This window comes from Kitasatospora albolonga, assembly GCF_039535905.1.
In the GTDB taxonomy this organism is placed as follows: domain Bacteria; phylum Actinomycetota; class Actinomycetes; order Streptomycetales; family Streptomycetaceae; genus Kitasatospora; species Kitasatospora albolonga.
Map to the genome: position 1 here is coordinate 1 of NZ_BAAAYB010000161.1, position 55,202 is coordinate 55,202.

Here is a 55,202-nt window from a genome sequence, read left to right on the forward strand (position 1 = left end):
GACCGAGCTGGCCGGGGCGGCCAGGTTTCCGGCGTTCTGCACCGTGGCGGAGAGCGTGACGGCGTCGGTCTCCACCGGGTTGGCCGGGCTGGCCGAGGTGGCGGTGACGGTCAGGTCCGGGTTGGGCGCGGGGGTGCCGATCACCTGGAACTCGGCCACCTGGCCGCCCCCGGAGCCGGAGTTGGCGGTGAACTTCAGCTGCACCTCGGCGGCCGTGGCGGAGACCGGGATGGTCACCGTGTTCCCCGAGGGCTGGTCGAAGGCGTAGCTCTTGGCCGCCACCAGCGAGCTGAAGCCGCTCGCCGACTGGTCCCGGCCGAGCACCTCGATGGTCTGGGTCCGGGAGGACCAGGCCGCCGCCGGGTTGAGCTTGACCACCACGGCGCTGACCGAGGCGTTGGAGCCGAGCTGCACCGCCAGGGTGCCGGGCTGGCCGTTGGCCTCCCAGTAGGTGGTCACGTCGTTGTCGTTGGCGTTGGCCGCGACGAAGGTGTGGATCACCGAGGAGGCCGAGATCGGCTTGCCCGCCGCCAGGTTGGTGCCGCCGGTGGTGCCGCTGCGCAGCACCGTGTTGCTCGCGGCCGACTGGTTGCCCGCCGCGTCCTTGGCCTTGACGTAGTACGAGACCGTCTCGGAGTCGGCCCGGCTGTCGGTGTAGGTCAGCACGTTGCCCGCGACACTGGCGCGGAGCGCACCGTTGGCGTACACGTCGTAGCCCGTCACACCCACGTTGTCGGAGGCCGCACCCCAGGCCAGCTTGACCTGCCCGGAGGCCGGTTGGGTGTACGACAGGGTGCCGGGCGCGGACGGCGCCTGGGTGTCGCCGCTCTGGCCGGTGCGGGTCACGGTGTTGCTCGCGGCCGACTGGTTGCCCGCCGCGTCCTTGGCCTTGACGCTGTACGAGACCGTCTCGGAGTCCGGGCGGCTGTCGGTGTAGCTCAGCACGCTCCCGGCGACGCTGGTGAGCAGCTCGCCGTTGGCGTACACGTCGTAGCCGGTCACACCCACGTTGTCGGAGGCCGCACCCCAGCTCAACTTGACCTGCCCGGAGGCGGGTTGGGTGTACGACAGGGTACCGGGCGCGGACGGCGCCTGGGTGTCGCCGGTGTTCGGCCCGTAGACCTCCAGCTCGGAGAGCTGGGCGGCCGGCCACGCGGTGTTGGCGGTGACGTTGACCCGCAGGTACCGGACGGTGGTGGTGCCGAGGTCGACCGTCACCGCGTTGCCGGTGGCGGGGTCGAAGACCCGGCCGGCCGAGGCGGAGAGGTCGGTGAAGGTGGTGCCGTTGGTGCTGCCCTGGACCGAGAGCGTCTGGGTGCGGCGCTCCCAGCCGGCCGGGAGCTTGAGCACGGCCCGGTTGACCGCGACGGCCGCGCCGAGGTCGACCTGCACCCACTGCGGGAGCGCGTTGTTGGCGCTCTCCCAGTAGCTGGCCTGGTTGCCGTCGCCCGCGTTGGCCGCCACGTAGGTCTGGCTGACGCCGCTGCTGCTGAAGGCCCGGCCGAGCGCCAGGTTGGGGCTGGTGGTCGAGGAGCCGTGCACCTCCAGCTCGGAGATCTGCGCGGCCGGCCAGCCGGTGTTGGCCGAGATCGCCAGCCGGACGTACCGGGTGGTGGCGGCCGGGAAGGTGATCCGGACGGTGTTGCCCGCGCCCGGGTCGAAGGAGTACCCGGCCGAGCTGGCCAGGGTGGTGAAGGAGGTGCCGTCGGCGCTGCCCTGCACCGCCAGCGTCTCGGTGCGGCTCTCCCAGCCCGCGGGGAGCTTGAGCACCACCTCGTCGATCGAGGTGGAGCTGCCGAGGTCGACCTGCACCCACTGCGGCAGTGCGCCGTTGGCGCTCTCCCAGTAGGTGCCCTGGTTGCCGTCGTTGATGTTGGTGGCGGACTGGCCGCCGGTGGTGCTGGAGGCGGAGACCGCCTTGCCGGCGGCCAGGTTGGGGCCGCCGGCGGCTACGGCGGTACCGGGGAGGAGCGGGCCGGCCAGCGCCAGCAGGCTGAGCGTGGCCGCGGTGGCCACCAGCCGGGGGATCGGTGCTCTGGTTCTCACGGGGGTCCTCTGTCTCTGACGACGGGGTGGGGGTGAGGAGTTGAGGGAACCTTGCGCGTGCGGTGGCGACCGGGCCGAGACGGCCATCCGGGCCTCCGGGGAGGGGCGGCGGGCGGAGCGGCACCCGGCCCGATGGCGGGCCGGGCGGAGGGTGTCCGCGCCACGTGCGGATCAGGCGACGCGCAGCCAGACCGCGGTGTCGGTGGGGAGCAGGGCCGGGCCGCTGAGCGGGCCGCTGGCCAGCAGCAGCGTGCGGTGCTCCGGGAGCGGGGCCGGCTCGGCCCCGAAGTTGACCAGGCAGAGCAGGTCGCCCCGGCGGAAGGCGAGCACCTCGCCGGCCGAGGGCAGCCACTCGAACTTGTCGCCGTGCAGGGCGGCTTCGGTGCGGCGCAGCTCCAGCGCGGAGCGGTAGAGGGACAGCATCGACTCAGGGTCGGCCGACTGGGCCGCCACGGTGAGCGGGGCCCAGTCGGCCGGCTGCGGGAGCCAGGGCTCGGCCGTCGAATCCTGGCTGAACCCGTACGGGGGTCGGTCGCCCGACCAGGGGAGCGGCACCCGGCAGCCGTCGCGGCCGGGGTCGGTGCCGCCGGAGCGGAAGTGCATCGGGTCCTGGAGCCGGTCCAGCGGCAGGTTCTCCACCTCGGGCAGGCCCAGCTCCTCGCCCTGGTACAGGTAGACCGCACCGGGCAGGGCCAGCGAGAGCAGCGCGGCGGCCCGGGCCCGGCGCAGGCCGAGCGCCGGGTCGGTCGGGGTGCCCCAGCGCTTGGCGGCGAAGTCGAAGCGGGTGTCCCGGCGGCCGTAGCGGGTGACGGTGCGGGTGACGTCGTGGTTGCAGAGCACCCAGGTGGCCGGCGCGCCGACGGGCGCGTGCAGGGCCAGGGTGGAGTCGATCGACTCGCGCAGCGCGGCGGCGTCCCAGGGGCGGGCCAGGAAGTCGAAGTTGAAGGCCGTGTGCAGTTCGTCCGGGCGCAGGTAGCGGGCGAACCGTTCGGCGTCCGGCAGCCAGACCTCGCCGACCAGGATCCGGGTGCCGGGGTACTCGTCGGCGATCGCCCGCCAGGAGCGGTAGATCGCGTGCAGCTCCTCCCGGTCGGTGTAGGGGTGCGGGTCGGTGCCCTTCACGAAGTCGGGCAGCTCCGGGTCCTTGGCGAGCAGCGCGGCGGAGTCGATCCGCACGCCCGCCGCGCCGCGGTCGAACCAGAACCGGAGGATCTCCTCGTGCTCGGAACGCACCAGCGGATGAGCCCAGTTGAGGTCCGGCTGCTGGGTGGCGAACAGGTGCAGGTACCAGCTGCCGTCCTCGATCCTGGTCCACGGGCAGCCGCCGAACTCGGAGACCCAGTCGTTCGGCGGGATCTCCCCGTGCTCACCCCGGCCCTGCTTGAAGTGGAACAGCTCCCGCTCCGGGCTGCCCGGCCCCGCCGCCAACGCGGCCTTGAACCAGGGGTGTTGGTCGGAGACGTGGTTGGGCACCACGTCCACCACCGTCCTGATGCCGAGCTCCAGCGCCTCGGTGATCAGCAGCTCGGCCTCCTCCAGGGTGCCGAACAGCGGCTCCACGCCCCGGTAGTCGGCCACGTCGTAGCCGCCGTCCGCCATCGGCGAGGGGTACCAGGGGTTGAACCAGACGGCGTCCACGCCGAGTTCGGCCAGGTAGGGCAGCCGGGCGCGGACTCCGGCCAGGTCTCCCGTGCCGTCGCCGTTCCCGTCGGCGAAGCTTCGCGGGTACACCTGGTAGATGGCCGCGTCGCGCCACCAGTCGGAGCGGTCGGGCGGGGATTGCTGTCCCACGATCGAGGTCCTTTCGGATCGGCGCCCGGGCCCCGGCCTCAGCCTTTGAGCCCACCCGAGGTGAGCCCGGACATGATGTTGCGTTGGAAGAGCAGGAAGAAGGCGATGGTCGGCAGCGAGGCGATCGCCAGCGCGGCGATGATGACGTTCTGCGGCACGCCCATGGCCAGGGACTTGATGCCGATGTTCAGCGTCTGGTTGGCCGGGTCCGGCTGGACCAGCATCGGCCAGAGGAAGTCCTTCCAGACGTTCACCACGGCGAAGATGGAGACCACTCCGAGGATCGGCCGCGACATCGGCAGCACGATCGAGGCCAGGGTCCGCATCGGGCCGGCCCCGTCGATCGCGGCGGCCGCGAGCAGGTCGGCCGGGATGGAGTCGAAGAAGCGCTTCAGCAGGAAGATGTTGAAGGCGTTGGCCACCGTGGGCAGCCAGATCGCCCACGGGGTGTTCACCAGGTTGAGGTGGAGCACCGGCAGGTCAAGCACCGTCAGGTACTGCGGCACGATGAGGACCGCCGCCGGGATCATCAGGGTGGCCAGCATCATGCCGAGGATCACGTTCCCCAGCACCGGCCGGAGCTTGGAGAGCGCGTACGCCGCCGCCACGTCGAACACCAGCTGGAAGGCGAGCGCCCCCAGCGCGTAGTACAGCGTGTTGAACAGCAGCCTGCCGAGCCTCAGCTGGCTCCAGGCCGTGGCGTACGTCTCCGGATGCAGCTCGCTCGGGAAGAGCGTCGGCGGGTTCTGCACCACTTCGGCAGTGGACTTCAGACCGCCGGTCACCAGCCAGTACAGCGGGCCCAGGAAGACCAGCGTGAAGCCGATGACGGTGACGGCCAGGACCACCCGGTAGAGCCACCTGCCGAGCGGACGGTCGAGTTGGGTCTGGGAGATCAGCGTCCGGGTCTGCGGCTCTGCCACCGGGCGTCCTTTCTAGTCGGCCGCCTTGCGGGACAGCCGCGCGTAGAGCACGGAGAAGCCCGCCAGCACCAGCAGCATGATCAGCCCGAGTGCGGAGGCGGCACCGTAGTTGTTGAAGTTGAAGGCGTACTGGTAGACCAGGAAGGCCACGGTGGTGGTGGAGCCCTGCGGTCCGTTGCCCCCGGTCAGCAGGAAGGGCTCCACGAACACCTGCATGGTGGCCACGATCTGGAGCAGCAGCAGGAGCGAGAGGATCAGCCGGGTCTGCGGGATCGTCACGTGCCAGATCCGCCGCCAGATGCCGGCCCCGTCCAGCTCGGCCGCCTCGTACAGCTCCCCGGGGATGCCCTGGAGGGCCGCCAGGTAGATCAGCGTGGCGCCGCCCATGTTCATCCAGGTGGCCGCGATCACCACCGAGACCATCGCGGTGTCCGGCGAGTTGAGCCAGGCCGAGGTGGGCAGGTGCAGGGCCCGCAGGATGCTGTTGAAGAGCCCGAAGTCCGGATCGTAGAAGTACTTGAAGAGCAGCACCGAGGCGACCGGCGGCATCATCACCGGCAGGTACACCAGGATCCTCAAGTACGCCTTGGCGTGCCGCAGTTCGTTGAGCAGCACGGCCACGAAGAACGGCATCGCGAAGCCCAGTACCAGGGCCAGCAGGGTGAAGAGCAGGGTGTTGCCCCAGGCTTGCCAGAACGCCGGGTCCTGGAGCAGCTGTTCGACGTTGGCCCACCCGACCCAGGTGGTCCGCCCCCGCTTGGTGCGCTGGAAGCTCATCACGACTTCCCGCACCATCGGGTACCAGGTGAAGAAGCCGAAGCAGAGCAGCGCACCGATCAGGAAGCCGTGCGCCGTCAGCTGCTCCCGGACCCGACGTAGCGTCACTGCAGGCTCGCCAGGACCTGGTTGACCTGCGCCTCGGCCTCGCCCAGCAGCTTGGCGACGTCGGCGTTCTTGTCGGTCAGGACGGCGGAGACCGGGTTGTCCAGCACCTTGTAGATCTGCTGGGCGTTGGCCGGCTCGGTCTTGCCGGGCACCTGGACGGCCAGGTACGGCGCGTAGTTGGCGACCGGCACGGTGGCGCTGGCGGCCTTGGCCTTGTTGTCGCCCTCCAGCGACGCACCGGTGAAGAAGAACGGCTGCGGCAGGCCGACCGGCAGGCCGTCGGCCTTGGTCCGGGCGTAGTCGAACTGACCCTTGCCGAGGGTCAGGTACTTGAAGTTGATCCAGGCGATGCCGGCCTTGATCTGCTCCGGGGTGGAGCCCTTCTTGAACATGTAGTCGTTGCCGCCGAGCAGCGCGGCCTTGCCGCCGATCATCGGGCCCATGCCGTAGTCGTCGTAGTTGCCCTTGAGCGTCTGCACCATGTAGGTGATGTCGTCCGGCGCGCCGATGTACATGCCGAGCTTGTCGGTCGACATCTGGGTCATCAGGTCGGGCCACTTGAGGCTCTGCGCGGCACCCATGCTGTTGTCGGTCCAGCGCATGTCGTACAGGTTCTGCAGGACCTGCTTGCCCTCGGGGGTGTTGAAGGCGGCCTTCTTGCCGTCCTCGCTCACCATCGAGCCGCCGAGGCCGTACAGCTCGGCGGTGTAGTGCCAGCCGCCCTGGTTGGTCGCGCTGTACTCGCCGTACCCGTTCACCCCGTTGCCCAGCGCGGCGATCTTCTTCGCCGCCTCCCGGACCTCCGCCCAGGTGGTCGGGGGCTTCTCCGGGTCCAGACCAGCCTGCTTGAACAGCTTCCGGTTGTACAGCAGGCCCATCTTGTAGTTGGAGGTCGGCAGGCCGTAGAGCTTGCCGCCGTCCTTCAGGGTGGCCAGCACCGAGGGGTCGATGTCCTTGAGCGCCGGGACGGTCTGCTCGTTGACGTACGCGGAGATGTCCTCCGCCGCACCCTCGTCCAGCACCTGCTGCAGGTCGGTGAAGTAGGTGTAGAAGACGTCGGTCTGCGTCTTGCCCTTCAGCTGGGCCGTGAACGGCGCCGGCTCCTCGCAGGGCGAGGCGTCCTTGCTCTTGATCGTCACGTTCGGGTACAGCTTCCCGAACGCCGCGACGTCCTCGTCCCACTGCTTGCGCTCCGCCGCCTTGGTCACCGGCGGCTGGCAGTCCACGCTGATCGTCACCTTCGCCGACGCATCCAGCGTGGCGCCCCCACTCGCCTTGCTGTCCTCGCTCCCTCCCCCTGAACTCCCGCACGCGGCAAGCGACATGGCCATCCCTGCGGCCAACGCGACGACGACGGATCTGTGGACGATCCCAGCTCTGCTCATGACGGAGGAACCCTTCTGCGGGCACGGGTGGGTGGGGTGCCGCGGCACTCACCGGCGGCACGCACATGTAACCACCGCCCGACAGATGACCACAAGATGTCGACAGAGTTTCGCAAAAACACGACAGAGTTGCGTAGGTCATCTCCCGCCCCGAGATTTCGGGCCGCCGACGACGGCCTTCACAGCGGACCAGCACGACTGGGCGGGCACGTCCTGCGGATGCGACCAACCAGACACCCACGTCGTCGAGTTGCTCATCCGGCTGGTCACGGGCCGGGAAGCCTCCGGCGTCACGCCGGTCTCCTTCGAGGGCCACCTGCACCCGCCCTCGCACACCGACGCGTCCGCCGAGGGGCCCGCCATCTGCCATGGGACGGCTGCCAGACCCCTGGGAGTGCCCCCGGGAACGACGGTGGGGCGCAGCGGCCGACTGCCACTGCGCCCCACCGGGATCGCTGAGCCCCCTGTCGGGTTCGAACCGACGACCCCCGCTTTACAAGAGCGGTGCTCTGGCCAGCTGAGCTAAGGAGGCACGGTGACCGTCCGCGGCGAGGCCACGGCGGCACCAGTGGGCAGTGTACCGGTCGGGTGTGGGGACTGTGATCGGATTGATGCCGGATTCGGGGGCCGGAAGGGGCTGACAATCGGACGATCGGGCAGGTAGCGTCGCCAGGAAGTCGTCCGGGGGCGGGTGGTCCAGACCACCTGACCGAGGGACGGCGGACGACAACTCCACCCCTTTACTCGGATCGTCCGGCACGTTCCTGCCGGTGAAGGAGCGCAGAAGCATGGCTTCGGTCACGTACGACAAGGCCACCCGTGTCTACCCGGGTGCCACCAAGCCGTCGGTCGACGGTCTGGACCTGCACATCGAGGACGGCGAGTTCCTCGTCCTGGTCGGCCCCTCCGGCTGTGGCAAGTCCACCAGCCTCCGGATGCTCGCCGGCCTGGAGGACGTCAACGGCGGTGCGATCCGCATCGGCGACCGCGACGTCACCCACCTGCCGCCGAAGGACCGGGACATCGCGATGGTGTTCCAGAACTACGCGCTCTACCCGCACATGACCGTCGCGGACAACATGGGCTTCGCGCTCAAGATCGCCGGCGTCAACAAGAGCGAGATCCGCGCCAAGGTCGAAGAGGCCGCGAAGATCCTCGACCTGACCGACTACCTGGACCGCAAGCCGAAGGCGCTCTCCGGCGGTCAGCGCCAGCGCGTCGCGATGGGCCGCGCGATCGTCCGCGAGCCGCAGGTCTTCCTGATGGACGAGCCGCTGTCGAACCTCGACGCCAAGCTCCGCGTCTCGACCCGCACCCAGATCGCCTCGCTCCAGCGCCGCCTGGGCATCACCACCGTCTACGTGACGCACGACCAGGTCGAGGCCATGACCATGGGCGACCGCGTCGCGGTGCTCAAGGACGGTCTGCTCCAGCAGGTCGACAGCCCGCGCAACATGTACGACCGCCCGGCGAACCTCTTCGTGGCCGGCTTCATCGGCTCGCCCGCGATGAACCTGATCGACGTCCCGCTGGTCGACGGCGGCGTGAAGTTCGGCGGCTCGATCGTCAACATCTCCCGCGAGGACCTGGCCGGCGCCGGCACCGACAAGAGTGTCACCGTCGGCATCCGCCCGGAGCACTTCGAGATCGTCCCGGCGGGCGGCATCGAGGGCGTCGCGGTCACCGTCAACGTGGTCGAGGAGCTCGGCGCGGACGGCTTCGTCTACGGCACCACCAAGATCGGTGGCGAGGACAAGGACATCGTCGTGCGCGTGCACGGCCGTCAGATCCCGCAGAAGGGCGAGACCGTCCACGTCGTCCCGACCGGCGGCGAGACCCACGTCTTCAACACCACCACCGGTGCCCGCCTGAGCGCCTGATCCTGACGGATCGTCATACGAAGGCCCCCGTCCGACCGGACGGGGGCCTTCGGCGTCAACCCGGGCGGGGGACGAAACCGGACACGCGTCACTCATTGGGGTAACGGAGAGCCACCGGAGCCCGACACGCCGCTACGCTCTCGTGCGTGAAGCAACTCGTGCGCCGCATCGGCCAGACCGTTGCCCTGACCCTGCCCGTGATCCTGGTGACCACCGGCACGCTCGCCGTCACCCGCGTCCCGTGGGCACCGCCCACCGGCCTCGACCAGCAGGTGGTCGCGGCCTCCAGCGGCGACGGCACCATCGGGCGCAGCGCGACCGCCGCGAACACCGACGGGATGTCCCCCAAGGAAGCCCTCCGCACCGACCTGATGACGGAGCTGCGCAACCACAACCCGGGCACCGCGCTCGACCTGCTGGAGCGCTCCATGCGGGAGAAGCCCGCACTCACCCCGTACTGCACCGAGCTGGCCGCCGACCTCGGCCGGGCCGCCGTGCGCAAGTACCAGGGCGACGTGCAGCGGGCCCGCACCTTCGCCCGGCCGGTCTGCGACGGCTCCTTCGCCACCGGCGTGGTGGGCTGACACCCCCGGGGCCCTCGGTGCCGCGGCACGGGCCGCGGCACCGGCCGCCGCGTACGCATGCCGCGTGAGCTGCCGCGCGCGGCCAGGAGGGCGTCATCGGCCGTGCCTGGGCCTATCGTTCAGGCATGACCGCTGATTCCACCTCTCCCGCCCCGCACTCCCCGCTCGTGACGCAGGCCGTCATCCTGGCGGGCGGCCAGGGCTCCCGGCTGCGCCCCTACACCGACGACCGGCCGAAGCCGCTGGTCGAGATCCCGGGCACGGGCACCCCCATCGTCGGCCACCAGCTGGCCTGGCTCGCCGCCGAGGGGGTCACCGACGTGGTGATCTCCTGCGGCCACCTGGCCGAGGTCCTCCAGGACTGGCTCGACCGGACCGAACTCCCGGTCAGCGTCAGCACGGTGGTGGAGAGCGAGCCGCTCGGCCGCGGCGGCGGCCTCAAGTACGCCGCGAAGGCCCTGCCCCGGCCGGACGAGCCCTGGTACGCCACCAACGGCGACATCTGGACCAGGTTCAGCCTGCGCGAGATGGCCGCCTTCCACCACGAGCGGGACGCCGTCGCGACGCTCGCGCTGGCCCGGCCGCGGATCCCCTGGGGCGCGGTGGAGACCGACCAGTTCGGCAACGTGCTGGACTTCATCGAGGCGCCGCCCTCGCCCTTCCTCATCAACGCCGGCCTGTACGTCTTCGCGCCCGGCTTCCAGGACCTGCTGCCGGACGTCGGCGACCACGAGCGCACCACGTTCCCGCAGTTGGCGCGCGGCAAGCGGCTGGCGGGGTACCAGCTGCCGCAGGGGTGCTACTGGCGGGCGATCGACACCGCGAAGGACCTGACGGAGGCCGCCAAGGAGCTTGCCGCAGCGTCCAACTGAGGCTGCGTCAGGGAACGGAAGCGGGGCGCGAGGTGCTGCGCTGACCCGAACTCACCGGCTGTGGTGGGTTGGTCGCGCAGTTCCTCGCGCCCCTGGCTGCACTCCTCGTCAGTCGTCAGGCATCCACTCGCTGCCCGGCCGGGCCGGGGCCCATGCCGAGGAGGGGGGCGCCGAGGACACCGCCGAGGATGCCGCCGCCGCCCGTGGAGGAGGGCTTCGGGGCGGTGGAGGAGCCACCGGTGGCACCCCGGGTGGTGCCGGCCGGAGTGCCGCCGCCGGTGCCGGCCTTGGTCGGCGAGGGTGCGGGGGGCGGCGTGTGGGGGCTCTCGGACTTGCCGGCCGAGGGCTTGGCCTTGGGGCTGCCGCTCTTGTTGGCCGAGGGGGCGGCCGGGGACGGGGTGGGCTTGGAGGACGGCGGCGGGGCCACCGGCATCGGGGCGTTGGAGGCGCCGCTGCCCGGCCACATCGGCGAACCGAAGTCCGTCGGCGGCTTGGCCGGCACCGGGCCGGTCCGTCCGCTGGTGCGGACGGCCGCGCCGAGCATGGAACCGATCAGCAGGGTCAGCCCGACCACCACGGCCGTCACCACGCCGCCGCGCCGCCAGATCCGGCGCCGGAGCGCGGCCGGGGCGGCGGCGCCGTAGCGGCGCCAGGCGTCCAGCGCGATCCGCCCGTCCAGCGAGCCGAACGGCGCGCCGGCGATCAGCAGCGGGCTCCACGCCACCAGGAAGATCAGGTCCGGGGTGTCGTAGACCGGCACCGCCCGCCAGCTGACGGTGAACAGCAGCGCGGCGGAGAGCAGCATCGCGGCACCGGCCGCGATCCGCTGCCAGAGGCCGAGCAGCGAGAGCACGCCGACCACGACCTGGGTGAACGCGACCGCCAGGCCCGCCCCGACCGGGTGGGCCATGGCGAAGTCCAGCAGCGGCTGGGCCACTCCCCACGGGTGCAGGGAGGAGAGCCAGCGCATCATCGAGCCGCGGTCACCGCCGTCGAAGTACACCGGGTCGCAGAGCTTGCTGAAGCCGGCGTAGACCGAGAGCGAGCCGAGCACGATCCGCAGCGGCAGCAGCACCAGCCCCAGGTCGACCTTCCGGCCGGGGTACCAGGCGTGCTTGGAGTCCGCGCCGACCGCCGAGACCTCGGGCAGCTCGCCCGCCGGGGCCCAGTCCTGCCGGGGCCGGACGGCCGCCGGTGCGGCGACCGGGGCCGGGGCCGGGGCGCCGCGGTAGGTCTCCAGCTGCTCGGTGTCGTCCTCCCCGACCGGGCGGGCCGGGGCCGGCACGGTGTTGAGGCGGACGGCCTCCAGCAGCTGGGTGGCCGCCTGGTCGCCGGGGGCCGCCTGGCCGGTCCAGGTGACGGCGGTGACCCGGCCCTTGCGCCGGGTGGCCGCGACGGAGCCGGCCAGCGCCGGCACCTGGGAGCCCGCCACCACGACCTGCGGGGTGACCATCGGCCGGGGGGCGAAGCCCGGGGGCAGCCCGTTGTTGGACGTCCCGTACGGGTCGCCGAAGGCGGCGCCGGGCGGGCCGTCGATCAGCGGGGCCACCGGGGCGGCGAGCCTGACCCGGAAGCTGGCCTGGGTACTGCTGAGCCTGGCCGGGTCCGACGGCACCTTGACCGTGTTGAGGCCGGGGCCGGCATCTATTCCCGCCATGCCGCCCGGGGCAGTGCGCCGAGGTGTTCTGGTGTCCACACCCGTCTAACCGGGTGACGGCCGGTTAGGACACTCTCCCGGGTGGATTCCTGACGGCGATTGAAGTGATCATGAGTAAACCGATCGGGCCTGGTCAGGCCCGATCGGTTTCCCGTTCCAAACGTACGACTACCCCTCAGGGCTACTGCTTGGCGCGCATCCGGGCGGCCTCGTAGAGCACGATGCCCGCCGCGACACCGGCGTTCAGCGACTCGGTCAGACCGGACATCGGGATCCGGACCCGGATGTCGCAGGTCTCCGAGACCAGGCGCGACAGGCCCTTGCCCTCGCTGCCCGCGACGATCACGACCGGGCCGGTGAGCGCCTCCAGGTCGGCCACCTCGGCCTCGCCGTCGGCCGCCAGGCCGACCACCATCAGACCGGCCTTCTGGTACGCCTCCAGCGCGCGGGTCAGGTTGGTGGCGCGCGCGACGGGCAGGCGCGCGGCGGCGCCCGAGGAGGTCTTCCAGGCACCGGCGGTCATCCCGGCGGCGCGCCGCTCGGGGATCACCACGCCGTGCGCCCCGAAGGCGGCGGCGGAGCGGACCACGGCGCCGAGGTTGCGCGAGTCGGTCACGCCGTCCAGGGCGATCACCAGCGCGTCCTCGCCGTTCTCGGCGGCGTCGGCCAGCAGGTCGTCCGGGTGCGCGTACTCGTACGGCGGGACCTGGAGCACCAGGCCCTGGTGGTTCATCCCGCCGGTCATCTGGTCCAGCTGCGGGCGCGGCGCCTCCATCAGCGGGACACCCCGCTCGTTGGCGGCCTGGACGGCCTCGCGCACCCGGTCGTCCATGTCGATGAACTGCTGCACGTACAGCGCGTTGGCCGGCACGCCGCCCTGCAGCGCCTCGACCACCGAGTTCCGGCCGAACACCAGCTCGGCCGAGCCGGCGCCACCGCGGCCGCCGCGGCCACCGCCGCCGGAGCGGCGCATGCCGGCCCGCGACTTGGCGTCCATCTCGCGCTTGGTGGCGGCGTTGGCCTGCCGCTGCTTGACGTGGCCCTTGCGCGCCGAGGCGGGCGGGGTCGGGCCCTTGCCCTGGAGCGCCTTCCGGCTGTGGCCGCCGGTACCGACGGACGCGCCCTTCTTCGATCCGGGGTTGCGTCGGTTCCTGCGCTGGCTGTTGCCGGCCATGGCTGTACTTCCCTTGTCTGTCTCGCCCGCCCCGGCGACGACCGTCGGCGGCGGGCTCTGCGTCGTGCGGGTGGGCCGCACCGGTGAAGGTACGGCCCACCCGCGCCCCGAACCGGGGCTACTGGTTGTTGAGCGTCCAGCGCGAGCCGGTCGGGCCGTCCTCGACGGACAGTCCGGCCTGCGCCAGCTGGTCGCGGATCGCGTCCGCGGTCGCGAAGTCCTTGCGGGCCCGGGCGGCCTGGCGCTGGTCCAGCACCAGGCGGACCAGCGAGTCGACCACCGGGCGGAGGTCGTCGCCGCGCTCGGCTCCGGCCCACATCTCGTCCAACGGGTCGAGACCCAGCACACCGAGCATCGCACGGACCTCGGCGAGCCGCGCCACCGCGTTCTCCTTGTCGTCCGCGGCGAGGGCGCTGTTGCCCTGACGGACGGCGGTGTGCACCACGGCCAGCGCCTGCGGGACGCCCAGGTCGTCGTCCATCGCCTCGGCGAAGGCCAGCGGCACCTCGGGCGCCGCGTCCACCGGGCCGCAGGTCTCCACCGCGCGCTCGATGAAGTTCTCGATCCGGGCGAAGGCGGTCTCCGCCTCGCGCAGGGCCTCCTCGCTGTACTCGATCATCGACCGGTAGTGCGGGGCGGCCAGGTAGTAGCGGAGCACGATCGGACGCCAGGCCCGGACCATCTCGGAGACCAGCACCGAGTTCCCGAGCGACTTGGACATCTTCTCGCCGCTCATGGTGACCCATGCGTTGTGCACCCAGAAGTTGGCGAACCCGTCGCCGAAGGCCTTGGACTGGGCGATCTCGTTCTCGTGGTGAGGGAAGATCAGGTCCAGCCCGCCGCCGTGGATGTCGAAGGCGGTGCCCAGGTACTTGTGCGCCATGGCCGAGCACTCCAGGTGCCAGCCCGGGCGGCCGCGGCCCCAGGGGGTGTCCCAGCTGGGCTCGCCCTCCTTGGCCCGCTTCCACATCGCGAAGTCGCGCGGGTCGCGCTTGCCGGTCTCGCCCGCCGACTCGGGCTGCAGCAGGTTGTCCAACTCCTGGTTGGAGAGCTCCAGGTAGTCCGGGTAGGTGGTCACGGCGAAGTAGACGTTGCCGTCCGCCTCGTAGGCGTGGCCGCGCTCGATCAGGCCCTGCATCATCTCGATCATCTCGGGCACGTGCCCGGTGGCCCGCGGCTCGATCGAGGGCGGCAGGCAGCCGAGGGCGGTGTAACCCTCGCTGAACGCGCGCTCGTTGACGGAGGCGACCTGCCACCACGGGACGCCGAGGGCGTGCCCCTTGGCGATCACCTTGTCGTCGATGTCGGTGACGTTCCGGACGAAGGTGACCTGGTAGCCGCGGTAGCCGAACCAACGGCGCATCACGTCGAAGTTCAGGCCGGACCGGATGTGCCCGATGTGCGGGGGCGCCTGGACGGTCGCGCCACACAGGTACATCGAGACACAGCCCGGTACAAGCGGGACGAAGTCGCGTACCTGGCGGGTGCTGGTGTCGTACAGGCGAAGGCTCACAGCGTCAAGCGTAGTGGGCACCGGGGGGTGCCCCGCCACCTTTCCGTCATGGCCCCGTCGGATCGGGCCGGTTCAGAGGTTCCCGACCGCCTTGCGGGCCGCCAGGCGGCACACCACCCGGACGTCGTCCGGCCCGTCGTAGCCGTAGTCCTCGCCCCGGTACTTGCGCGACAGCTCGTCGATCAGCTCCCGCCCGCCCTCACGGACCATCACCACCTCGCCCCGCAGCTCCAGGTAGGTGTACGGGTGGTCCGGCGGGTTGACCAGCAGGGTGATCCGCGGGTCGCGGAGCATGTTGAGGTGCTTGCGGCGCCCCTCGACGGTGGAGAACAGCACCTCGTCCCCGTCCCGCCTGACCCACACCACCGAGGACTGGGGGCTGCCGTCCGGCTGCACGGTGCTCACCACCGCGAAGGTCTTCCCGTCGAACAGCGCCCTGGCCCGCTCGGAGAGCTCTACCGCCATCGTGGTCCCTTTCCCTCGGCGTCCCCGGGGAACGGTACTGACCGGCGGGCGGCACACGGGAGTTGAACACCCGTCAGCCATCCGAACGGACCAACGGCGTCAACCCGCCCGGTACACCAGGGCGGTGGCGATCGCAGCCAGGCCCTCGGCCCGGCCGGTGAGCCCCAGCCCGTCGGTGGTGGTGCCGGAGACCGAGACGGGGGCGCCCACGGCCGCCGAGAGCGCCGCCTGGGCCTCCGCGCGCCGCTTGCCGATCTTCGGGCGGACGCCGATCACCTGGATCGCCACGTTCCCGATCTCGAAGCCCTCGGCCCGGACGATCCGGGCCGCCTCGGTCAGCAGCGCGACGCCCGAGGCGCCGGACCACTCGGGGCGGTCGGTGCCGAAGTGCGCGCCCAGGTCACCGACCCCGGCGGCCGAGAACAGCGCGTCGCAGGCGGCGTGCGCGGCCACGTCCGCGTCCGAGTGACCGGCCAGCCCGTCCCCGGCGCCCGGCCACTCCAGGCCGGCCACCCGGAGCGGGCGCCCGGCCTCGAAGGCGTGCACGTCGGTGCCGATCCCGACCAGCGGGATCACGGGGGTGTCAGAAGCCATCGGAGGCCCTCCTGCGGGCGAGCACGGCCTCGGCGAGCACGAGGTCCAGCGGACGGGTGACCTTGAAGGCCTCTTCGTGGCCCGGGACGACCACCACGGTGCCGCCGAAGTGCTCGACCATCCCGGCGTCGTCGGTGACGGTGAGCCCCGGCTCGACCAGCGCCCGCTCGTGCACCTCGGCCAGCAGCTCCCGGCGGAAGCCCTGCGGCGTCTGCACCGCGCGCAGCGAGGACCGGTCCGGGGTCTCCAGCACCGGCTCGGGCCGCCCGCCCGGCTGCGGCTCGACCCGCTTGACGGTGTCCGCCAGCGGCACCGCCGGCACCACCGCCCCGGCACCGCCCTTCACGGCGGCCGCCACCGCGTCCACCACCTCGACCGGCACCAGCGGCCGGGCCGCGTCGTGCACCAGCACCACCGGCACGTCGGCCGGGATCGCGGCCAGACCGAGCCGGACCGACTCCTGCCTGGTCGCCCCGCCGGCCACCACCCGGACGTCCTTGCCGTCCAGCCCGTGGCTGTCCAGCAGTCCGACCACCTCGGCCACGCCGTCCGGCGGCGCGGCCACCACCACCAGCCCGACCGCCCGGCTCCGGGCCAGCGCCCGGACGGCGTGCACCAGCAGGGGCACCCCTCCGAGTTCCCGCAGGGCCTTCGGGGCACCGGGCCCCAGCCGCTCGCCCCGCCCTGCGGCGGGGACCACGGCCGCTGCGACTGCTGCCGTACCGTTCAGGGTTCGCTCCTTCGGCGCTGTGCTGCATCCATGCCGTACTGCATTCATGTTTTACGCCCGCGGCCCGGTGGGTATGGCCCTGGCGAAGCCGAACGAGGCGCGCCGGTCCCCTTCCGAAGCCGGCCCGCCCCCGCCAGGCCTCACACCGAGTGACCGGGGCGGCTCGTCCCCGGGTACGCCGAAGCGCCCGGGCTGCCGGGCCGCACCGGGGCCACGTTACGTGACCGCGGTGAGTGCACCGACATCGGGCGCTTCGAACTGCGGTGGACCGCTTACGAGGCCAAGACCTCGTCGAGCAGCGTCTCCGCCTTGTCCTCGTTGGTGTTCTCCGCGAGAGCGAGCTCGCTGACCAGGATCTGGCGCGCCTTGGCGAGCATCCGCTTCTCGCCGGCCGACAGACCGCGCTCGCGCTCGCGACGCCACAGGTCGCGGACGACCTCGGCAACCTTGATCACATCGCCGGAGGCGAGCTTCTCGAGGTTCGCCTTGTACCGGCGGGACCAGTTGGTGGGCTCCTCCGTGTACGGGGCGCGGAGCACCTCGAACACCCGGTCCAGACCCTCCTGGCCGACGACGTCACGCACGCCGACGAACTCCGCGTTCTCCGCGGGGACGCGCAGCGTCAAGTCTCCCTGCTGCACCTTCAGCACCAGGTAGGTCTTGTCCACACCTTTGATCTGGCGAATCTCGATGGCCTCGATGAGCGCGGCCCCGTGATGGGGGTAGACCACCGTGTCGCCAACCTTGAACGTCATGTGACAGGACCCCTTCCGTGGCTTACCAGAATAACACGGTTCGCCGTCCACCCGAAGGGCGTTTTCGCAGGTCAGGGCGGGTCTCGGGGCTTGACAAGGACCCCTCCGGCATGCTGCGACCCGTGTTCGACGGGGCCTTCCCGCAGGTCGGAGGTGGTCTGCACACCTGACGAAACCTCTGGCAACACTCCCGAAACCATGATTGGATCATGAGTTTTTGCCGTATACGCGTACGGGACGTGCTCGCGGCACCCGACGGGGCGGTCCGAGCGCGACACGGGGCCACCCCGTGATGAGCGGATATGCGCGGTCGGTAACCTGAGTCCTGACCACCGATCAGATACCCAAGGAGATGCCGCCGCCGTGAGCCGCAGCCTTCGTCGCGGCGCAGTCGCCGCCGTCGCCCTCGCCGCGATCCTCCCGCTGTCCGCCTGTGCCGCCGGGACCAGCCCCGCGACCCTGCAGGTCAAGCCGGACAACGCCTCGACCTCGATCGGGACCACCCTCAGGCTCAACAACATCGTGGTGGTGACCGCGGCGGGAGCCAAGTCCGACCACGCCGGCCCGGCCAACGTCTCGGTGAACATCAGCAACACCGGCTCCGGCCCGGAGGTCCTGAAGTCGGTGGAGCTGGCCGAGGGCGGCGCCGCGACCTTCGCCGACTCCAAGGGTGCCCCGCTGACCGAGATCGTCATCCCGGCGGGCGGCTCCGTGCTGCTCGGCGGCGAGGACCAGCCGGTCGCCAAGGTCGCCTCCGCCAAGGTGGAGATCGGCGGCAACGCCAAGGTCGCCTTCGGCTTCGGCACCGCCGGGAAGGTCGAGACCGAGGCCCAGGTGCACACGGGCGAGGGCATGTACCGCGGCTTCGGCCCGGCCGCCGCCGCCCCGTCGAAGCCCGCCACCGCGCCCTCCGCCTCGCCCTCCGCGTCCGCCTCGCCCAGCGCTTCGGCGTCGGCCAGCGCGTCGGCCTCGGCTTCGGCTTCGGCCGGTGCCTCCGCGAGCGGTTCGGCCTCGCCGTCCGCCTCGGGCAGCTCCACCGCCGCCGCCTCGCACTGACGTCCCGTCGGGGACGCCCGAAGGCCCCCGCTCGGTTCGAGCGGGGGCCTTCGGGTGCGTACGGGCCGGTGCCGGTCCGGTCTACGGCTCGAACTTGTAGCCCAGGCCGCGGACGGTGACCAGGTAGCGCGGGGCGCCCGGGTCCGGCTCGATCTTGGCCCGGAGGCGCTTCACGTGGACGTCCAGGGTCTTGGTGTCGCCGACGTAGTCGGCGCCCCAGACCCGGTCGATCAGCTGCATGCGGGTGAGGACCCGGCCCGCGTTGCGCAGCAGCATCTCCAGCAGGTCGAACTCCTTGAGCGGCAGGTCGACCTTGGCGCCGTCCACCGTCACCACGTGGCGGTCGACGTCCATCCGGACCGGGCCGGCCTCCAGGGCGCCGGGGCCGTTCTCGACGGTGCCGTCGGCCTCGCCGCGGCGGCGCAGGACCGCGCGGATGCGGGCCACCAGCTCGCGGGTGGAGTAGGGCTTGGTGACGTAGTCGTCGGCCCCTATCTCCAGACCGACGACCTTGTCGATCTCGCTGTCCTTGGCGGTGACCATGATCACCGGCACGTTGGAGCGGACCCGCAGCTGGCGGCAGACCTCGGTGCCGGGGAGCCCGGGGAGCATCAGGTCGAGCAGCACCAGGTCGGCGCCGTTGCGTTCGAACTGCTCCAGCGCGTCGGGGCCGGTGGCGGCGATGGCCACCTCGAAGCCCTCCTTGCGGAGCATGTACGACAGGGCGTCGCTGAACGACTCCTCGTCCTCGACCACCAGTACACGGGTCACGAGCGGGCCTCCGGGGCAGGAAGGGGGTTGGTGCTGGGCATGGGGTGCTGCTGTTCCTCGACCGGGGGTTTCCCGGCGGGGAGCCGAACGGTGAAGGTGGAACCCTGGCCCTCGACGCTCCACACGGAGACGGTGCCGCCGTGCGAGGCCGCCACGTGCTTGACGATGGAGAGGCCGAGACCGGTTCCGCCGGTGGCGCGGGAGCGGGCCGGGTCGACTCGGTAGAACCGCTCGAAGATCCGCTCGCGGTCCGTCTCGGAGATGCCGATGCCCTGGTCGGTCACCGAGATCTCGATCAGTTCGCCGTCCGCCTCACCGAGGGCGGCGGCGCTGGAGATGCGCCGGGTGGCGATGGCCACCCGGGTGCGCGGCGGGCTGTAGTTGACCGCGTTCTCGACCAGGTTGCCGAGGGCGGCGGCCAGCTGGCCGCGGTTGCCGTGCAGGTAGAGGCCGCCGATGCCGCCGGCCGCGATGTGGATCTGCTTGGCGGCGGCGGGCTGGCGGCAGCGGTCGATCGCCTCGGCGATCAGGGTGTCCACCGCGACCGGCTCCGGGTCGACCAGCAGCTGGTCGTCCTGGACCCGGGAGAGGTCGATGATCTCCTGCACCAGGCTGGCCAGACGGGTGGCCTCGATCTGCATCCGGCCGGCGAAGCGCTGCACCGCCTCCGGGTCGTCGGAGGCGTCCGCGACCGCTTCGGAGAGCAGGGAGAGCGCACCGACCGGGGTCTTCAGCTCGTGCGAGACGTTGGCGACGAAGTCCCGGCGGACCGCCTCGATCCGGCGGCGCTCGGTGCGGTCCTCGACCAGCACCAGCACCAGCCGGGAGCCGAGCGGGGCGACCCGGACCGAGACCGCGAGCGGCTCGGTCGGCCGGGCCACGCCCGGCTTGGGCACCTCCAGCTCGACCTGGCGGATCTCGCCGTCCCGGCGGGTGGCGCGGGCCAGCGAGAGCATCTGCTCGACCGCCACCGCTCCACCGCGCACCAGGCCCATCGCGTAGGCGGCGGAGCTGGCCTTGACCACCTCGTCGCCCTCGCCGAGCACGATCGCGCAGGAGCGGAGCACCGAGAGCACGGTGTCCACGCCCGGGGGCAGCGGGGCTTCCTGGGCGGGGAGCCCGCCCGATCCGTTCTTCCCGCCGCCGTTGCCCGCGCGGGCCTGCTCCCGCTCGCTCCAGCGGAAGGCGATGGCGGCCGTGAGACCGACCCCGAGCCCGGCTATGGCGCAGGCTGCGGCGGCGGCCACATTCACGTCCATGTGGCCAGCGTAAGCGCATCCCGGCGGCGCTCCCCACGGGTGCGATCAAGGGATCGGCCGCACGTCACCGAGAATTCACCTCGAAGCTCCCGGCGGTTCACCACACCGGCCGTGCGTGGTCGCCCGAACGGCCCAGGGTGGGTCGCACAGCCCGTGCGGGCGGTGGCGGCACTACGATGCGGCCACCAGCAGCGGCCGGTCCGATCCTCTTACGGTCGGCACGGCCGGTCGGCACCGCCACCGACAGAGCTACTGAGGAGAGCAGCAATGCGCGACGCGTACCACGAGGAACTCGACTCGATCAGCGACCAGCTGGTCGAGATGGCACGGCTGGTCGGCTCGGCCATGGGCCGGGCCACCACCGCGCTGCTCGACGCCGACCTGGCACTGGCGGAGAGCGTGATCGCGGCCGACGACAAGGTCAACGCCCTCCACCACGACCTGGAGAACCGGGCGATCGACCTGCTGGCCCGGCAGCAGCCGGTCGCCACCGACCTGCGGATCGTGGTCACCTCGCTGCGGATGAGCTCCGACCTGGAGCGCTGCGGCGACCTGGCCCGGCACGTGGCCAAGGTGGCCCGGCTGCGCTACCCCGAGTCCGCCGTCCCGAACGACCTGCACTCGATCGTGCTGGAGATGGGGCAGCTCGCCCAGCGGCTGGTGGCCAAGGCCGGCCTGGTGATCGCCACCAAGGACGTGGACAAGGCGCTGGAGCTGGAGCAGGACGACGACGCGATCGACGCGCTGCACCGCGAGCTCTTCTCGCACCTGCTGGACGACCGCTGGCAGCACGGCATCGAGACCGCGGTGGACGTCACCCTGGTCGGCCGCTACTACGAGCGCTTCGCCGACCACGCCGTCTCGGTGGCCAAGCGCGTGGTCTTCCTGGTGACCGGCGAGCACGCGGGCGAGTTCGTGCCCGCCACGGACGTCGAGGCCTAAACCCCGATGGGGCGGTGCGGGGGCGCACGGGAGGCCGATCTCCCCGCCCCCGCGCGCCCGTTGACGCCTCGTCACCGGGGGGGCTTCACTCGTGGAGGGGCACACCGCCGTGTGCACCCGCGGTGCCCTGCCGAGGAGGCCCAGCGCGATGAAGGCGACCACTGCCCCCGAGACCCAGCCGCCGAGTTCCGTCACCCCGACGGCCGTGAAGCTGCTGCCGGTGCTCTCCGCCACCTGTGGTTGCAGCCCCGGCTGCGGCTGCGGCTGCCAGTCCGGAGCGCCCTGCCAGTGCGGCGGCGCCAGCGGCGGCTGCTGCGGCGGCCACTGACCACCCACCCGCGCCGTCCGCACGTCGCACCGGGCCCGTCGGCCGGGCGCCCCTGACCTGCCGGGGCGCCCGGCCGACGTACGTTCCGGCCTGACCGTGCGTCAGAACTGCAGGTCGACGCAGGAGTAGAAGGCGTTGGCCGTGTCGGAGATGTCCCAGACCGCGAGCAGCACGTGGTGGCCGGTCAGGCCGGCCGGCAGCGGGACGCTGTGGGTGAGGGTGCTCGGCGGCTGCTGGTTGTTGCCGGGCACGGTGAGCAGCGGGGTGAGGTTGAGGTTGCTCCTGCTGAGCGCGGTGGCCGCGCTGTAGCCGGGCTTGGTGAGGAAGTACCGGTACGAGGCGGTGGCGTGCCGGGCGGTGAACTTCCAGGTGAAGTTCTGCCGGGAGCCCGCGGTGACCTTGGTGGTCGGCCAGGCGCCGTTGCGCGGGTTGTCCAGCTGGGCGAAGCGGCTGTTGCCGCCCGCGCAGAGCTTGCCGTCGGCCGGGCCGGAGCCCGGGAAGCCCTTCGGGCCCTCGACGCTCTGCGGCTCCCACTGGATGTCGCCGCAGTTGGTGACGGTGCCCGCGGCACAGAGTGCGGCCCGGCTGGGCGGGCCGGTGACGTAGCCGTGCGAGTAGGCCGGCAGGGCGGTCGCGACCGGTACCGCGACGGCCGCCACCAGGGCGCCGACCAGATGACGCTTGCGCATGGTGCTCCTTCCGACTCGGCTCCGGGCAGGCCGGAGCGAGCTGTGGGGGTGGATGGAGTACGGGGCCGGACGCACGCCGGATCCGTGGGGGGATCTTGGCGTGCTCGTGCCACTGGTCCATACCATAGGAGCGCGTCAGATGGCCGTCAATGGTCTGAACCACCGTGATACAGAAGCGAGTTGACGCACCGACGGCCCCACCCGTGGGACGGATGGGGCCGCTGTGACACCGGTGACCCGGGACTACTTCACGGTGAGCGTGGCACTCTCGGTCCGGCCGGAGGAGACCACCTTGCCGGTCACCTGGAGGTCGCCGGTCGCGCTCGCGGTGTACTTCGGCAGCCGCAGTACCGCCGAGCCGCCCGAGCAGGCGGCCGTGCCCAGCGAGCCGCGCTGGCCGCCCTTGGCCCAGGCGAACTCCAGCTGGTCACCGACGGAGCAGCCGTTGTAGGTGACGGTCAGGGCGCCGCCGTTGGTGAGCAGCAACGGCGAGACGCTCAGGCTGCTCGCCGGCTGGGTGCTGTGGGTCCGGTCCTTGCTCTTGCCCTTGTTCTTCTTCTTGCCCGAGCCGCACGCCGCCAGCGACAGCACCAGCAGCACGACGAGCGCGCCCGCCATGGACTTCTTGACCATCGGTCCCCCCGTAGTCGTTCCGGAAGGCAGAAGGATAACGGCCCCCTCCCGGGCGGGAGGGGGCCGTGCGCGGTCCGGGCAGGACCTTTACGTCATGCTTACTTCTTGCCCTGGTTCTTGACCGCCTCGATGGCGGCCGCCGCGGCGTCGGCGTCCAGGTAGCGGCCGCCCTTGGCGACCGGCTTGAAGTCGGCGTCGAGCTCGTAGACGAGCGGGATGCCGGTCGGGATGTTGAGGCCCGCGATGTCCTCGTCGGAGATGCCGTCGAGGTGCTTCACCAGGGCGCGCAGGCTGTTGCCGTGCGCGGTGACCAGGACGGTCTTGCCGGCCGCGAGGTCGGGGACGATGGCGTCGTACCAGTACGGGAGCATCCGCTCGACGACGTCCTTGAGGCACTCGGTGGCCGGGCGCAGCTCGCTCGGGATGTCGGCGTAGCGGGCGTCACCGGCCTGCGAGTACTCGGCGTCGTCGGCCAGCACCGGCGGCGGGGTGTCGTACGAGCGGCGCCACAGCTGGAACTGCTCCTCGCCGAACTCGGCCAGGGTCTGGGCCTTGTCCTTGCCCTGGAGGGCGCCGTAGTGGCGCTCGTTCAGCCGCCAGCTGCGGCTGACCGGGATCCAGTGGCGGTCGGCCTTGTCGAGGGCGATCTGCGAGGTGCGGATCGCGCGGCGCAGCAGGGAGGTGTGCACCACGTCGGGGAAGTAGCCCTCGGCGGCGAGCAGTTCGCCACCGCGCGCGGCCTCCTTCTCGCCCTTCTCGTTGAGGTCGACGTCGACCCACCCGGTGAAGAGGTTCTTCTGGTTCCACTGGCTCTCGCCGTGACGGAGCAGGATCAGTCGGTAGGTCGTGTCAGCCATGGGGCTCAGCTTAATCGAGCCGGATAACGGGTAGCCGGGACCAAGGTCCACCGGTAATGTGCGCGATGCAGAAGAGCCACTTACACCACCGCCCAGCGGTCATCCCCGCCCGCCGGGGCACCGCTGAGCGGTGCCCCACCGCGCCCGGGAGCCCCCACATGCCCGCCCTGCACCGCCTCTACGTCTCGCTCTCCGAGACGGGTCGTGGACTACCCCGTCAGTTCTGGTGGCTCTGGACCGCCACCCTGGTGAACAAGCTCGGCGGGTTCGTGGTCCCGTTCCTGTCGCTCTACCTGACCGTCGAGCGAGGCTGGTCGGCCGCCTACGCGGGTCTGGTCGCCTCGCTGTTCGGCCTGGGCTCGGCCATCGCCTCCCTCGGCGGCGGCGTGCTCACCGACCGGGTCGGACGGCGCCCCACCCTGCTCGCCGCCCAGCTCGGCACCGCCGTCTCGGTGGCCGTGCTCGGCTTCACCGACGGGCCGGTGGCCATCGCGGCGGTGGTCTTCGTGGTCGGCCTCACCAGCAACGCCTCCCGCCCCGCCATCTCCGCGATCATCGCCGACGTGGTGCCCGCCGCGGACCGGGGCCGCGCGTACGCGCTGAACTACTGGGCGATCAACATCGGCTTCGGCGCCTCCGCGGCGGTGGCCGGGCTGATCGCCGCCCACGGCTACCTGGCGCTCTTCCTGCTGGACGCGCTGAGCACGCTGCTCTGCGCGGTGGTGGTCTTCGTGAAGGTGCCGGAAAGCAGGCCGTCGACGCCGGCCGCCGGGCCGGCCGCGCCGGAGGTGGGTCTCGGCCGGGTCTTCCGGGACGGCCGCTTCATGGCGGTCTTCGCGGTCAACCTGCTGCTCGCGCTGGTCGCCCAGCAGGGCTCCACCACGCTGGCCGTGGACATGGGGCAGGCCGGTGTCCCGGCCTCCCAGTACGGCCTGGTGATCAGCCTCAACGGCGTCCTGATCGTGCTGCTCCAGCTCCCGATCACCCGGCTGATGGAGGGCCGCAGCCGCACCGGCCTGCTGGTCGCCAGCGCGCTGCTGATCGGCTGGGGCTTCGGGCTCACCATGTTCGCCGGCTCCTCGGCCTGGTTCTTCGCCCTCACCGTGGTGATCTGGACCATCGGCGAGATCGTCAACGCGCCGACCATGATGGCGCTGGTCGCCGAGCTGGCCCCGGCCGAGGCGCGCGGCCGCTACCAGGGCGTGTACTCGCTCTCCTGGTCGCTGGCGATGTTCCTCGGCCCGGCGGGCGGGGCGCTGCTGCTCCAGTACGGCGGCGGGGTCGCGGCCTGGGGCGTCTGCGCGCTGCTGGGCAGCGCGGCGGCCGCGGGCTTCCTGGTGCTCGGCCGCCGCACGGCCGCGCCGGTGCCGGTGGAGGAGCCGGCCCGGGCGCTGGTCTAGCCGTTCTCGGGGGCCTCGGAGTCCGGGGCGGCCGGGGCGGGGGCCGGGGCGGCGAGGTGGGTGAAGGCCTCCAGGTTCCGGGTGGACTCGCCGCGCTTGGTGCGCCACTCCCACTCGCGCCGGATCGCGGTGGCGAAGCCGAGTTCGAGCAGCGTGTTGAAGGGCTCGTCGGCGGCGCCGAGAACGGTGCCGAGCAGGCGGTCCACCACGTCCGCGGTGAGCGCCTCCAGCGGCAGGCGGCCGGCCAGGTAGACGTCGCCGAGCCCGTCGACCGCGTAGGCGACGCCGAACAGCTTGGTGTTGCGCTCCAACAGCCAGCGGAAGACCGCCTCGTGGTTCTCGTCCGGGCGGCGGATCACGAAGGCGTTCACCGACAGGGTGTGGTCGCCGACCCGCAGGGCGCAGGGGGTGGCCAGCTTGCGCGTCCCGGGCAGCGTCGCGACCAGCGTGTACGGGTCGGTCGCGGCGGGCTCCCAGGCCACGCCCGCCTCGTCCAGGGCGGTGCGGAGCAGGGCCAGGGCGTCGTCCTTGGTGGGGGTTGCCATGCAGCAGACGTTACTCGGGGGTACGGCGCCGGCGGCGCCTGACTCCCCGTCACGCCGAAATGCCGGGGCCGTCGTCAGGCCAGGCGCAGGCCCGCCAGCAGGGAGGTGGAGTGCTGCATGGCCGCCGCGTAGACCTCGGCGGTGCGGGCAGCGGCGCGGTCCCAGCCGAAGGCGGCGGCGTGGGCGGCGGCGGCCAGGCCCTGACGGTGCACCAGCTCACGGTCCGTCACGTACGGGCGCAGCGCGCGGGCCCAGTCCTGCGGGTCGTGGCCGGGCACCAGGGTGCCGGTGCGGCCGCCCTCGACCGCGACCGGGAGGCCGCCGACCGCGGCGGCGACCACCGGGGTGCCGCAGGCCTGGGCCTCCAGGGCGACCAGGCCGAAGGACTCGCTGTACGAGGGCATCACCAGGGCGGTGGCGGCCCGGTACCACTCGGCGAGCTGCTGCTGGCCGACAGGCGGGTGGAAGCGGACCACGTCCGAGATGCCCAGCTGGGCGGCGAGCTTCTGCAGGCTCTCCGGCTTGGCGAGCCCGGTGCCGGACGGCCCGCCGACCACCGGCACGATCAGCCGGCCGCGCAGCTCGGGCTCGCGCTCCAGCAGCACCGCGACGGCCCGCAGCAGCACGTCCGGCGCCTTGAGCGGCTGTATCCGGCCGGCGAACAGCAGCACCGCCGCGTCCTGCGGCAGGCCGAGGCGGGCCCGGGCGGCGGCGCGGGCGTCCGGGCCCGCGTGGCCGGGGCGGAAGACGTCGAGGTTGACGCCCGGGTGGACCACGGCGAGCTGGTCCTGGCGGGCGGCGTAGTGGAAGGCCAGCTCCTCGGCCTCCTCCGCCGTGTTGGCGATCAACCGGTCGGCGGCCTCGACCACCTGGCTCTCGCCGATCTCCCGGGCGGCCGGCTCCGGGGTGTCCCCCTCGGCCAGCGCCGCGTTCTTGACCTTGGCCATGGTGTGCATGGTGTGCACCAGCGGAACGCCCCAGCGCTGGGCGGCCAGCCAGCCGACCTGGCCGGAGAGCCAGTAGTGCGAGTGGACCAGGTCGTAGTGGCCGGGGCGGTGGCCGGCCTCGGTGCGCAGCACCGCGTGGGTGAAGGCGCAGAGCTGGGCCGGCAGGTCCTCCTTCACCAGCCCCTCGTACGGGCCCGCCGTGACGTGCCGGACCAGCACGCCGGGGGCCAGCTCCACGGTGGGGGCGTCGTCCGAGCTGATCGCCCGGGTGAAGACCTCGACCTCGATGTCGAGGGCGGCGAGGCGCTTGGCCAGCTCGACGATGTAGACGTTCATCCCGCCCGCGTCGCCGGTGCCCGGCTGGTGCAGGGGGGAGGTGTGGACGCTCAGCATGGCGATCCGGTGCGGGCGGCGACGGCCGACCAGGCTCTGCAGGCGCCCGCGGCCGGGCGTGAGCAGGGGGGAACGTCGCGCCGCCGTGCGGGCGGGGTGCTTGGTCACCTGGCTGAGCCTCCTCGTCGCTCCCCTGGGCACCGCGCTCCGGCCCGTGGGCATTCGTCCAAGGAGACAACCACGTCTATGTCACGTCGCATTCCCGCTCGGCGGAACGAAAGTGGTCACGCCGGGGGCGCGGGGAACTGCGCGCGGGGGGCACGGCAGCGCGTGCAACTGGCTGACCTGCCCCGACCCGGCTCTGGCCCGCCTGCCGATTCGCGCAGTTCCTCGCGCCCCCGAAGGCGCGGCCACCCACGCCGCAACCAGGCGGAACGAAAGTGGTCACACCGGGGGCGCGGGGAACTGCGCGCTGGGGAACGGCAGCGCGTGCAACTGGCTGACCTGCCCCGACCCGGCTCTGGCCCGCCTGCCGATTCGCGCAGTTCCTCGCGCCCCCGAAGGCGCGGCCACCCGCGCCGCAACCAGGCGGAACGAAAGTGGTCACACCGGGGGCGCGGGGAACTGCGCGCTGGGGAACGGCAGCACGTGCACCTGGCTCGCCCGCCCCGACCCGGCTCTGGCCCGCCTTCCGATTCGCGCGGTTCCTCGCGCCCCCGAAGGCGCAGCCGCCCGCGCTCCAACTAGGCTGCCCGCATGGTCGCGCCGTCCGTTCCGCACAGTTCTCCCGCCCGTGGCCGGGGGGAGCGGCCCGAGGGGACGGTGACGCGGGGGACGACGGGGACCAACCGGCTGCGGCGGATGGACCGGTGGATCGCCCACGCGCTGGGCCCGGCGCTGCGCTCCGCCGAGCGGCCGCCGACCGCCGTGGACCTCGGGTACGGGGCTGCGCCGTGGACGGCGGTGGAGCTGTCGACGCGGCTGCGCGCGGTGCGGCCGGACGTCCGGACGGTGGGCATCGAGATCGAGCCGGAGCGGGTGGCGGCCGCGCTGCCGTACGCCGAGCCGCCGCTGCTGAGCTTCCGGCGGGGCGGCTTCGAGGTGCCGCTGGACGGCCGGGAGGGCGCGCTGCTGATCCGGGCGGCGAACGTGCTGCGGCAGTACGAGGAGGCCGCCGTCGGCCCGGTCTGGGAGCGGCTGTGCGGGCGGTTGGCGCCCGGCGGGCTGCTGGTGGAGGGCACCTGCGACGAGATCGGGCGGCGGCACGTGTGGGTGGCGCTGGGCCCGGAGGGGCCCCGGACGGTCACCTTCGCGGCCCGGCTGGCCGGGCTGGCCCAGCCCTCCGAGCTGGCCGAGCGGCTGCCGAAGGCGCTGATCCACCACAACGTGCCGGGCCGCCCGGTGCACGCCTTCCTCACCGACCTCGACCGGGCCTGGTCGGCCGCCGCCCCGTACGGCGCGTTCGGGGCCCGGCAGCGCTGGATCGCCACCTGCCGCTCGGTGTCCGGGAGTTGGCCGGTGCTGGACGCCCGGGGCCGGTGGCGGCAGGGCGAGCTCACCGTGGAGTGGTCCGCGCTGGCCCCCTGACCGGGCCGCGGCGCCGCCCGAGCTGACGGAGTCTCAGCCGGTCTCGTCCAGGGCGCCGCGGAAGACTCCGTGGGCCTCCGGGCCGAACAGCACGAAGCGCACCTCCACGAGCTCCGGGTGCTCCGCGACGGCCTCCCGGACCGCCCGGACGGCGATCTGTGCGGCGTCCGCCAGGGGCCAGCGGTAGACGCCGGTGGAGATGGCCGGGAAGGCCACCGTCCGGGCGCCGAGCGCGGCCGCCACGCGGAGCGACTCGCGGTGGCAGGAGGCCAGCAGCGCGGCCCGCGCCTCGTACTCCTCGGGCAGGTGGACGGGCCCGACGGTGTGCACCACCCAGCGGGCGGGGAGGCGGCCGGCGGTGGTGGCCACGGCCTGTCCGACGGGCAGCCCGCGGCCGTACTTCGAGGCGCGCAGGGCCCGGCACTCGGCCAGGATCTCCGGCCCGCCGCGGCGGTGGATCGCCCCGTCCACGCCTCCCCCGCCGAGCAGCGAGCTGTTCGCGGCGTTGACCACCGCGTCCACCTCCTGCGCCGTGATGTCACCCTCCACCGGCGTGATGCGCGTCACCGTTCCCGACCTCCCGTGCGTTCCTCACCGGTCCATACCAGAATCGTTCCACCCGAGGCCAGCGCATTCTCCCGGTCGCGTGGCGATAGCCACAGAGCCGCCCGTCAGCCGGAGGAAAGGGCTCCGGCCGCGTTATGGTCGCGGGAGCTCTCCGACTCCCGGTGCCATCCGGGCACCGCACGGCTGGCCCAGCCGTTGCGCTGTCGGGGAAAGGGAGGACCGACCAATGCCCGCAACGGGAGACGGGCGGGGGCCGGCGGCCCCGCACCGGCCGGGCGCCGTCGCCGAGGTGAAACCGCCGGCGCGGTCGCAGGGTGGACGCGCGTCGGAGCGGCCGGCCGGCCGGGCCCCGGCCACGCCCTCCGCCGCGGTGCTGCCGATACCGCACCCCCGGGCCAACGGCGGCGACGGCCCGTTCCGGCTGCTGGTGATCGAGAACGACTACACCGACGCGGCCTTCCTGGAGCAGCTGGTCGCCGACTCCGGCGCCGCGATCGAACTGCACTGGGCCCAGGGCGTGCCCTCCGCCGCCGAGCGGCTGGCCGGGGCGGCCGGCCAGGGGCGCCGGCCGGCGGGGCGTCCCCGCGAGGTGGAGTTCAGCTGCGTGCTGCTCGACCTGGCCGACCCGGCCGACCAGACCGGCCCGCTCCAGGGCCTGGACGGCCTGCACGAACTGCTCCGCCGGGCCCCGCAGACGGCCGTGGTGGTGCTCACCGACGCCGCCGGGGCCGAGCTGGGCGCGGCGGCCGTGGCCGCCGGGGCGCAGGACTTCCTGATCCGCCACCAGACCGACGGGCCGCTGCTGGCCCGGGCCCTGCGGTACGCGGTCGAGCGCCGCCGGGCCGACGAGTCGCAGCGCCGCCTGGTCGAGGCCGAGCTGCGCGGCCAGGAGAACGCCCGCCTCCAGCGCCACCTGCTGCCCACCCCGCTGCTGGACGGCGCCGGGCTCTCCTTCACCCGCCGCTACCGTCCCGGCCGCAGCCGGGCGCTGCTCGGCGGCGACTTCTACGACGCCGTCCGCACCGACGACGGCACCGTGCACGTGGTGATCGGCGACGTCTGCGGGCACGGCCCGGACGAGGCCGCGCTCGGCGTCGCGCTGCGGATCGCCTGGCGGTCGCTGGTCTTCGCCGGGCTGACCGGGCAGACCCTGCTCACCACCCTCCAGCACGTGCTGGAGCACGAGCGCCGCAGCGACGAGATCTTCGCGACGCTCTGCCTGCTGGTGCTCTCCCCGCCCTCCGCCGAGGGCCCGACGGCCGCCGAGGAGCAGGCCCGGATGTACCTCGCCGGGCACCCCGCCCCGCTGCTGCTGAGCCGGGACGGCGAACCCGGCCTGCTCCCCGCCGACCAGGCCGGGCCGGCCCTCGGGCTGCTGCACTGCGACGACCCGGGCGCCACCTGGCCGGCCCAGGAGCTGACGCTCCGTCCGGGCTGGAGCCTGCTGCTCTACACCGACGGGCTGATCGAGGGCCGGGTCGGCGCCGGGTCGCGGCGGCTCGGCCAGGACGGGCTGATCGGCCTGATAGCGGACCACCAGGCGGGCGGGCTGACCCGGGGGCGGCTGGTGGACAGCGCCATCGCCGAGGTGGAGGAGCTGAACGGCGGGGCGCTCGCGGACGACGTGGCGGTGCTGCTGCTGGAGCGTCAGCCGGTGCCGCTCATCATGGGCTGAGCCCGCTCCCGGTGGGCGGACGCACGGATGGGCGGGCCTCGCGGCCCGCCCATCCGTGCTGGTGACCCGGTGTCCGACCCGTCGTCACCAGGGCCCGTACGGCCCGTTGTTGCTCCGGCTGCTGTTGCCGCGCCCGTCGGTCAGCTGCTTGATCGCCGGGCGGACGTCCACCACGTAGACGATCGAGGCCACCAGGCCGATCAGCGTCAGCGGACTGACCACCGAGGCACCCAGCAGCAGGTCGAGCGCGAGCGCCGCGCCGGTCAGGGCCAGCCAGAACGGCTTGGTCTTCTTGTCCGCCGCGCGGTAGGCGTCCTCGCGTCTGGTCACCGCGTCCACGAAGGCGAACAGCTTGAACCCGATGATCGCGACCGACAGCCACCACTCCGGGCTCAGGAACTGCAAGCTCAGGATGTACGCCACCGCTGCCGCCTCCTCCGTGTGTTCCGGTCACTGCCGCCGCCCATGGTGGCACGGCCGGGCGGCCGTACCGGGAACAACGAGCCGTACAGCCCGGATGTGCCCGCTTCCGGCCCGCTTCGCACCTTTCGGTGCGCGAGCTCACTCGGCGTCGGTCGGTGCGGCCTTCGGCTTGCGGGCGCGGGGAGCGCGCTTCGGGGCCGCGGCGGACTCCGGGGCCTGCTCCGGCTCCGGCTCCAGGTCGAGCACCACGGCCTCGGCCTCCACCAGCTCGGCCTCGACGGCCTCCTCCGGCTCCGCGGCCCGCTCGGCGGCGGTGCCCGGCTGGTTCTTCTCCACCACGGTGCGGCCCCGGACGGCCAGCTCGTCGTAGGCCTCCTTGGCCTTGACCGCCAACTCCAGCGCCAGGCCCACCTGCTGGAGCGCCAGCCCCTGCACCTTCTCCTGAATGCCCTTCAGGTCGGAGGGCAGCCCGCTGACCGTCCCGGCCACCTTCGCCTGCGCCTCGACCAGCTTGGCGCCGGCCTCCTGGAGCGCGGTGGCGGCCTTCTCCTGCGCGCCCTTGCGGTCGGCGGCCAGTGCCTCGACCTTGCCCGGCACCTCGCGCAGCTTCTCGTACGCCAGGTCGCCCGCGCCCGCGAGGGCGTACAGCGGGGTCGGGTCGCTGAGGGTCTTCTTGATCTCGTCGCCGATCGGCATGGCCCGTCGTCCTCTCATCCGTCGACAGTCCGGCGGCCGGCCTGTCCCTCTGCTGCTTCCGCTGCCGCGGCGGGCTGCTCCTGGTTCTCCTTCAGGAACGCCTCGTACACCGCCAGCAGGGCCTGCTTCTGCCGCTCGTTGAGCTGCCGGTCCGCCAGGACCGCCGCCCGCAGTCCGGGCGTCTCCCCCGGCTCGGCCTGCGGCCGCTCCTCGAGGATCCCGGCCTGCACGTACAGGGTCTCCGCCGAGATCCGCAGTGCTTTGGCGATCTGCTGCAGGATCTCCGCGCTCGGCTTCCGCAGCCCGCGCTCGATCTGACTCAGGTACGGGTTGGACACCCCGGCGGCGTCGGCGAGTTGGCGCAGCGAGTACTGCGCGTTCCGCCGCTGCTCGCGGATGTACTCCCCGAGCGAGCCCACGTTCAGCGAAGCCATGGCAGCAGTCTGCCCATCCGTGCTTGCAATTGCAAGCAGAGTGCTAGCGCCAGCACGCGGGGGTGCGAGGGCCGAGGGCGAGCGCGAGGATCGCGTCCACCACCCGGGGCGGCAGCTCGGGGTTGCGGGCCGCCGCCCGCAGGACGGGAAGGACACCTCCCCGCACCAGCCGGTCGAGCTGCTCGGGCGAGGCCGCCTGGTTCTCGACCACCGCCTCGTCCATCTCCGGCCCCGGATGGTGGTCCAGGCAGGCGTCGAGCACCTCGGGCGTCGCGTTCCGGTGGTCCGCGACGACCAGGGCCGCCTCGAACGGGGTGTCACGGTCCTGCGCGACGGTGAGCAGCAGGTCGGCGGGGCACCAGAGCTCGCGGGCAATCGGGGTGTGACTGCCGGGCCCGAACCGTTCCGCCGCCGCACGGAGCCGCTCGGGGTCGCGGGAGCGGAGCGCGGCGCGGAGGGCCACGGCCGGATCGGGGTCGTCGACCAGCCGGGCGAGCACCTCGGGACGCAGGTGGACGTTGTCGAGCGGGAGCATGCGGACCCGGGGGTCGGAGTGCTCCGCCAGGGCCGCCAGGCCGTCGACGTCCCGGTGGTGCGCGACTCCGCCGCCCCGGCCCGCCAAGGCCTCACGGACCAGGAGGTCGAGCGGGACGGCTCCGACGCCGCCGAGGACGTCGCCGCGCCAGCGTCCCCAGTCGGCGTCGAAGAGGTGGCGGATCAGACGCGCGGGCGTGCCCCTTCCGCCCGCCACCGCCGCGGTGACCCGGGGGTCGTCCAGCCCGAGCAGGCGCTCGTAGGTCTCCGGCCGCAGGCCCGCCCAGCAGGCCGCGGCCTGGGCTGCCAGGGCGGGCCAGGTGGCGTCGAGGAGCTCCTCGACCGCGTCGGCCGGTGCGTGGCGGTTCCGGACGGCGGCGCTGCGCAGTTCCGCCAGGGCGGCGTCCGGGTCGGGGCGGTGCGGGCAGGGGACCAGGGGCGGCGGCCCGTCGACCGCGAGCAGGCCGCGAAGGGTCTCCCCGTCGGCGGTGGTCCCGGCGATCGCGATCCGGACGCAGGCCTCGGGCCGCCGGCGGGTGTCCGGTACGCCGGCCTCCTCCAGCAGCCGGACGGCCGCGGCGGCCACCGCGCAGTCGGGGTCGCCGGCCAGGATCCGGAGCGTTGTGCTCCGCTCCTCGGTGACCGGACGGTCCGCCGGCCGGGCGGCCCCGGCTCCGGCGGGGTCCGGACGGCCGACGGCGGCCAGCTGCGCCTCCGGGTCGTCCGCGGGGATCCGCTCCTCCGGCATCGCCCCGGAGCGGACCAGGGCCAGGAAGGCCGCCCGGCCGCCGTCGGCCACCAGGGCGTCCAGCTGTCGGGGCGTCAGGTCCGACCGCCGGCACAGCTCCGACAGGACGTCGGGGTCGCCGTGGTCGATCAGGGCATCGATGTGTTCCGGACCCAGGGCACGACTGCTCGCCAGGGTCCGCAGGACGGTGCGCACGCCCGGGAGCGTCGCACGGCACGCACCGGTCCGCCAGGGAATTTGCCGGCCCGGCCGGTCGGCGAGGGCGGCAGGTGACGGTGGCTCAGGCGGTCGCTCAGGTAGTGACCTTGGCGATGAAGGCGGCGAGGTTGGTGGTGGTGCGGGTGATGCGCTCCTCGAGGGTGAGGGTCTCCTGGAGGCGGGTGCCGGACTGCTGGGGGTTGCGGAGGTGGTGGGAGCAGGCGAGGTCGGTGCAGAGGTAGACGCCGACGGAGTTGCCCTCGCGGCCGGCCTTGCCGGCCTTGGGGGCGACCATCAGGGAGACGCCGCCGACGTGGGTGGTGACGCAGACCGAGCACATGCTGCGGCGGGCCTGCCAGGAGGCGGCGGACGGGCTGCGCAGGACCAGGCCGGTGGGGACGCCGTCGAGTTCGGCGACCAGGTAGGCGCGGTCGGGGGCCTGGGGGTCGCGCCAGCCGAGGTAGTCGAGCTCGGGCCAGGCGCGGTCCGCGAGGTCGCGCGGGACGGCCAGGCGGGAGGCCTCGCCCTTGGTGCAGTTCACGAAGGAGGCGCGGATCTGGGGTTCGGTCAGCGGCTTCATAAGGGTGAGGTTATTTTGCCTAAAGGTTTTAGGCAAATGCTTAATAGGCTCAGGTGAGAGGATGCCGATGGCACGCGCAGGAGGCCTGGGAACGGGCACTGGAGGCGCTACTGCGGAACTGGCCGGAGGTCGGAGCCGAGGGGTGACCCCGAGGGAGAATCAGGGACGGCCGGCGCTCAGGAGAGCGAGGACGTAGCGCTGGTCGGCGGTGAGGCGGGTGGGGTCGAGACCGTTCAGCCAGGTGAACAGTTCCGGGCCGACGTGGAGTTCACCGCCGTGACCGAGCCGGAGGGTGTCCGGCCGGTCGTACAGCAGCCAGTCATCGAGCAGCTCGGAGAGTTGGCGGTCGGCGGCCGGGAGCCCCTGGGCGGGCCAGCGGTCGAGCCACGGGGCGAGGGTGCCGGCGGCGGCGGCGAGCAGGTCGAGGACGCGGCTCACCGGCACGCGCGTGGGGTGGTGACGGAGGGTCAGGTCGAGCCAGGTCCGCCAGATGCCGAGGAGGGCGGAGCGTTCGGGCTCCGGCCAGAGCTGCCACCGCGCCTGCCGGAAGCGGGTGCCGACGGTGCCCTCACCCACGCCCAGCGAGTCGGTCGCGACCGCACGCATCAGACGGGGCGCCAGGCGGCGGATCAGGGCCGGGTGGTCGTTCCAGTGGCCGGGCGTCCTGATGACCGCGGTGGCGAGCAGACGGTCGGGCACCGCCTCGGGCGGCCCGGCGAGGGCGGCCAGGTCCGCCGGGGTGCAGCAGTGGCCGCAAGCCTCCGCGCGGAAGGGGGCGACGGCGGCGGGGAACGCGTCGAGGGCTGCGTGCAGCTCCTGCCAGGAGTCGGTCATGGGCGGCCCGTTCGGGACTCCGACCGGCGGGGCCGGTGAAGGTCCGCACGTTACCAGGGTGGGTCAGGGGCGGGCGGTGGGGCGGAGGTGGTGGGCCAGGAGGTCCAGGGCGGCGGTGAGTTCGCGGAGTTCGGCCGGGGTGGCGTCCGGGAGGGCGGCGGCCAGGGCGGGGCCGATCGGGGTGGCACGGACCTCGGCCACCCGGGGGCTCGGCGCGGCGGCCGGGTGGAGGAGGGTGCGGCGGCGGTCGGCCGGATCGGGAGACGCGTCGACGGAGCCGGCCTCGCGGAGGCGGGCGACGGCGGTGGAGACCTGACTCTGCGGCAGGCCGGTGCGGCCGGCGATCTCGCCGACGGTGGTGCCGTGGTGGGCGGCCACGTCCCCCGCGACGATCAGGGTCAGCCGGGCGCTGCCCGACTGGCGCTCGGCGCCGCCGGGGGGTTCGGGGAGGGCCTCCTCCCCGATCTTCATCAGGGCACGGCCCAGCAGGAAGAGCTCGACTCCGTTCATGGGGAAGACGGTACATCTCCATGGATGCATCTATCTAGATACATCTAATTGGATGCGATACGGTGGGAACATCGCCGGGCGGAGTGACCGTCTGGCCGGCCCGAGGGGGAACCACCATGCCCGAGCTCGTCGTCGACGGAGCCGTCCTGCACTACCAACTCCGTGGCACCGGACCGCTGTTGCTGATCTCGCAGAGCGGCGAGGGCGACGCCGACCGCAGCACCGACCTGGTGGACACCCTGGCCGACAGCTTCACCGTCCTCACCTACGACCGGCGCGGCCTCTCGCGGAGCCTGACCGCCGAGGGGCGCGACGCCGCAGCCGTGGCGGACCACGTGGACGACGCGCACCGGCTGCTGGCCGCCCTGACGGACCGACCCGTGCCGATGCTCGGCTGCAGCCTCGGCGCCGTCATCGGCCTGCACCTCGCGGCCCGGCACCCCGAGCAGCTCTCCACCCTGATCGCGCACGAGCCGGTGGCACCGTGGCTGCTCGGGGCGGAGGAACGGGCCCACCACGCGGCGGAGTTGGCGGAGCTCCAGGAGCTGTACCTGCGGGACGGGTTGGCGGCGGTGCTGCCGGAGATCGCGCGGGTGCTCGGCATCGACACCACGGGGCGGGACGTGGAGGAGGGTCTGACCCCGCAGCCGATGGACGCGCAGCGCCGGGCCAACTTCGACCGCTTCCTGCGGCACGACTTCACGGCGCTGCTCCGGGACGACCTGGCGCCGGACACCGTGGCCGCCTCGCCGGTCCGGATCGTCCCCGCAGCCGGGGTCACGACTCCGGGGGAGGTCTTCGACCGGCGCTGCGCCGACGCGCTGGCCGAGCTGGTGGGGACGGAGGTGGCCGAGTTCCCCGGTGGTCACAACGGGAACACCAGCCACCCCCGGGCGTACGCCGCGCGGCTGGTCGAGGTTCTGCTCGAGGAGGCCGGGACCGCGGCACGTGCGACGGCCTGACGTGCCCCGATCCCACGAACCGCGCGGTTCCTGGCGTCCCAGGATCACCCCGTGCGGCCTCATCGCCCGGAGCGGTCAGGTGGGCAGGGTGCCGACGACCACGGTGGCGTCGTGGGGAGCGGAGGTGGTGGTGCGGGGCCGGAGGCCGGCGGCGGTCATGGTGGCGGCGGTGGCGGGGGCCTGGCGGGCGCTGGTCTCGATCAGGAGGTGGCCGCCGGGGGCCAGCCAGCGGGGGGCGTCGGCGATGACGCGGCGTTGGACGGCGAGGCCGTCGGGGCCGCCGTCGAGGGTGGCGAGGGGTTCGTGGTCGCGGGCCTCGGGCGGGAGGAAGCGGATCTCGTCGGTGGGGACGTAGGGGGCGTTGGCGACCAGGACGGTGATCCGGCCGCGCAGACCGTCGGACAGCGGGGCGTACAGGTCGCCCTGGTGGAGGCGCGCGGAGGCGGGCAGGTTGCGGCGGGCGCAGGCGACGGCGGCCGGGTCGAGGTCGGCGGCGTGGAGTTCGGCGTGCGGACCGCGGGCCAGGACGGCCGCCACGGCACCCGCGCCGCAGCAGAGGTCGAGCACGACGGAGTCGGGCGCGAGGAGCGCGGCGGCCTGTTCGGCCAGGTACTCGGTACGGCGGCGCGGCACGAACACGCCGGGGCCGACCGCGATCCGCAGGCCGCAGAACGCGGCCCAGCCGAGCACGTGCTCCAGCGGGTAACCGGCGGCCCGACGGGCCGTCATCTCGGCCAGCTGGGCGGGCCCTTCGGCGGTGGCGAGCAGCAGCTCGGCCTCGTCCTCGGCGAAGACGCAGCCGGCGGCGCGGAGGGTGGTGACGGTGGTGGCGTACGACACGGTGAGATGCCTTTCGAAGCTTCGAAGGGCGCTCTCGGGTCCGGTCGGTCAGACCGGACGGGAGACGGAGGAGAGCACCCGGACCTTCACAGCGGTAATGGGTCTCACCTCCTCAGCAGGCCCGTGGACCATGACCACGGGGGAGTTGCACTCTATCGGACGCCGGGCTCCGCGCCGGTCATCCGGCGGTAGTCGGCGGCCAGCACGGCCGCGAGGTCGCGGCCGCCGAGGCGGATGCCGGACGGGCCGAGGGCGTCGAGCGCCGTCCCGCCGTCCTCGGGGTCGGCGGCCGCGGGCGCGGGCGCGGGCGCGGCGACGGGATCGGCGACGGGGCCCGCGGCGAGGGTGAAGGAGCCGTCCCAGAAGTGCTCGGGCACCTGCTGAGCGTCCGTCATGTCTCCTCCTCCAAGGCCTCTGTGGCGAGGGTGACCAGTTCACGCAGGGCGGCCGGGTCGAGCTCGGTGAGCCAGCGCTCCTCGGCGGCGACCGCCTGGTCGGCCAACGAGCGCTTCGCCTCGATGAGTTCGCCGATCCGCTCCTCGACGGTGCCGACGCAGACCAGTCGGCGGACCTGGACGGCCCGGTGCTGACCGATCCGGTGGACCCGGTCGGTGGCCTGGTCCTCGACCGCCGGGTTCCACCAACGGTCCAGATGGATCACCTGGTTGGCGGCGGTGAGGTTGAGCCCGGTGCCACCCGCGCGGAGCGAGAGCAGGAAGACCCGGGGTCCGTCCGGCTCCTGGGCCTGGAAGCGGGCCACCATCTCCTCGCGGCGGTGGCGGGGCACACCACCGTGCAGGTAGAGCACCTCGGTGCCGAGCCGCTGGGCCAGGTGCGGCTGGAGCCGCCGCCCGAACTCGGCGTACTGGGTGAAGACCAGCGCCCGGTCACCCTCCGCCAGCGCCTCGGTGAGCAGTTCCTCCAGCCGGGCCACCTTGCCCGAGCGGTCCCCCAACGGCGAACGGTCGTGCAGGAGTTGGGAGGGGTGGTTGCAGACCTGCTTGAGCCGCCCGATCGCCGCCAGCACGGCACCCTTGCGCTCCACGCCCCGGATGCCCTGGAGGCGGTGGAGCAGCTCGGCCACCACGGCCTGGTACAGCCCGGCCTGTTCGGCCGTCAGGTGACAGCGGACGGTGATCTCCTGCTTGGCCGGCAGCTCCGCAGCCACCGCCGGGTCCGTCTTGCGGCGGCGCAGCACGAACGGCCCGGTCAGCCGCCGCAGCCGCTCTCCCGCCGCGACGCTGCCGTGCTGCTCGACCGGCAGGCCGAAGCGCTCGCGGAAGACCTCGGCGCTGCCGAAGAGGCCGGGGTTGGCGAAGTCCAGCACGGTGTGCAGCTCGGACAGCCGGTTCTCCACCGGCGTGCCGGTGAGGGCGATCCGGTGCACGGTGGCGGGGATCGAACGGAGCGCCCTGGACTGGGCGGTGGCGGCGTTCTTGACGTGCTGCGCCTCGTCGGCGACCACCCGGCGCCAACGGACCCTCCGCAGCAGGCCGGCGTCGCGCTGGAGCACGCCGTAGGTGGTGATCACCAGGTCGGCCGCGGGCAGCGCGGAGGCGCGCTCGGCGCCGTGGTGGACGTGCACCCGCAGCATCGGCGCGAACCGGGCCGCCTCGCGCTGCCAGTTGCCGACCAGGGACATCGGACAGACCAGCAGGGTCGGGCCGGGCGGGCCGGGCGGGCCGGGCGGGCCGGTGGCCCCGGCGTGGTGCTCGGCCGCCAGCAGGGCGAGGGTCTGCACGGTCTTGCCGAGCCCCATGTCGTCGGCCAGCACCCCGCCCAGGCCGAGCCGGGACAGGGCGTGCAGCCAGGCCAACCCCCGTTCCTGGTACGGCCGGAGGGTCGCGCCGAACTCGGGCGGCAGCGGCGGGGCGGTGGTGTCCACGGCGCGGCCGGCGAGCAGCTCACCGAGCGGGCCGGTGGCCGTGACGGCGGTGACCGGCAGCCCGCCGGCGGTGGCGGACGGGTCGAGGGCCAGGCGCAGCAGGTCGGCGGTGTCGATGGTGCCGCTGCCGTGCCGCTCCAGGAAGCGCAGCGCGGAGGCGATCTGCCCGGCGTCCACCTCCACCCAGCGGCCGCGCAGCCGCACCAGGCCCTGCTGGGCCACCCCGAGGTCGGCCAACTCCTGTTCGGTGAGGGTGATTCCACCGAGGGCCAGCTGCCAGCGGAAGTCCACCAGCGAGTCCCGGTCCACCTGCGCCTCGCGCTTCACCGAGCCGGGCGGGGTGACCCGGGCGGCGGTGAGGGCGAGCCCGAGGCGTGGACGGCGCTGCCACCAGGTGGGGAGCAGGACGCCGAACCCGGACTCCGCCAGGGCGGGAGCTGCGTCCCGGAGGAACCCGAGGGCCTCCTCGCGGCCGAGCCGCAGCGCGGTCGGACGCGAGCCGGCCAGGGCGGGGCGCAGCTCGGGGCGGCGCAGCGCGGCACGGTGCAGCTCGATGGCGAACTTCTCCTGAACGTCCGGGACTTGGCGGACGAGCGCAGCGGCTGCCGGGCCGTCCGCCCAGAGCTCGGCGGCGGGGAGGAGGAGGGAGGGCCGGTCGATTGCCTGGAGCAGGAAGTCGAGCCGCCAGTCGTCCTCGTCGGGGCGGCCCTCGGGGTCGCCGTCGCCGGGGCCGAGCGGCTCGGAGAGCCGGAAGCAGAGGCGGAGCGTACGGCCGGGGGCGGGGTCGCCCGCGTACCAGCGCGTCAACTCCTCTTGGAGGTCGGCCAGTTCGCTGCCGAGGGGGGCGTGGTCGGGTGCGGCCGGCAGATCGGGGGCGGGTGACGGGGCGGGCTCGACCGAGGTCGGCGATCCGGTCCCGGCGGGCGTGGACGGGGAAGCGGAAGTGGGTGCGGGTGCGGGTGCGGCGAAGGTGCCGTCGGGGGCGTGGAGGGCGGCCAGCCAGTCGGCGACCGCGCCCTCGCCGGCCGGGGCGGGCGCACCCTCCAGGGCCACCCGCACCTCGCGGTCCGTCAGCGCGTCGAGCAGTACGGCGACCAGCGCGTCCGCCGCCGCCGGGGTGAAGGACTGGGCTTCGGGGGCCACGGCCGGGACCTCGGCGAGGGCGATCGGCGGGCAGCCACGGGCCAGCGCCTCCGCCTCGGCCCGGGCGGACCGGTCGGGTGCGGGCTGCCAGTGGGCGTACGGGCGGCCGTCCCGTTCCCGCAGGACGGGAAGGACGCGGCCCCGTCCGGCCAGCCGCCAGGCGAGGTCGTGGACAGCGGTCAGCCAGCGGAGCGAGGCACCGTAGGCGAGCTCCACCGGGCCTTCGGCGTCCGGGAGTTGGAGGGTGGCTGCGCCCCCGTGGGGGTCGTAGAGCTCGCCGAGGAGTTGGGCGGCGGCGGTCGACGGGAAGAGCAGGACAGGCACCCGCCAGTCAGCGAGCGTGACCCCTTGGCCGATGGCGCCGACGGGCAGCTGCGGAGAGGGCGTGGGCGCCCCGCCGAGGCCGGGCAGCCGCAGCGTGCCCCACCGCTCGGGCGCCTGCCCGGCCAGCCAACCCGCCCCGGGCCCGAGCGCCGCCAGCAGTCGGGCCACCTCGGCGGCGGGGCAGGCGTAGGGGTGCGCAGCGGAGGGGCCCCGGCGGGTGGGCGGCGTACGGGGGGCGGCGAAGGCCCGGGCATCCTCCGCCCAGAGCGCGAGCTGCCCGTCGGCCCGCCAGAACGCGTGCAGCGCGTACATCGGCGCACACCCCTCCTGGCCACGGACGTTCTCCTCGACCTCCCACCCTAGAGGGACCGCCGGACACTCCCGCCGGGGCAGGCCGGAGCGGAGCACAGGGAGACGGTGGCGGGGGCAACTGCGCGCAGCGGGAGGGATGGCCCGCGTGCCGGGTACGGGCCTTCACGTGCAAGTGGCCGTCCGCACCCGACACAAGGGCGATGCCTTCCGATTCGCGCAGTTCCTCGCGCCCCCGGCCGCCTTCGGCGACCCGAAGGCGACCCGGAAGCGGGCGGCGCGAATGGTGGTGGCCAACCCGGGGGCGCGGGGAACTGCGCGCGGCGGCAGGGACGGCCCGTGTGCCGGGTACGGGCCTTCACGTGCAAGTGCCTGTCCGCACCCGGCGCACGGGGCGGTGCCTTCCGATTCGCGCAGTTCCTCGCGCCCCTGACCGCCTTCGGCGGCCGGCCCGAGGACGGGCGGAAGCGGGGCCGGATGGGGTGTTCCAAGCCGACCCACCGGCTTGTGGTTGAACTTTGAACGAAATGGGTCTACGGTGGAGCCATCAACAAAGTTGAAGCCTCAACAACTGGCTTCGCACCCCGAGGAGCAGCAGCCATGGGCATCTTCAACCGCAACAAGACCGCCGCGACCACCACCACCGCCGTCGCCGAGCGCCCGGCCGGTCCGGACCTCGCCCACCTCACCGGCGACTACGCGATCGACGCCTCGCACAGCCAGATCGGCTTCGCCGTCCGCCACGCCATGGTCACCAACGTCCGCGGCCAGTTCACCGAGCACGAGGGCCTGCTCAAGCTCGACGGCACCACCCCGGAGAACTCCACCGCCGCCCTGACCATCAAGGTCGCCAGCATCGACACCGGCAACGGCCAGCGCGACGAGCACCTGCGCACCGGCGACTTCTTCGCCGCCGAGAGCTTCCCGGAGATCACCTTCCGCTCCACCTCCGCCGAGCGCCTCGACGGCGACTCGTACCGGATGACCGGCGAGCTGACCATCAAGGACACCACCCGCCCGGTCGTGCTCGACCTGGAGTACACCGGCAGTGCCACCGACGTGTACGGTGCCCAGCGGGTCGGCTTCGAGGGCTCGACCACGGTGGACCGCACCGCCTGGGGCCTGAGCTACAACGCCGCGCTGGAGACCGGCGGCGTGCTGATCGGCGAGAAGGTCAAGCTCAGCTTCGACATCTCCGCCGTCAAGCAGGCCTGACCGCGGCCGGCTCCCCGAGCAGTGCGGCGTCCTCGGCGGGCAGCCAACTGCCCGCCGGACGGCGCAGCCAGCCCTCACGGGAGGCGAGCCGTCCGGCCGCCTCGCGCAGGGCCCGCAGGCCCGGATGGCGCTCCCCCGGCCGGTGCACCAGGCTGACCAGGGCGAGCGGTACCGGCTCGACCAACGGCAGGGTCACGGCCCCGGGTATCCCGGGGCCGCCCGTCGTGGTGAGCATGGCCTCCCCGTGCCGGGTCAGGTAGTGCCCCACCTCGTCCACCCCGACCGGCGGTGTGTGCGGAGCGGCGGCCACCAGGCCGAAGGCGTCGAGCAGCCGGCGCCCCAGGTCGGTCCACTCGGTGGTGGTGGGATTGCCCGCGCAGACGTCCACCGGATGCCCGGCCAGCGCCGCCAGCGGCACCCGCTCCAGCTCCGCCAAGGGATGCGAAAGCGGCAGCATCACCGCCATCTCCTCGAAGCGCACCGGCAGTTGGGCCAGACCGGCCCGGACTCCGGGCGGCAGCCCGGCGAAGCGCCCGAACGAGGCGTCCAGCCGGTACGCCAGCAACTCCCCCGCCGCGGCGGCCAGTCCACCGTGGAAGCGGGCCAGCAGCTCCTGCCCGGGGCAGGCCTCCCGGGCCTCCGTCAGCACCCGGACGGTGGTCAGGTCGTCCCCGCCGACATCGTTGTTGAGGTCCACCAGCAGCGGCCGCCGGATGTCCGGACCTGCCAGCAACTCGTCGTGCAGGAGCAGGAGTTCACGCACCTTCGGCAGCAGCCGCTCCCCCTCCGGGGTGAGCCGCACGCTCCGGGTGGTCCGGTCGAAGAGCCGCTGCCCGAGCGTCTCCTCCAGCGCGCGGACGTCCCGACTCAGCGCCTGCTGTGCCACGTGCAGCCGCTCGGCCGCTCGGCCGAAGTGCAGGGTGTCGGCGGTGGCCACGAAGCCGCGCAGCAGCCGGGGATGGAGATCACGGGGCATCCGGGCACCCTAGCCGATTGACAACACGACTGTGTCAATGGCGCCGAACAGGTGTTGGACCGGGTGGCGGGACGGTCGTCAGGGTGGGTGTCACGCCCCCTCCGCTGACGTCCGCTCAGGAGCTCCGTGTTCGCCTCGTACCGCCGTCTGTTCGCCGCGCCCGGCGCGCTCGCCTTCACGCTGAGCGGGCTGCTGGCGCGGCTCTCCTTCTCGATGACCGGGGTCTCCGCCGTGCTGATGGTGGCCGCCCGGCGGGACTCGTACGCGCTGGCCGGGGCGGTCTCCGCCGCCGGGGTGGTCGCGGTGGCGGTCGGAATGCCGCTGCTCGGGCGGCTGGTCGACCGGTACGGGCAGGCGCGGGTCTCGGTGCCGTGCGTACTGGCCGGCGTCGGGCCGATGGCCGGGCTGCTGCTCTGCGCCCGGTACGGCGCGCCGGCCTGGACGCTGTTCGTCTGCTACCCCCTGGCCTCGGTGCTGCCCAACCTCGGCGGCATGGCCCGGGCGCGCTGGGCGCACCTGTACGCCGACGACCCCGAGGCGCGGCACACCGCGAACGCGCTGGAGCAGGCGCTCGACGAGGTCTGCTTCATGGCCGGACCGGTGCTCGGCACCGCGCTGTGCACCGGCCTCTTCCCGGAGGCCGGGCTGCTGGTGGGGTCGGTGCTGGGCGGGGGCGGGGTGCTGCTGTTCGCGGCGCAGCGGCGGACGGAGCCTCCGGTACGGCCCTCGTCGACGGTGACGGAGGGTCAGGCGGGCGGGGTGCTGCGGGTGGGGCGGCTGTGGCTGCTGGTCGCGGTGTTCGCGGCGACCGGACTGCTCTTCGGCTCGATGGAGGTCACCACCGTCGCGTACGCAGACGCGCTCGGCCAGCGGGCCTCGGCGGGGTGGCTGCTGGGGCTGGTGGCGGCGGGGTCCGGGCTGTCGGGGTTTGCCTTCGGGGTGCTGCGGACCCGGATCGGGGCGGCCGGACGGCTACTGGCGGGGTTGGGGGTGCTGGCCGGGCTGACGCTCCTCCCACTGGCGGTCGGTCAGGCCGGGGGCGGGGTGGCGCTGCTCGGGCCGGCGCTCTTCGTGGTCGGGGTGGCGGTGGCGCCGACGATGGTGACGGGGATGACGCTGGTCCAGGAGGTCCTGCCGGCGGGCCAGTTGAACGAGGGCATGGGCGTCGCGGTGGCCGGGATCCTGGTCGGGATCTCCGCCGGGGCGGCGGGTGGCGGGGCTCTCGCGCAGCACGCGGCCCCCGGGACGGGCTACCTGATCACGGCCGGGGCGGCGCTGCTGGCTCTCGCCGTGACGACTGCGGGGTACCGGGGACTGGTCGGCCCGGGGGCGCGGGGAACTACGGGCGGGGGAACGGCAGCACGTGCAACTGGCTGACGTGCCCCGATCTCACACCAGACCGCCTTCCGAATTCGCGCAGTTCCTCGCGCCCCCAGAGGCGTAGCCACTCCCGCCAGCACTGGGCCACCTCTCGACTCGCGCCCACGCGGCGGAGCCGCAGGTCAGCGGAGCCTCGCGCCCCCGGCGCGCCCCGACAAGCCGCCGCCAGCCCCCGGACCTAGCCGTCGAGGAAGGTGTACTCGTACTCCGGGAGCGGGTGGCCGCCGGGGAACCAGCCGGTGCGGGTGTCGGTGCGGGTGGCCCCCTCGCGTTCGTAGAAGGCGACGGCGCGGGCGTTGCCCTGGAGGACCTCCAGGTAGAGGGCGACGTCGCGGCAGTGGTCGCGGCAGGCGTCGAGGAGGCGGGCGCCGATGCCGCCCCCCGTGAGTCCGGGGCGGACGTGGAGGTTGTCGAGCAGGACGCGGCCGTCCGGCTGGGGCACCAGGTAGGCGAAGCCGACGAGCTCTCCCCCGCGCTCGGCGACCAGCAGGTGCGGGGTGTTGGCCGGTTCGCCGTAGTCGGCGGTCAGGCGCAGGTCCCAGAGTTCGCGCCGTTCCTCCGTCAGACCGTCGCCGAGGGCCTCGGCCGGGACGATGCCGGCGTAGGCGGTGCGCCAGCTCGCGCTGTGCAGGGCGGCGACCGCGGGGGCGTCGGCGGGGGTGCCGGGGCGGATGAGCGACTGGTCCATGCCGAGAGCCTGCCACAGCCCACCGCCACCCCATCTTGAACATGTTCAAGAATCGCTCTACAGTCATGCCCAGAGCTTTTGAACACGTTCGAAAAGGAGCAGTCCCATGGACCTCACGGTCATCAGCTACGCCGTCTACCTGCCCGTCGCCGCCGGTGTGACCTTCTGGGTCGCCCGCACCCTCAGCCGCAACGGCCGCCTCTTCCTCTCCGACGTCTTCGCCGGCGACGAACGGCTCGCGGACGCCGTCAACCACCTCCTGGTGGTCGGCTTCTACCTGATCAACCTCGGCTTCGTCGCCCTCTGGATGCGCAACGACCGCCGGGTCGAGAGCGCCGCCGGGGTCTTCGAGGCGCTCTCCTACAAGCTCGGCACCGTGCTCCTGCTGCTGGGCGTGATGCACCTGGGCAACGTGTACGTGCTCAACCGGATCCGCCGCCGGGGTTCGCTGGAGCAGCAGCAGCGCCCGCCGGTCGCCCCGCAGGGCTTCGTCGCCCCGTACCCGGCCTGACCGGCGACGGGGGGCATGACCACCATGACGACGATCAAGGCCACGGCCGCCGCGGCACCGGTCCGCTGGCTCACCGTGCTGCACGATCCCGACTGCTCGCTCTGCCGCCACCTCGCGGCCTGGCTGCGCGGCCAGCCCAAGCTGGTGCCGCTGGAACTGGTGCCGGTCGGCTCGTACGTCGCCCGGCAGAAGTTCCCGACGCTGGACCACGACGCCTCGCTCGGGGAGCTGACCGTGGTCTCCGACAGCGGGGAGGTCTGGCGCGGGGCCCCGGCCTTCGTCACCGCGCTCTGGGCGCTCACCGAGCACCGGCCGCTGGCCGTCTCGCTCTCCACCCCGGCGGGGCTGCCGCTGGCACGGGCCGCGGTGTTCGCCGTCAGCGCGTACCGCCGGGCGACCGGGGCCGGCGTCCCGGCCGGGGCCCCACCCGTGCCCGCACGCGCGCCAGGGCCCGTACCCAGGGCGGAGGGCTGGCCGCCGAGCGGTCCGGTCTGTGACGACGGCTCATGTCCGGTGTCGGCCACCCCGTCCGGGTAGGCTCAACCAGCGTGGAGCAGCCGAACCAGCACGAGAGCGACAACAGCCCCGCCGAGCAGGCCCCCGAGCTTCCGGGCGGTCGCGCCCTCCCCAAGACCGGGAAGAGCGAACAGACCCGGGCGCTGATCCTGGACACCGCGATGCGGCTGTTCAAGGAGCGCGGCTACGACAAGACCACCATGCGGGCGATCGCCTCGGAGGCCGGGGTCTCGGTCGGGAACGCCTACTACTACTTCGAGTCGAAGGAGTTCCTGATCCAGGGCTTCTACGACCTGATGACCTACGACCACGCCGCCGACGCCAAGGCCCGGATGGAGGGGCACAAGGAGTTCGCGGACCGGCTCCAGATCGCCCTGGAGTCCTGGCTGGACACGGCGGCGCCGTACCACGAGTTCGCCTCGCAGTTCTTCCGGACCGCCGCCGATCCGAACAGCTCGCTGAGCCCGTTCTCCAACGAGTCGCACCCGGCCCGGGCCACCGCGGTGCAGCTGTTCCGGGACGTGCTCGACGGCTCGGAGCTGAACAGCAAGCTGGACGCTGAACTGGCCGAGCTGCTGCCGGACCTGCTCTGGCTGCACCTGATGGTCGTGGTGCTGTACTGGGTCTTCGACCGCACCGAGGACACCGAGCGGACCCGGGAGTTCGTCCGCCGCTCGACCCCGTTCGCGGCCAAGCTGCTGACGCTCTCCCGGTACCGGGTGTTCCGCCCGATCGTCCGGGACGCCAAGGGCCTGATCCAGGACTTCATCCTGCCGACCATCGGCCGGACCCAGAAGTCCTGAACCACGCCCGCCTGGTGACGACCCGTCAGAACGGCTCCGGGTTCCACGCCCGGAGCGGGGTGCGCAGCAGCAGGTCGGCGGTGGCCGCCGCGCCGGGGCGCAGTTCGGTGACCAGGCCGGCCAGGGCTCGCCGGGAGGCGGACTCGGAGCCCAGGTAGAGGGCGCCCAACTCCGCCGCGTCGAGCGCGAGTTCGGCCGGCTCGTCGGTCGGCTCGACCCGGCCGGTGCCGTCCGCGGCCACGGTCAGCGCCCAGCGGCCCTCGGCGTACCCGTGCCGGTCGGTGACCTCCAGCACCAGGCGGCCGGGGGCGGCGTAGGTGCGGGCGGCGAAGGCGGCCGGGACGTCCAGCAGCCGGAGCCAGGTGGCGTCGCCGAACTCCTCACCCGGCCGGGCGTGCCGCGGGTCCTTGAGCCAGAGCGGCAGCGGGTCGTCGGCGCCGAGGTTCTCGACCACGACGGTGCGGACCCAGTCCACCGCGAAGACCAGGCGCCAGAGGGCCAGGGCCGCGGTGGTGTCGATCGCGAGGAAGTCGTCGACGGTGAGGGTGCAGTTGGGCAGGCCGTTCTCCCAGACGTCGTCCACCCGGTAGGTGGCGATGCCCGCGACGGCGCCGTCCGCGTCCCGGTAGACGGCGGCGAACGGCTCCTTCCAGTCGAAGCCGGGCGCGGTCAGCTCACCGGTGTACATCTTCCACCGGTACGACTTGCGCTCGATCGCCCCGGGCTGGGTGAGCCGCCACCGGTCGTAGAACTCCGGCCCGATCTTGCGGAGTTCCTCCATCGAGGCGAAGTCCACCCGGCCGGGGGTCGGCGGCAGGTCCCCCCGCAGGCCGCCGCTGCCGACGGCGTCGATCTTCAGCGCCTCGACCCGGGAGGAGGGGCCGAAGCCGAAGCGGCCGTAGATGGTGTACTCGGCCGCCAGCAGGATGGCGACCGCGCAGCCCCGGGCCTTGGCGTCGGCCAGGTCGACGGCCATCATCCGGCTGAGCAGACCGCGCCTGATGTGCGTGGAACTGACCGTCACGGCGGAGACCGCGTCGGCCACGACGGTGCCGCCGCCCGGGACGGTCAGCTCGGTGTCGAAGCTGCGGAAGGTGGCCACGCAGCGGGCCGGGTCGAAGGGGTCGAACGCGCCCTGGAAGCGGTTCGGCTCGAACTGGAGACGGCGGAACTCCCCGCCCTCCCCGATGTGCGGCCGCAGGAAGCCCCGGGCCAGCGCGCGCTCCCAGGCAGGGAGCTCGTCCTCGGTGATGTAGCGGATCTCGACCTGGTCGCCAGGTCCGTCGTTGCCCATCCCGTCACCGTACGACGCACCGTCAGGCCTCGGCATCCGTATTTCACCCGGCCGGCTCCCAGGGAGCTCCGAGGGACTCCACAGCTTTCCTCATCTCACATATGAGATATCGTCTGGCGAATGAGCGACGACTATCTCAAGCGCATCGGCGGTCTCATCCGCACCGCCCGCGAGCACAAGGGCAAGACCCAGGGCCAGCTCGCGGAGGCGCTCGGCACCAGCCAGAGTGCGGTCAACCGGATGGAGAAGGGCCAGCAGAACCTGACGCTGGAGATGGTCGCGCGGATCGGCGAGGCGCTGGACAGCGAGATCGTCTCGCTCGGCTACGCCGGCCCGATGCACCTGCGGGTCGACGGCGGACGGCAGTTGAGCGGCGCCATCGACGTCCGCAGCAGCAAGAACGCCAGCGTCGCCCTGCTCTGCGCCTCGCTGCTCACCACCGGCCGCACCACGCTGCGCCAGGTCGCCCGGATCGAGGAGGTCTACCGCATCCTCGAGGTGCTCTCCTCCATCGGCGTCAAGGCCCGCTGGGTCAACGACGGCCGCGACCTGGAGCTCACCCCGCCCGCCGAGCTCGCCCTGGACTCCATGGACGAGGCCGCCGCGGTGCGCACCCGCAGCGTCCTCATGCTGCTCGGCCCGCTGATGCACCGCGCCGAGCAGTTCCGCATCCCCTACGCCGGCGGCTGCGACCTCGGCACCCGCACCGTGCAGCCGCACCTCGGCGCCCTGCGGCAGTTCGGCCTGGAGGTCGCCGCGACCGACGGCAGCTACCACGCCCAGGTCGAGCCGGGCGTCTCCCCCGGGCGGGCGATCGTGCTGACCGAGCGCGGGGACACCGTCACCGAGAACGCGCTGATGGCCGCCGCCCGGCACGACGGCGTGACGGTGATCCGCAACGCCAGCCCCAACTACATGGTCCAGGACCTCTGCTTCTTCCTGGAGCAGCTCGGCGTGGAGATCGAGGGCATCGGGACCACCACCCTGGTGGTGCACGGTCAGCCCGACATCACCTGTGACGTCGACTACGCGCCGGCCGAGGACCCGGTCGAGGCGATGAGCCTGCTGGCCGCGGCCGTGGTCACCTCCTCCGAGCTGACCATCCGTCGGGTGCCGATCGAGTTCCTGGAGATCGAGCTCGCCGTCCTGGAGCAGATGGGCCTCGACTACGACCGCACCCCCGAGTACCCCGCCGCCAACGGCCGCACCCGGCTGGTCGACCTGACGGTCCGTCCGTCCAAGCTCACCGCCCCCGTCGACAAGATCCACCCGATGCCCTTCCCCGGCATCAACATCGACAACGTCCCCTTCTTCGCGGTGATCGCGGCCGCCGCCCACGGCACCACCCACATCAACGACTGGGTCTACGACAACCGGGCCATCTACCTCACCGACCTGACCCGCCTCAACGCCGACGTCACCCTCCTCGACCCGCACCGCGTCCTCGTCCAGGGCCCGACCCGCTGGCGCGCCGCCGAGACCGTCTGCCCCCCGGCCCTGCGCCCCGCCGTCGTCCTCCTGCTCGCGATGCTCGCGGCCGAGGGCACCTCGGTCCTGCGCAACGTCTACGTCATCAACCGCGGCTACGAGGACCTGGCCGCCCGCCTCAACTCCATCGGCGCCAACATCGAGACCTTCCGCGACATCTGACGGTCGGACGGCCCACAGGGGCTCGGCACCGGCAGTCCGGTCCGCCGGCGCCGAGCCCCTCGCTCGATGCGATAACAGGTTCGCAACTCCCGCACAGCGCAACCACATTGTGCGCAAGCATCTCCCGGAACCCAACCCTGGAGAGAACATGCGCACCCTTTCCTCCGGTCTCGTCGGCGTCGGGCTGCTGCTCGGGCTGACGGGCTGCATCGTGCCCGCAGTTCCCACATCGAAGGCGAGCAACACTGCGGCACCCGTACCGGCGGTCACCGACGGCCAGCAGCCCGCCTCCTCGGCCCCTGCCGCTCCGGCCGCTCCAGCGGGTGGAAGTGACAAGCTCAAGGACGCGGAGATCACCGGCTGCAAGGTCGACGGCGTGCTGGGCTGGCCGTCAGCCGATGTGAAGGTGACGAACCACTCGTCGAAGACGTCGAACTACATCGTGTCGATCGAGTTCGTGGACGAGTCCGGCACCCGTGTCGGCGAAGGCATCGCCGCAACGAACAATCTGGCTCCGAACCAGGCAGCGGCACTGAAGGCTCAAGGCACCAGCGACTCGAAGGGCAAGAAGCTCTCGTGCAAGGTGACCAACGTGACGCGGTACGCCTCTCCGTGACCCGGCGGTGTCCTAGGCGGTGGCTAGCCTCGGGGGCATGACGATCTTCGAGGGCCGGGGGTTTCCGGCCGGGCTGGCCGCCGCCCTGTCCGTTCCGTTCGCGGAGGAGGACGGGGTCGACTTCGAGGCGCTGGCGTCGTTCCTGCCGGAGGCGGAGGCCGCGGCGTGGTTCCGGCGGTGGAGCGGGAACGAGGGGTGCGGCGACGCGGAGTTCCTGGTCTTCGGGGCCGACGGGGCGGGTGGGTACGGGGCGGTGTGGGTGACCAGGCCCGGGCGGCCGGTGGAGGACCAGCCGGTGGTGTTCCTCGGGTCGGACGGGGACGCGGCCGTGGTGGCCCGGGACCTGGGGGACTTCCTCTGGCTGCTGGCCGACGGGTTCGGGCCGCGGGAGGCGGCCGGGCACGCGGCGGGCCGGCGGCGGACGGGGCGGCCGCACGCCGGGCTGACGGCCGTGGCGGAGCGGTTCGCGCCGGGGCCGCGACGGCCCGGGGCGATCGTGGTCGAGCAGGCCGGGCGGGAGTTCCCGGACTTCGAGGACCTGGTGTACGGGATGGGCTGGATCGCGGAGGGCCCGGCAGCGGGCTGACGGCCGGTCAGGAGCCCGCGTCCGGGGCCGGCTGTCAGGGGCGGCCGTAGAAGTCGGGGCGGCCCATGATCCAGAGGCTGGCCTGCTTGATGGCGGTGCCGGGGCGGGGGGCCTCGATCATCTGGTCGTCGCCGATGTAGATCGCGACGTGGTGGATGTCGCGGGCGCGGCCGGTGTCGGTCCAGAAGACCAGGTAGCCGGGGCGGAGTTGGGCGTACGAGACCGGGGTGGACTCGGCGTACTGGTCGGCGGCGAAGTGGGTGAGGGACTTGCCGCCGCGGCGCCAGGCCATCATGGTCAGGCCCGAGCAGTCGTAGCCGGCCGGGCCCTCGCCACCCCAGATGTAGGGCAGGCCGATCTTGGAGCGGGCGAAGGCGATGGCGGCGGCCGCGCCACCGGCGGACCACGGGGTTTCGGCCGCCGCGTAGCCGTCGGAGGAGTGGGTGGTCGCGGCCGCGGCGGCAGCGGCGGCGGCCGCTTCGCGGGCGGCGGCCTCCTCGGCTGCGCGGGCGGCCTCCGCGGCCTGTTGGGCGGCGATGGCTTCCAGGGCCTCGCGGCGCTGGCGCTCGAGTTCGAGGGTGGTGCTGCGGGCGGCGGCCAGGGCGGTGAGGAGCTGTTCGCGGCGGGCGGTGATCTCGGTTACCTGGGTCTGCTGGGCGGCCAGCCGGGTCTGGGCCACCTCCTTGGCGAGGCGGACGGCCTCGGCGGCGCGGGCCGCGTCCTCCTCGGCGGCCCGGGCGGCCTCGGCGGTGCGGGAGGCCTCGGCGGCGGTGGAGGTGGCGGCGTCCAGGATGGCCTTGGTGGTGGAGCCGATCACGCCGACGGCGGCGGCCTGGCGGCCTGCGGCGGCCGGGCCGTGGGCGCCCAGCAGGGCGTCGATGGCCGAGAGTTGGGGGCCGGCGCCGCCCTGGCGGTAGGTCTCGGCGGCCAGGGCGGCGGCGGTGTCGGCGGCCTCGGCGCGGGCCGCTTCGGCGGCGGCGGCCTGGTCGGCGCGGGTGGCGGCCTCGGCGCGGGCGCGCTTGAGGTGGGCCTGGGCTCCGTTGTAGGCCTCGACGGCCTGTTCGGCCTCGCGGCCGGCCCGGTCCAGGTCCTTCTGGGCGGCGGTGAGGCTGGCCTCGATGGCGGTGGTGTCCGCCTGGGCGGAGGCCTCGTCGGCCTGGGCGGCGGCGATGTCCTCGGTGGACGGGTAGGGGTCGGGGGCGGCCACGGCGGCGGGGAGGAGGCCGAGCAGGCCGGCGAGGGTGAGGAGGAGGGTGGGGAGGATTCTTCGGGTCACGGGGGTGCCCTCCTACGCCGTCTGACGATCAGCCAACTATCCCATCAGGTGACAAATCAGTCACTGTCGGTCATAGTCTCAGACCTGACGACAACTCAGGGCCATCCCCACACTGCCATCCGGGTGAGATGTCGGATTGTCGCCCGGGCGACCAGAGCGGGGCCGCCCGCGGCGGGCCTGGTGGAGGGGCGGGTGGCGGAGGGGCGGTCACCAGCCGCCGGGCGGGCGCCGGGCGGCGTCAGCGGCGATTGACGGACGCTCAGGTCTTTGCCCCGGAGGGGTGACGCGGCCGGTCAGCGGCGGGCGTAGGGGCGGGGGCGGCCGGCGTGGACGGTGCGGCGGCGGCGGGCGGCGGGGGTGCGGCGGTCGGGGGCGGTGGCACGGGGGGTGGGGCTGCGGTCGGCGAGGCGGGCGTGGCGGCGGGCCAGGGAGCGGGCGGCGTGCGCGTCGAGGTGGGCGGTGGCGGAGGCCGCCATCCGTTCGGCGACGCGGTGGGCGGCCGGGTGGTTGGCGGGGACCTTGTCGGGGGCGCCCGCGATCAGGTCGAACAGCCAGGTGCGGGCGCGGTCCGCCCGGGCGTGCAGCCGCCGTTCACGCCGGAGGGCGCGCGCCCTGCGGCGCGGACGGCGCTCGTAGCGCCAGCGTGCCCAGGGGCTGCTGGGGCGGGCCAGCCGGACGGCGCCCACCCAGGAGATGCCGGGCACCATGATGCCGAGCAGGCCGGTCCACATCTTCCCCTTGAAGAGGGTGACGATCGAGGCCAGGGAGTTGAGGGAGATCACCGCGACCAGCCCCCACCGGGTGTCCTCACCGGGAACGACCCCGAGCGGGACGTAGCCGATCAGCAGCAGCCCGGTGACCAGGATGCCGATGATCACCGCGTCCACCGACTTGCGGCCCTGCTCGCTCCAGTAGACGTCGTCCAGGTGCAGGATCAGCGCGAACTCGTCCAGCACCAGCCCGCAGCCGATCCCGAAGCAGAGGCCGAACCAGTCGATCCACGGGTGCCCGCCGCTGGTGGCGAAGACCCCGATGCCGCCCAGCAGCAGGAAGCCCAGGCCGAAGACCATGTGGTGGATGTGCAGGCCGCCGGGCGTGATGTTGCCCGGCCACCAGCGCACCTTGGCCCGGATCATCCGGACGCTGAAGCGGATGAAGACGAAGGACGAGATGAAGCCCACCAGCAGCAGGAACAGCGGCTGTTTGTGGGCGGCCACGATGTGCGTCCGGTAGCCGTCCAACAGGTCTTCGATCACGGGCCGTACCTCTTCGTCCTCTGCTTCGCCGTACCCCGGTCCCCCTGACGGTAGGTCAGAAGCCCCGGGTGCGTTTGGCGGCCCGACGGGGCACCAGCAGGTACGGGGCCAGGCGCTCGCCCGCCGTGCCGGGGCCGCGCAGCACACCGCCCGGTCCGCCCAGGGTGCTGGGCGTCTTCATGGTCAGACGCGCGACCTCGCCACCGAGGTTCACCCCGACCGCGAGCGCCAGGGCCAGGGTGGCGGCCCGGCCGACCTGGACCACACCGCCGACCGGGTTGTTCTGGGTGAAGGCGAGCATGCCGAGGTAGATCGCCGAACCGGGCATCAGCGGGCCGATCGCGGCGGTGACGAACGGCAGCGAGGAGGTCGCGTTGTAACGGGCCATCAGCTGGCCGAACAGGCCGACCACCCCGGCCGCCACGCCGGTGGCGACGATCGGGGAGGCGCCGGCGTTGTAGGCCAGCACGCCGTAGGTGGACCAGCCGATGCCGCTGTTGAACACCACCGGAAGAAGGTTTCTGCGGCTGGTCTGGAGCAGCATCGCGAAGGCCAGGGTGAGCACCATCGCGGCGCCCAGCTGGATCGGCGGGTCGCTGATCCCGATCAGGCTCTCGCTGGGGTTGAGGTTGGGGTCGAACTTGGAGCCGGTGTAGAGCACCAGCATCACGCCGATCACGATGCCCGCGACCAGGTAGAGCACTTCCAGCAGCCGGGCCGCGGCGGTGATGTAGAAGCCGGTCAGGCCGTCCTGCACCGCGGCCACCAGGGCCCGGCCGGGCAGCAGCGCGAACAGGCCGCCGGTGATCACCACCGAACCCCGCAGGCCCAGGTGGTTGAGCGAGAGGATGATGCCGGAGACCGCGGCCGGCATCGCCGCGATGACGAACTGGTAGAACTCCGGCAGCCCGCGCCGGGCGATCGCCGAGGCCAGCTTGTCGCCCAGGATCGCGGCCACGAAGCCGTTGGCGAAGACCAGCCAGCCCTTGGCGTCCAGCTTGCCGCCGACCAGGAAGGTGGCCGCGCCGGCCAGCAGGCCGGTGGCCAGCGAGAGCAGCCAGGCCGGGTACGGGTGCCGGTTGCGGCGGATCTCGGCGAGGCGGCGGTAGGCGTCGTTGACGGTGAGGCGCTCGGCGGTGATGTCCGAGACCAGGCGGTAGACGGCAGCCAGC

At 73.1% G+C, this 55,202-nt stretch carries 54 protein-coding genes and 1 tRNA gene (1 of these 55 running past the window's edge); 18 read left to right on the plus strand and 37 right to left on the minus strand.

Annotation, left to right across the window (positions count from 1 at the left end; translation table 11 throughout):
- The 6 genes from ABD946_RS41595 to ABD946_RS41620 form a co-directional block, all read right to left on the minus strand.
- Positions 1-2,046 (minus strand): galactose-binding domain-containing protein (locus ABD946_RS41595; protein ID WP_345290921.1); only part of this gene is annotated, 2,046 nt, incomplete at its 3' end.
- 171 nt (positions 2,047-2,217) lie between these two features.
- The gene (locus tag ABD946_RS41600) at positions 2,218-3,837 is read right to left on the minus strand and encodes a glycoside hydrolase family 13 protein (RefSeq protein WP_345290922.1); all 1,620 of its coding nucleotides are present in this window, start codon (positions 3,835-3,837) and stop codon (positions 2,218-2,220) included.
- A 38-nt stretch (positions 3,838-3,875) separates the two neighbouring features.
- On the minus strand, positions 3,876-4,760 hold the full coding sequence (locus ABD946_RS41605; protein ID WP_345290923.1) for a carbohydrate ABC transporter permease: 885 nt from the start codon (positions 4,758-4,760) through the stop codon (positions 3,876-3,878).
- 12 nt (positions 4,761-4,772) lie between these two features.
- Positions 4,773-5,645: a carbohydrate ABC transporter permease gene (locus ABD946_RS41610; protein WP_345290924.1), complete on the minus strand. Its 873-nt coding sequence runs from the start codon at positions 5,643-5,645 to the stop codon at positions 4,773-4,775.
- Complete coding sequence (locus ABD946_RS41615) at positions 5,642-7,030, minus strand: ABC transporter substrate-binding protein (RefSeq protein WP_345290925.1); 1,389 nt, start codon at positions 7,028-7,030, stop codon at positions 5,642-5,644. Before ABD946_RS41615 ends, ABD946_RS41610 begins: the two co-directional genes overlap by 4 nt.
- Positions 7,031-7,488: 458 nt before the next feature.
- Positions 7,489-7,562, minus strand: a tRNA-Thr gene (locus tag ABD946_RS41620).
- Between the two features lie 256 nt (positions 7,563-7,818).
- Here ABD946_RS41620 and ABD946_RS41625 point away from each other — a divergent pair.
- From ABD946_RS41625 to ABD946_RS41635, 3 genes are all read left to right on the plus strand, one after another.
- Positions 7,819-8,910: an ABC transporter ATP-binding protein gene (locus ABD946_RS41625; protein ID WP_345290926.1), complete on the plus strand. Its 1,092-nt coding sequence runs from the start codon at positions 7,819-7,821 to the stop codon at positions 8,908-8,910.
- 146 nt (positions 8,911-9,056) lie between these two features.
- A complete protein-coding gene (locus ABD946_RS41630) occupies positions 9,057-9,494 on the plus strand; it encodes a hypothetical protein (protein WP_345290927.1) in 438 nt (145 codons plus the stop codon).
- Positions 9,495-9,619: 125 nt separating this feature from the next.
- The gene (locus ABD946_RS41635; protein WP_345290928.1) at positions 9,620-10,366 is read left to right on the plus strand and encodes a nucleotidyltransferase family protein; all 747 of its coding nucleotides are present in this window, start codon (positions 9,620-9,622) and stop codon (positions 10,364-10,366) included.
- A gap of 115 nt (positions 10,367-10,481) precedes the next feature.
- Here ABD946_RS41635 and ABD946_RS41640 read toward each other — a convergent pair whose 3' ends face one another.
- From ABD946_RS41640 to ABD946_RS41670, 7 genes are all read right to left on the minus strand, one after another.
- Positions 10,482-12,023, minus strand: coding sequence for a DoxX family protein (locus ABD946_RS41640; RefSeq protein WP_345290929.1), 1,542 nt, complete (start codon positions 12,021-12,023; stop codon positions 10,482-10,484).
- A gap of 181 nt (positions 12,024-12,204) precedes the next feature.
- On the minus strand, positions 12,205-13,197 hold the full coding sequence (gene rlmB / locus ABD946_RS41645; protein WP_345290930.1) for a 23S rRNA (guanosine(2251)-2'-O)-methyltransferase RlmB: 993 nt from the start codon (positions 13,195-13,197) through the stop codon (positions 12,205-12,207).
- Positions 13,198-13,315: 118 nt separating this feature from the next.
- Positions 13,316-14,710 (minus strand): cysteine--tRNA ligase, encoded by a 1,395-nt coding sequence (cysS, locus tag ABD946_RS41650; RefSeq protein ID WP_345290931.1) that lies wholly within the window; start codon positions 14,708-14,710, stop codon positions 13,316-13,318.
- A 72-nt stretch (positions 14,711-14,782) separates the two neighbouring features.
- Entirely contained in the window at positions 14,783-15,175 is a 393-nt protein-coding gene (locus ABD946_RS41655) for a PPOX class F420-dependent oxidoreductase (protein ID WP_345290932.1), read from the minus strand.
- 99 nt (positions 15,176-15,274) lie between these two features.
- Positions 15,275-15,769 carry a 2-C-methyl-D-erythritol 2,4-cyclodiphosphate synthase gene (gene ispF, locus ABD946_RS41660; RefSeq protein WP_345290933.1) on the minus strand — a complete coding sequence of 165 codons (495 nt, stop codon included), beginning with the start codon at positions 15,767-15,769 and terminating at the stop codon, positions 15,275-15,277.
- On the minus strand, positions 15,759-16,547 hold the full coding sequence (gene ispD / locus ABD946_RS41665; RefSeq protein ID WP_380149559.1) for a 2-C-methyl-D-erythritol 4-phosphate cytidylyltransferase: 789 nt from the start codon (positions 16,545-16,547) through the stop codon (positions 15,759-15,761). Before ispD ends, ispF begins: the two co-directional genes overlap by 11 nt.
- A 224-nt stretch (positions 16,548-16,771) precedes the next feature.
- Positions 16,772-17,254, minus strand: coding sequence for a CarD family transcriptional regulator (locus ABD946_RS41670; RefSeq protein ID WP_030244332.1), 483 nt, complete (start codon positions 17,252-17,254; stop codon positions 16,772-16,774).
- Positions 17,255-17,617: 363 nt separating this feature from the next.
- Here ABD946_RS41670 and ABD946_RS41675 point away from each other — a divergent pair, with 363 nt between their 5' ends.
- On the plus strand, positions 17,618-18,310 hold the full coding sequence (locus ABD946_RS41675) for a DUF461 domain-containing protein (protein WP_345290934.1): 693 nt from the start codon (positions 17,618-17,620) through the stop codon (positions 18,308-18,310).
- A gap of 81 nt (positions 18,311-18,391) precedes the next feature.
- On the opposite strand, the gene phoP is transcribed toward ABD946_RS41675, so the two are convergent.
- Both phoP and phoR read right to left on the minus strand, forming a co-directional pair.
- Complete coding sequence (phoP, locus tag ABD946_RS41680; RefSeq protein ID WP_345290935.1) at positions 18,392-19,081, minus strand: two-component system response regulator PhoP; 690 nt, start codon at positions 19,079-19,081, stop codon at positions 18,392-18,394.
- Positions 19,078-20,340: a two-component system sensor histidine kinase PhoR gene (gene phoR, locus ABD946_RS41685; RefSeq protein WP_345290936.1), complete on the minus strand. Its 1,263-nt coding sequence runs from the start codon at positions 20,338-20,340 to the stop codon at positions 19,078-19,080. The genes phoP and phoR overlap by 4 nt, the downstream gene beginning before the upstream one ends.
- A gap of 267 nt (positions 20,341-20,607) precedes the next feature.
- Between phoR and phoU the strand changes: the two genes are divergently transcribed.
- Positions 20,608-21,282 carry a phosphate signaling complex protein PhoU gene (gene phoU / locus ABD946_RS41690; protein WP_345290937.1) on the plus strand — a complete coding sequence of 225 codons (675 nt, stop codon included), beginning with the start codon at positions 20,608-20,610 and terminating at the stop codon, positions 21,280-21,282.
- Positions 21,283-21,430: 148 nt separating this feature from the next.
- Positions 21,431-21,610, plus strand: a complete 180-nt coding sequence (locus ABD946_RS41695) for a hypothetical protein (RefSeq protein WP_345290938.1) — start codon at positions 21,431-21,433, stop codon at positions 21,608-21,610.
- A gap of 101 nt (positions 21,611-21,711) precedes the next feature.
- Here ABD946_RS41695 and ABD946_RS41700 read toward each other — a convergent pair whose 3' ends face one another.
- The 3 genes from ABD946_RS41700 to ABD946_RS41710 form a co-directional block, all read right to left on the minus strand.
- Positions 21,712-22,299: a lytic polysaccharide monooxygenase auxiliary activity family 9 protein gene (locus ABD946_RS41700; protein WP_345290939.1), complete on the minus strand. Its 588-nt coding sequence runs from the start codon at positions 22,297-22,299 to the stop codon at positions 21,712-21,714.
- A 243-nt stretch (positions 22,300-22,542) separates the two neighbouring features.
- The gene (locus tag ABD946_RS41705; protein WP_345290940.1) at positions 22,543-22,932 is read right to left on the minus strand and encodes a hypothetical protein; all 390 of its coding nucleotides are present in this window, start codon (positions 22,930-22,932) and stop codon (positions 22,543-22,545) included.
- Positions 22,933-23,030: 98 nt separating this feature from the next.
- Entirely contained in the window at positions 23,031-23,789 is a 759-nt protein-coding gene (locus ABD946_RS41710) for a phosphoglyceromutase (protein WP_345290941.1), read from the minus strand.
- A 158-nt stretch (positions 23,790-23,947) separates the two neighbouring features.
- Between ABD946_RS41710 and ABD946_RS41715 the strand changes: the two genes are divergently transcribed.
- On the plus strand, positions 23,948-25,189 hold the full coding sequence (locus ABD946_RS41715) for an MDR family MFS transporter (protein ID WP_345290942.1): 1,242 nt from the start codon (positions 23,948-23,950) through the stop codon (positions 25,187-25,189).
- Here the strand turns inward: ABD946_RS41715 and ABD946_RS41720 are convergent.
- The gene (locus ABD946_RS41720) at positions 25,186-25,734 is read right to left on the minus strand and encodes a type III secretion system chaperone family protein (RefSeq protein ID WP_345290943.1); all 549 of its coding nucleotides are present in this window, start codon (positions 25,732-25,734) and stop codon (positions 25,186-25,188) included. The genes ABD946_RS41715 and ABD946_RS41720 overlap by 4 nt on opposite strands.
- Positions 25,735-25,808: 74 nt before the next feature.
- Entirely contained in the window at positions 25,809-27,236 is a 1,428-nt protein-coding gene (gene mshA / locus ABD946_RS41725) for a D-inositol-3-phosphate glycosyltransferase (protein WP_380149558.1), read from the minus strand.
- A gap of 534 nt (positions 27,237-27,770) precedes the next feature.
- Between mshA and ABD946_RS41730 the strand changes: the two genes are divergently transcribed.
- On the plus strand, positions 27,771-28,601 hold the full coding sequence (locus ABD946_RS41730; protein WP_345290944.1) for a class I SAM-dependent methyltransferase: 831 nt from the start codon (positions 27,771-27,773) through the stop codon (positions 28,599-28,601).
- Positions 28,602-28,634: 33 nt separating this feature from the next.
- Here ABD946_RS41730 and ABD946_RS41735 read toward each other — a convergent pair whose 3' ends face one another.
- Entirely contained in the window at positions 28,635-29,168 is a 534-nt protein-coding gene (locus ABD946_RS41735) for an O-acetyl-ADP-ribose deacetylase (protein ID WP_345290945.1), read from the minus strand.
- Between the two features lie 226 nt (positions 29,169-29,394).
- On the opposite strand from ABD946_RS41735, the gene ABD946_RS41740 reads away from it, so the two are divergent.
- The gene (locus tag ABD946_RS41740; protein ID WP_345290946.1) at positions 29,395-30,843 is read left to right on the plus strand and encodes a PP2C family protein-serine/threonine phosphatase; all 1,449 of its coding nucleotides are present in this window, start codon (positions 29,395-29,397) and stop codon (positions 30,841-30,843) included.
- Between the two features lie 84 nt (positions 30,844-30,927).
- Here ABD946_RS41740 and ABD946_RS41745 read toward each other — a convergent pair whose 3' ends face one another.
- The 7 genes from ABD946_RS41745 to ABD946_RS41775 all read right to left on the minus strand — a co-directional run bounded on the left by ABD946_RS41745 (position 30,928) and on the right by ABD946_RS41775 (position 35,800).
- Positions 30,928-31,257 carry a DUF2516 family protein gene (locus ABD946_RS41745; RefSeq protein WP_380149585.1) on the minus strand — a complete coding sequence of 110 codons (330 nt, stop codon included), beginning with the start codon at positions 31,255-31,257 and terminating at the stop codon, positions 30,928-30,930.
- Positions 31,258-31,404: 147 nt separating this feature from the next.
- Positions 31,405-31,962, minus strand: coding sequence for a hypothetical protein (locus tag ABD946_RS41750; protein ID WP_345290948.1), 558 nt, complete (start codon positions 31,960-31,962; stop codon positions 31,405-31,407).
- A 14-nt stretch (positions 31,963-31,976) separates the two neighbouring features.
- Complete coding sequence (locus ABD946_RS41755) at positions 31,977-32,396, minus strand: helix-turn-helix domain-containing protein (RefSeq protein WP_345290949.1); 420 nt, start codon at positions 32,394-32,396, stop codon at positions 31,977-31,979.
- Positions 32,397-32,439: 43 nt separating this feature from the next.
- Positions 32,440-33,873: a hypothetical protein gene (locus ABD946_RS41760; RefSeq protein ID WP_345290950.1), complete on the minus strand. Its 1,434-nt coding sequence runs from the start codon at positions 33,871-33,873 to the stop codon at positions 32,440-32,442.
- Between the two features lie 97 nt (positions 33,874-33,970).
- Complete coding sequence (locus tag ABD946_RS41765) at positions 33,971-34,456, minus strand: FBP domain-containing protein (RefSeq protein WP_345290951.1); 486 nt, start codon at positions 34,454-34,456, stop codon at positions 33,971-33,973.
- Between the two features lie 159 nt (positions 34,457-34,615).
- A complete protein-coding gene (locus ABD946_RS41770) occupies positions 34,616-35,290 on the minus strand; it encodes a hypothetical protein (protein ID WP_345290952.1) in 675 nt (224 codons plus the stop codon).
- Positions 35,291-35,353: 63 nt separating this feature from the next.
- A complete protein-coding gene (locus ABD946_RS41775) occupies positions 35,354-35,800 on the minus strand; it encodes a MarR family transcriptional regulator (protein WP_345290953.1) in 447 nt (148 codons plus the stop codon).
- Positions 35,801-35,916: 116 nt separating this feature from the next.
- Between ABD946_RS41775 and ABD946_RS41780 the strand changes: the two genes are divergently transcribed.
- Positions 35,917-36,762 (plus strand): alpha/beta fold hydrolase, encoded by an 846-nt coding sequence (locus ABD946_RS41780; RefSeq protein ID WP_345290954.1) that lies wholly within the window; start codon positions 35,917-35,919, stop codon positions 36,760-36,762.
- Between the two features lie 75 nt (positions 36,763-36,837).
- Here ABD946_RS41780 and ABD946_RS41785 read toward each other — a convergent pair whose 3' ends face one another.
- From ABD946_RS41785 to ABD946_RS41795, 3 genes are all read right to left on the minus strand, one after another.
- On the minus strand, positions 36,838-37,602 hold the full coding sequence (locus tag ABD946_RS41785) for a putative protein N(5)-glutamine methyltransferase (RefSeq protein ID WP_345290955.1): 765 nt from the start codon (positions 37,600-37,602) through the stop codon (positions 36,838-36,840).
- A 152-nt stretch (positions 37,603-37,754) separates the two neighbouring features.
- Positions 37,755-37,997, minus strand: coding sequence for a hypothetical protein (locus ABD946_RS41790; RefSeq protein WP_345290956.1), 243 nt, complete (start codon positions 37,995-37,997; stop codon positions 37,755-37,757).
- A complete protein-coding gene (locus ABD946_RS41795; protein WP_345290957.1) occupies positions 37,994-41,266 on the minus strand; it encodes an SNF2-related protein in 3,273 nt (1,090 codons plus the stop codon). The genes ABD946_RS41790 and ABD946_RS41795 overlap by 4 nt, the downstream gene beginning before the upstream one ends.
- A gap of 597 nt (positions 41,267-41,863) precedes the next feature.
- Between ABD946_RS41795 and ABD946_RS41800 the strand changes: the two genes are divergently transcribed.
- Positions 41,864-42,478, plus strand: a complete 615-nt coding sequence (locus ABD946_RS41800; protein WP_345290958.1) for a YceI family protein — start codon at positions 41,864-41,866, stop codon at positions 42,476-42,478.
- Here ABD946_RS41800 and ABD946_RS41805 read toward each other — a convergent pair.
- Positions 42,465-43,454 carry a LysR family transcriptional regulator gene (locus tag ABD946_RS41805; RefSeq protein WP_345290959.1) on the minus strand — a complete coding sequence of 330 codons (990 nt, stop codon included), beginning with the start codon at positions 43,452-43,454 and terminating at the stop codon, positions 42,465-42,467. The two genes, ABD946_RS41800 and ABD946_RS41805, sit on opposite strands and share 14 nt — an antisense overlap.
- Before the next feature lie 126 nt (positions 43,455-43,580).
- On the opposite strand from ABD946_RS41805, the gene ABD946_RS41810 reads away from it, so the two are divergent.
- Positions 43,581-44,831, plus strand: coding sequence for an MFS transporter (locus ABD946_RS41810; RefSeq protein ID WP_345290960.1), 1,251 nt, complete (start codon positions 43,581-43,583; stop codon positions 44,829-44,831).
- 181 nt (positions 44,832-45,012) lie between these two features.
- On the opposite strand, the gene ABD946_RS41815 is transcribed toward ABD946_RS41810, so the two are convergent.
- Positions 45,013-45,522 (minus strand): GNAT family N-acetyltransferase, encoded by a 510-nt coding sequence (locus ABD946_RS41815; protein ID WP_345290961.1) that lies wholly within the window; start codon positions 45,520-45,522, stop codon positions 45,013-45,015.
- A 106-nt stretch (positions 45,523-45,628) separates the two neighbouring features.
- On the opposite strand from ABD946_RS41815, the gene ABD946_RS41820 reads away from it, so the two are divergent.
- The 3 genes from ABD946_RS41820 to ABD946_RS41830 are packed head-to-tail and all read left to right on the plus strand — an operon-like array spanning position 45,629 to position 47,352.
- Positions 45,629-46,033 carry a hypothetical protein gene (locus ABD946_RS41820; RefSeq protein WP_345290962.1) on the plus strand — a complete coding sequence of 135 codons (405 nt, stop codon included), beginning with the start codon at positions 45,629-45,631 and terminating at the stop codon, positions 46,031-46,033.
- 24 nt (positions 46,034-46,057) lie between these two features.
- Positions 46,058-46,570: a thiol-disulfide oxidoreductase DCC family protein gene (locus ABD946_RS41825; RefSeq protein ID WP_345290963.1), complete on the plus strand. Its 513-nt coding sequence runs from the start codon at positions 46,058-46,060 to the stop codon at positions 46,568-46,570.
- 11 nt (positions 46,571-46,581) lie between these two features.
- Positions 46,582-47,352, plus strand: coding sequence for a TetR/AcrR family transcriptional regulator (locus tag ABD946_RS41830; RefSeq protein WP_345290964.1), 771 nt, complete (start codon positions 46,582-46,584; stop codon positions 47,350-47,352).
- A 25-nt stretch (positions 47,353-47,377) separates the two neighbouring features.
- On the opposite strand, the gene ABD946_RS41835 is transcribed toward ABD946_RS41830, so the two are convergent.
- A complete protein-coding gene (locus ABD946_RS41835) occupies positions 47,378-48,646 on the minus strand; it encodes a GNAT family N-acetyltransferase (RefSeq protein WP_345290965.1) in 1,269 nt (422 codons plus the stop codon).
- 120 nt (positions 48,647-48,766) lie between these two features.
- Here ABD946_RS41835 and ABD946_RS41840 point away from each other — a divergent pair, with 120 nt between their 5' ends.
- The 3 genes from ABD946_RS41840 (at position 48,767) to ABD946_RS41850 (ending at position 51,498) form a co-directional block, all read left to right on the plus strand.
- Positions 48,767-50,296, plus strand: coding sequence for a helix-turn-helix domain-containing protein (locus tag ABD946_RS41840; protein WP_345290966.1), 1,530 nt, complete (start codon positions 48,767-48,769; stop codon positions 50,294-50,296).
- A 148-nt stretch (positions 50,297-50,444) separates the two neighbouring features.
- Positions 50,445-50,912, plus strand: coding sequence for an FxLYD domain-containing protein (locus ABD946_RS41845; RefSeq protein ID WP_345290967.1), 468 nt, complete (start codon positions 50,445-50,447; stop codon positions 50,910-50,912).
- Positions 50,913-50,949: 37 nt separating this feature from the next.
- On the plus strand, positions 50,950-51,498 hold the full coding sequence (locus ABD946_RS41850; RefSeq protein ID WP_345290968.1) for an SMI1/KNR4 family protein: 549 nt from the start codon (positions 50,950-50,952) through the stop codon (positions 51,496-51,498).
- 34 nt (positions 51,499-51,532) lie between these two features.
- On the opposite strand, the gene ABD946_RS41855 is transcribed toward ABD946_RS41850, so the two are convergent.
- The 3 genes from ABD946_RS41855 to ABD946_RS41865 form a co-directional block, all read right to left on the minus strand.
- Positions 51,533-52,774 carry a C40 family peptidase gene (locus tag ABD946_RS41855; RefSeq protein WP_345290969.1) on the minus strand — a complete coding sequence of 414 codons (1,242 nt, stop codon included), beginning with the start codon at positions 52,772-52,774 and terminating at the stop codon, positions 51,533-51,535.
- Positions 52,775-53,067: 293 nt separating this feature from the next.
- Positions 53,068-54,030, minus strand: coding sequence for a hypothetical protein (locus tag ABD946_RS41860; protein WP_345290970.1), 963 nt, complete (start codon positions 54,028-54,030; stop codon positions 53,068-53,070).
- A 55-nt stretch (positions 54,031-54,085) separates the two neighbouring features.
- On the minus strand, positions 54,086-55,202 hold the 3' portion of the coding sequence (locus ABD946_RS41865) for a threonine/serine exporter family protein (protein WP_345290971.1). It continues 692 nt past the right edge of the window; 1,117 of the gene's 1,809 nt are visible here — the last part of the coding sequence; the start codon falls outside the window, past its right edge; the stop codon is at positions 54,086-54,088.

Excerpts from the sequence above, each read along its gene's own strand:
- ABD946_RS41615 (WP_345290925.1), bottom strand. The coding sequence starts at position 7,030 with ATGAGCAGAGCTGGGATCGTCCACAGATCCGTCGTCGTCGCGTTGGCC.
- ABD946_RS41625 (WP_345290926.1), top strand. The coding sequence starts at position 7,819 with ATGGCTTCGGTCACGTACGACAAGGCCACCCGTGTCTACCCGGGTGCC.
- ABD946_RS41635 (WP_345290928.1), top strand. The coding sequence starts at position 9,620 with ATGACCGCTGATTCCACCTCTCCCGCCCCGCACTCCCCGCTCGTGACG.
- ABD946_RS41640 (WP_345290929.1), bottom strand. The coding sequence starts at position 12,023 with ATGGCGGGAATAGATGCCGGCCCCGGCCTCAACACGGTCAAGGTGCCG.
- rlmB (WP_345290930.1), bottom strand. The coding sequence starts at position 13,197 with ATGGCCGGCAACAGCCAGCGCAGGAACCGACGCAACCCCGGATCGAAG.
- ABD946_RS41655 (WP_345290932.1), bottom strand. The coding sequence starts at position 15,175 with ATGGCGGTAGAGCTCTCCGAGCGGGCCAGGGCGCTGTTCGACGGGAAG.
- ispF (WP_345290933.1), bottom strand. The coding sequence starts at position 15,769 with ATGGCTTCTGACACCCCCGTGATCCCGCTGGTCGGGATCGGCACCGAC.
- ispD (WP_380149559.1), bottom strand. The coding sequence starts at position 16,547 with ATGAATGCAGTACGGCATGGATGCAGCACAGCGCCGAAGGAGCGAACC.
- ABD946_RS41670 (WP_030244332.1), bottom strand. The coding sequence starts at position 17,254 with ATGACGTTCAAGGTTGGCGACACGGTGGTCTACCCCCATCACGGGGCC.
- phoR (WP_345290936.1), bottom strand. The coding sequence starts at position 20,340 with ATGGACGTGAATGTGGCCGCCGCCGCAGCCTGCGCCATAGCCGGGCTC.
- phoU (WP_345290937.1), top strand. The coding sequence starts at position 20,608 with ATGCGCGACGCGTACCACGAGGAACTCGACTCGATCAGCGACCAGCTG.
- ABD946_RS41695 (WP_345290938.1), top strand. The coding sequence starts at position 21,431 with ATGAAGGCGACCACTGCCCCCGAGACCCAGCCGCCGAGTTCCGTCACC.
- ABD946_RS41700 (WP_345290939.1), bottom strand. The coding sequence starts at position 22,299 with ATGCGCAAGCGTCATCTGGTCGGCGCCCTGGTGGCGGCCGTCGCGGTA.
- ABD946_RS41705 (WP_345290940.1), bottom strand. The coding sequence starts at position 22,932 with ATGGTCAAGAAGTCCATGGCGGGCGCGCTCGTCGTGCTGCTGGTGCTG.
- ABD946_RS41710 (WP_345290941.1), bottom strand. The coding sequence starts at position 23,789 with ATGGCTGACACGACCTACCGACTGATCCTGCTCCGTCACGGCGAGAGC.
- ABD946_RS41715 (WP_345290942.1), top strand. The coding sequence starts at position 23,948 with ATGCCCGCCCTGCACCGCCTCTACGTCTCGCTCTCCGAGACGGGTCGT.
- ABD946_RS41720 (WP_345290943.1), bottom strand. The coding sequence starts at position 25,734 with ATGGCAACCCCCACCAAGGACGACGCCCTGGCCCTGCTCCGCACCGCC.
- mshA (WP_380149558.1), bottom strand. The coding sequence starts at position 27,236 with ATGCCCACGGGCCGGAGCGCGGTGCCCAGGGGAGCGACGAGGAGGCTC.
- ABD946_RS41730 (WP_345290944.1), top strand. The coding sequence starts at position 27,771 with ATGGTCGCGCCGTCCGTTCCGCACAGTTCTCCCGCCCGTGGCCGGGGG.
- ABD946_RS41740 (WP_345290946.1), top strand. The coding sequence starts at position 29,395 with ATGCCCGCAACGGGAGACGGGCGGGGGCCGGCGGCCCCGCACCGGCCG.
- ABD946_RS41750 (WP_345290948.1), bottom strand. The coding sequence starts at position 31,962 with ATGCCGATCGGCGACGAGATCAAGAAGACCCTCAGCGACCCGACCCCG.
- ABD946_RS41755 (WP_345290949.1), bottom strand. The coding sequence starts at position 32,396 with ATGGCTTCGCTGAACGTGGGCTCGCTCGGGGAGTACATCCGCGAGCAG.
- ABD946_RS41765 (WP_345290951.1), bottom strand. The coding sequence starts at position 34,456 with ATGAAGCCGCTGACCGAACCCCAGATCCGCGCCTCCTTCGTGAACTGC.
- ABD946_RS41770 (WP_345290952.1), bottom strand. The coding sequence starts at position 35,290 with ATGACCGACTCCTGGCAGGAGCTGCACGCAGCCCTCGACGCGTTCCCC.
- ABD946_RS41775 (WP_345290953.1), bottom strand. The coding sequence starts at position 35,800 with ATGAACGGAGTCGAGCTCTTCCTGCTGGGCCGTGCCCTGATGAAGATC.
- ABD946_RS41780 (WP_345290954.1), top strand. The coding sequence starts at position 35,917 with ATGCCCGAGCTCGTCGTCGACGGAGCCGTCCTGCACTACCAACTCCGT.
- ABD946_RS41790 (WP_345290956.1), bottom strand. The coding sequence starts at position 37,997 with ATGACGGACGCTCAGCAGGTGCCCGAGCACTTCTGGGACGGCTCCTTC.
- ABD946_RS41795 (WP_345290957.1), bottom strand. The coding sequence starts at position 41,266 with ATGTACGCGCTGCACGCGTTCTGGCGGGCCGACGGGCAGCTCGCGCTC.
- ABD946_RS41800 (WP_345290958.1), top strand. The coding sequence starts at position 41,864 with ATGGGCATCTTCAACCGCAACAAGACCGCCGCGACCACCACCACCGCC.
- ABD946_RS41805 (WP_345290959.1), bottom strand. The coding sequence starts at position 43,454 with ATGCCCCGTGATCTCCATCCCCGGCTGCTGCGCGGCTTCGTGGCCACC.
- ABD946_RS41815 (WP_345290961.1), bottom strand. The coding sequence starts at position 45,522 with ATGGACCAGTCGCTCATCCGCCCCGGCACCCCCGCCGACGCCCCCGCG.
- ABD946_RS41820 (WP_345290962.1), top strand. The coding sequence starts at position 45,629 with ATGGACCTCACGGTCATCAGCTACGCCGTCTACCTGCCCGTCGCCGCC.
- ABD946_RS41825 (WP_345290963.1), top strand. The coding sequence starts at position 46,058 with ATGACGACGATCAAGGCCACGGCCGCCGCGGCACCGGTCCGCTGGCTC.
- ABD946_RS41835 (WP_345290965.1), bottom strand. The coding sequence starts at position 48,646 with ATGGGCAACGACGGACCTGGCGACCAGGTCGAGATCCGCTACATCACC.
- ABD946_RS41840 (WP_345290966.1), top strand. The coding sequence starts at position 48,767 with ATGAGCGACGACTATCTCAAGCGCATCGGCGGTCTCATCCGCACCGCC.
- ABD946_RS41845 (WP_345290967.1), top strand. The coding sequence starts at position 50,445 with ATGCGCACCCTTTCCTCCGGTCTCGTCGGCGTCGGGCTGCTGCTCGGG.
- ABD946_RS41850 (WP_345290968.1), top strand. The coding sequence starts at position 50,950 with ATGACGATCTTCGAGGGCCGGGGGTTTCCGGCCGGGCTGGCCGCCGCC.